The organism is Rhodococcus sp. NPDC059968 (genome assembly GCF_042738615.1).
Classification (GTDB): domain Bacteria; phylum Actinomycetota; class Actinomycetes; order Mycobacteriales; family Mycobacteriaceae; genus Rhodococcus_F.
On record NZ_JBHWUE010000005.1, the window covers coordinates 226345 to 275185 of the forward strand.

Annotated in this window: 51 protein-coding genes and 1 pseudogene (1 of these 52 cut by a window edge); 30 read left to right on the top strand and 22 right to left on the bottom strand. The window is 66.7% G+C overall.

The window, feature by feature from the left end:
* The 6 genes from ACFWAY_RS07875 to styD form a co-directional block, all read right to left on the bottom strand.
* A protein-coding gene (locus ACFWAY_RS07875; protein ID WP_378510367.1) for an APC family permease crosses the window boundary here: on the bottom strand, positions 1-463 show its 5' portion. The gene continues 977 nt to the left of window position 1, outside the view; the window shows 463 of its 1440 coding nt (coding positions 1-463); the start codon lies at positions 461-463; its stop codon lies beyond the left edge, outside the window.
* Entirely contained in the window at positions 456-2414 is a 1959-nt protein-coding gene (locus tag ACFWAY_RS07880; protein ID WP_378453808.1) for a primary-amine oxidase, read from the bottom strand. Before ACFWAY_RS07880 ends, ACFWAY_RS07875 begins: the two co-directional genes overlap by 8 nt.
* A gap of 172 nt (positions 2415-2586) precedes the next feature.
* A complete protein-coding gene (locus ACFWAY_RS07885; RefSeq protein WP_378453871.1) occupies positions 2587-3156 on the bottom strand; it encodes a TetR/AcrR family transcriptional regulator in 570 nt (189 codons plus the stop codon).
* A 52-nt stretch (positions 3157-3208) separates the two neighbouring features.
* Positions 3209-3529: a multidrug efflux SMR transporter gene (locus ACFWAY_RS07890; RefSeq protein ID WP_005250819.1), complete on the bottom strand. Its 321-nt coding sequence runs from the start codon at positions 3527-3529 to the stop codon at positions 3209-3211.
* 66 nt (positions 3530-3595) lie between these two features.
* On the bottom strand, positions 3596-4711 hold the full coding sequence (locus ACFWAY_RS07895; protein WP_378510368.1) for an NDMA-dependent alcohol dehydrogenase: 1116 nt from the start codon (positions 4709-4711) through the stop codon (positions 3596-3598).
* 39 nt (positions 4712-4750) lie between these two features.
* Positions 4751-6238 (bottom strand): phenylacetaldehyde dehydrogenase StyD, encoded by a 1488-nt coding sequence (gene styD / locus ACFWAY_RS07900; protein ID WP_378510369.1) that lies wholly within the window; start codon positions 6236-6238, stop codon positions 4751-4753.
* A 170-nt stretch (positions 6239-6408) separates the two neighbouring features.
* Here styD and ACFWAY_RS07905 point away from each other — a divergent pair, with 170 nt between their 5' ends.
* On the top strand, positions 6409-7074 hold the full coding sequence (locus tag ACFWAY_RS07905) for an XRE family transcriptional regulator (protein ID WP_005255983.1): 666 nt from the start codon (positions 6409-6411) through the stop codon (positions 7072-7074).
* Positions 7075-7147: 73 nt separating this feature from the next.
* Positions 7148-7744, top strand: a complete 597-nt coding sequence (locus ACFWAY_RS07910; protein ID WP_378510370.1) for a transcriptional regulator — start codon at positions 7148-7150, stop codon at positions 7742-7744.
* A gap of 70 nt (positions 7745-7814) precedes the next feature.
* Here the strand turns inward: ACFWAY_RS07910 and ACFWAY_RS07915 are convergent, their stop codons facing one another.
* Positions 7815-9167 carry an ammonium transporter gene (locus ACFWAY_RS07915; protein WP_378453811.1) on the bottom strand — a complete coding sequence of 451 codons (1353 nt, stop codon included), beginning with the start codon at positions 9165-9167 and terminating at the stop codon, positions 7815-7817.
* Positions 9168-9369: 202 nt separating this feature from the next.
* Here ACFWAY_RS07915 and ACFWAY_RS07920 point away from each other — a divergent pair, with 202 nt between their 5' ends.
* Entirely contained in the window at positions 9370-9915 is a 546-nt protein-coding gene (locus tag ACFWAY_RS07920; protein ID WP_378510371.1) for a HutD family protein, read from the top strand.
* Positions 9916-9960: 45 nt separating this feature from the next.
* Here the strand turns inward: ACFWAY_RS07920 and ACFWAY_RS07925 are convergent, their stop codons facing one another.
* Genes ACFWAY_RS07925 through ACFWAY_RS07945 form a run of 5 tightly spaced genes read right to left on the bottom strand, consistent with a single transcriptional unit; the run spans position 9961 to position 13428 of the window.
* Positions 9961-10533: a TetR/AcrR family transcriptional regulator gene (locus ACFWAY_RS07925; RefSeq protein WP_378453813.1), complete on the bottom strand. Its 573-nt coding sequence runs from the start codon at positions 10531-10533 to the stop codon at positions 9961-9963.
* A complete protein-coding gene (locus tag ACFWAY_RS07930) occupies positions 10530-11528 on the bottom strand; it encodes a DUF3445 domain-containing protein (RefSeq protein WP_378453814.1) in 999 nt (332 codons plus the stop codon). Before ACFWAY_RS07930 ends, ACFWAY_RS07925 begins: the two co-directional genes overlap by 4 nt.
* Complete coding sequence (locus ACFWAY_RS07935; protein ID WP_378453815.1) at positions 11525-12502, bottom strand: PDR/VanB family oxidoreductase; 978 nt, start codon at positions 12500-12502, stop codon at positions 11525-11527. The genes ACFWAY_RS07930 and ACFWAY_RS07935 overlap by 4 nt, the downstream gene beginning before the upstream one ends.
* Positions 12499-13026 (bottom strand): dimethylamine monooxygenase subunit DmmA family protein, encoded by a 528-nt coding sequence (locus ACFWAY_RS07940; RefSeq protein ID WP_378510372.1) that lies wholly within the window; start codon positions 13024-13026, stop codon positions 12499-12501. The genes ACFWAY_RS07935 and ACFWAY_RS07940 overlap by 4 nt, the downstream gene beginning before the upstream one ends.
* An 18-nt stretch (positions 13027-13044) precedes the next feature.
* Positions 13045-13428 (bottom strand): ethanolamine utilization protein, encoded by a 384-nt coding sequence (locus ACFWAY_RS07945; protein WP_378453817.1) that lies wholly within the window; start codon positions 13426-13428, stop codon positions 13045-13047.
* A gap of 312 nt (positions 13429-13740) precedes the next feature.
* On the opposite strand from ACFWAY_RS07945, the gene ACFWAY_RS07950 reads away from it, so the two are divergent.
* From ACFWAY_RS07950 to ACFWAY_RS07975, 6 genes are all read left to right on the top strand, one after another.
* A complete protein-coding gene (locus tag ACFWAY_RS07950; RefSeq protein ID WP_378510373.1) occupies positions 13741-14934 on the top strand; it encodes an NAD(P)/FAD-dependent oxidoreductase in 1194 nt (397 codons plus the stop codon).
* 45 nt (positions 14935-14979) lie between these two features.
* Positions 14980-16341 carry a type III glutamate--ammonia ligase gene (glnT, locus tag ACFWAY_RS07955; RefSeq protein WP_378453819.1) on the top strand — a complete coding sequence of 454 codons (1362 nt, stop codon included), beginning with the start codon at positions 14980-14982 and terminating at the stop codon, positions 16339-16341.
* Between the two features lie 24 nt (positions 16342-16365).
* Positions 16366-17262 (top strand): glutamine amidotransferase family protein, encoded by an 897-nt coding sequence (locus ACFWAY_RS07960; RefSeq protein ID WP_378453820.1) that lies wholly within the window; start codon positions 16366-16368, stop codon positions 17260-17262.
* Positions 17250-17948, top strand: a complete 699-nt coding sequence (locus ACFWAY_RS07965; protein WP_378453821.1) for a protein glxC — start codon at positions 17250-17252, stop codon at positions 17946-17948. Before ACFWAY_RS07960 ends, ACFWAY_RS07965 begins: the two co-directional genes overlap by 13 nt.
* Positions 17949-17958: 10 nt before the next feature.
* Complete coding sequence (locus ACFWAY_RS07970; RefSeq protein WP_378453822.1) at positions 17959-19275, top strand: FMN-binding glutamate synthase family protein; 1317 nt, start codon at positions 17959-17961, stop codon at positions 19273-19275.
* Between the two features lie 104 nt (positions 19276-19379).
* Positions 19380-20612 carry an allantoate amidohydrolase gene (locus tag ACFWAY_RS07975; RefSeq protein ID WP_378453823.1) on the top strand — a complete coding sequence of 411 codons (1233 nt, stop codon included), beginning with the start codon at positions 19380-19382 and terminating at the stop codon, positions 20610-20612.
* A gap of 41 nt (positions 20613-20653) precedes the next feature.
* Here ACFWAY_RS07975 and ACFWAY_RS07980 read toward each other — a convergent pair whose 3' ends face one another.
* Positions 20654-21244: a TetR/AcrR family transcriptional regulator gene (locus ACFWAY_RS07980; RefSeq protein WP_378510374.1), complete on the bottom strand. Its 591-nt coding sequence runs from the start codon at positions 21242-21244 to the stop codon at positions 20654-20656.
* Between the two features lie 80 nt (positions 21245-21324).
* On the opposite strand from ACFWAY_RS07980, the gene ACFWAY_RS07985 reads away from it, so the two are divergent.
* Together ACFWAY_RS07985 and ACFWAY_RS07990 are read left to right on the top strand one after the other, a co-directional pair.
* The gene (locus tag ACFWAY_RS07985; protein ID WP_378510375.1) at positions 21325-21711 is read left to right on the top strand and encodes a DUF1304 domain-containing protein; all 387 of its coding nucleotides are present in this window, start codon (positions 21325-21327) and stop codon (positions 21709-21711) included.
* Positions 21712-21737: 26 nt separating this feature from the next.
* On the top strand, positions 21738-22745 hold the full coding sequence (locus ACFWAY_RS07990; protein WP_378510376.1) for an NADP-dependent oxidoreductase: 1008 nt from the start codon (positions 21738-21740) through the stop codon (positions 22743-22745).
* Positions 22746-22804: 59 nt separating this feature from the next.
* Here the strand turns inward: ACFWAY_RS07990 and xylB are convergent, their stop codons facing one another.
* From xylB to ACFWAY_RS08010, 4 genes are read right to left on the bottom strand one after another with little or no spacing between them, the layout of a single operon-like run.
* On the bottom strand, positions 22805-24187 hold the full coding sequence (gene xylB, locus ACFWAY_RS07995) for a xylulokinase (protein WP_378510377.1): 1383 nt from the start codon (positions 24185-24187) through the stop codon (positions 22805-22807).
* On the bottom strand, positions 24184-25107 hold the full coding sequence (locus tag ACFWAY_RS08000; protein ID WP_378510378.1) for a carbohydrate kinase: 924 nt from the start codon (positions 25105-25107) through the stop codon (positions 24184-24186). Before ACFWAY_RS08000 ends, xylB begins: the two co-directional genes overlap by 4 nt.
* Complete coding sequence (locus ACFWAY_RS08005; protein WP_378510379.1) at positions 25104-26585, bottom strand: mannitol dehydrogenase family protein; 1482 nt, start codon at positions 26583-26585, stop codon at positions 25104-25106. The genes ACFWAY_RS08000 and ACFWAY_RS08005 overlap by 4 nt, the downstream gene beginning before the upstream one ends.
* A gap of 10 nt (positions 26586-26595) precedes the next feature.
* Positions 26596-27600, bottom strand: coding sequence for an NAD(P)-dependent alcohol dehydrogenase (locus ACFWAY_RS08010; protein WP_378453872.1), 1005 nt, complete (start codon positions 27598-27600; stop codon positions 26596-26598).
* A gap of 150 nt (positions 27601-27750) precedes the next feature.
* Here ACFWAY_RS08010 and ACFWAY_RS08015 point away from each other — a divergent pair, with 150 nt between their 5' ends.
* Genes ACFWAY_RS08015 through ACFWAY_RS08035 form a run of 5 tightly spaced genes read left to right on the top strand, consistent with a single transcriptional unit; the run spans position 27751 to position 33128 of the window.
* Positions 27751-28773 (top strand): sugar-binding transcriptional regulator, encoded by a 1023-nt coding sequence (locus ACFWAY_RS08015; protein WP_378510380.1) that lies wholly within the window; start codon positions 27751-27753, stop codon positions 28771-28773.
* A 52-nt stretch (positions 28774-28825) separates the two neighbouring features.
* The gene (locus ACFWAY_RS08020) at positions 28826-30151 is read left to right on the top strand and encodes an ABC transporter substrate-binding protein (RefSeq protein WP_378453873.1); all 1326 of its coding nucleotides are present in this window, start codon (positions 28826-28828) and stop codon (positions 30149-30151) included.
* Positions 30148-31113, top strand: coding sequence for a carbohydrate ABC transporter permease (locus tag ACFWAY_RS08025; RefSeq protein ID WP_378453830.1), 966 nt, complete (start codon positions 30148-30150; stop codon positions 31111-31113). Before ACFWAY_RS08020 ends, ACFWAY_RS08025 begins: the two co-directional genes overlap by 4 nt.
* Complete coding sequence (locus ACFWAY_RS08030) at positions 31113-31991, top strand: carbohydrate ABC transporter permease (protein ID WP_378510381.1); 879 nt, start codon at positions 31113-31115, stop codon at positions 31989-31991. The genes ACFWAY_RS08025 and ACFWAY_RS08030 overlap by 1 nt, the downstream gene beginning before the upstream one ends.
* A 51-nt stretch (positions 31992-32042) precedes the next feature.
* The gene (locus ACFWAY_RS08035; RefSeq protein WP_378453832.1) at positions 32043-33128 is read left to right on the top strand and encodes an ABC transporter ATP-binding protein; all 1086 of its coding nucleotides are present in this window, start codon (positions 32043-32045) and stop codon (positions 33126-33128) included.
* Between the two features lie 110 nt (positions 33129-33238).
* On the opposite strand, the gene ACFWAY_RS08040 is transcribed toward ACFWAY_RS08035, so the two are convergent.
* Positions 33239-33631, bottom strand: coding sequence for an IclR family transcriptional regulator C-terminal domain-containing protein (locus tag ACFWAY_RS08040; protein ID WP_378510396.1), 393 nt, complete (start codon positions 33629-33631; stop codon positions 33239-33241).
* On the opposite strand from ACFWAY_RS08040, the gene ACFWAY_RS08045 reads away from it, so the two are divergent.
* The 3 genes and pseudogenes from ACFWAY_RS08045 (at position 33581) to ACFWAY_RS08055 (ending at position 34907) form a co-directional block, all read left to right on the top strand.
* A complete protein-coding gene (locus ACFWAY_RS08045) occupies positions 33581-33712 on the top strand; it encodes a hypothetical protein (RefSeq protein WP_378453877.1) in 132 nt (43 codons plus the stop codon). The two genes, ACFWAY_RS08040 and ACFWAY_RS08045, sit on opposite strands and share 51 nt — an antisense overlap.
* A gap of 98 nt (positions 33713-33810) precedes the next feature.
* Positions 33811-34314, top strand: a pseudogene (locus ACFWAY_RS08050) (SDR family NAD(P)-dependent oxidoreductase); the annotation flags it as partial.
* Positions 34287-34907, top strand: a complete 621-nt coding sequence (locus ACFWAY_RS08055; RefSeq protein WP_378510382.1) for an enoyl-CoA hydratase-related protein — start codon at positions 34287-34289, stop codon at positions 34905-34907. The pseudogene ACFWAY_RS08050 and the gene ACFWAY_RS08055, both read left to right, overlap by 28 nt.
* Here ACFWAY_RS08055 and ACFWAY_RS08060 read toward each other — a convergent pair.
* Positions 34893-35204, bottom strand: coding sequence for a putative quinol monooxygenase (locus tag ACFWAY_RS08060; protein WP_378453834.1), 312 nt, complete (start codon positions 35202-35204; stop codon positions 34893-34895). The two genes, ACFWAY_RS08055 and ACFWAY_RS08060, sit on opposite strands and share 15 nt — an antisense overlap.
* Before the next feature lie 36 nt (positions 35205-35240).
* Positions 35241-36512 carry a nitrate/nitrite transporter gene (locus ACFWAY_RS08065; protein ID WP_378453835.1) on the bottom strand — a complete coding sequence of 424 codons (1272 nt, stop codon included), beginning with the start codon at positions 36510-36512 and terminating at the stop codon, positions 35241-35243.
* 378 nt (positions 36513-36890) lie between these two features.
* On the opposite strand from ACFWAY_RS08065, the gene ACFWAY_RS08070 reads away from it, so the two are divergent.
* The 11 genes from ACFWAY_RS08070 to ACFWAY_RS08120 all read left to right on the top strand — a co-directional run bounded on the left by ACFWAY_RS08070 (position 36891) and on the right by ACFWAY_RS08120 (position 46821).
* A complete protein-coding gene (locus tag ACFWAY_RS08070) occupies positions 36891-37745 on the top strand; it encodes a PaaX family transcriptional regulator C-terminal domain-containing protein (RefSeq protein WP_378510383.1) in 855 nt (284 codons plus the stop codon).
* A 157-nt stretch (positions 37746-37902) separates the two neighbouring features.
* Complete coding sequence (locus ACFWAY_RS08075) at positions 37903-38211, top strand: hypothetical protein (RefSeq protein ID WP_378510384.1); 309 nt, start codon at positions 37903-37905, stop codon at positions 38209-38211.
* Between the two features lie 33 nt (positions 38212-38244).
* Entirely contained in the window at positions 38245-38784 is a 540-nt protein-coding gene (locus tag ACFWAY_RS08080; protein ID WP_378510385.1) for a PaaI family thioesterase, read from the top strand.
* Positions 38781-39233 (top strand): acyl-CoA thioesterase, encoded by a 453-nt coding sequence (locus ACFWAY_RS08085; RefSeq protein WP_378453838.1) that lies wholly within the window; start codon positions 38781-38783, stop codon positions 39231-39233. Before ACFWAY_RS08080 ends, ACFWAY_RS08085 begins: the two co-directional genes overlap by 4 nt.
* 70 nt (positions 39234-39303) lie before the next feature.
* On the top strand, positions 39304-40083 hold the full coding sequence (locus tag ACFWAY_RS08090) for an IclR family transcriptional regulator (protein ID WP_378453839.1): 780 nt from the start codon (positions 39304-39306) through the stop codon (positions 40081-40083).
* A gap of 219 nt (positions 40084-40302) precedes the next feature.
* Positions 40303-41550: a cytochrome P450 gene (locus tag ACFWAY_RS08095; RefSeq protein ID WP_378510386.1), complete on the top strand. Its 1248-nt coding sequence runs from the start codon at positions 40303-40305 to the stop codon at positions 41548-41550.
* A gap of 24 nt (positions 41551-41574) precedes the next feature.
* The gene (locus tag ACFWAY_RS08100; RefSeq protein WP_378510387.1) at positions 41575-42813 is read left to right on the top strand and encodes an NAD(P)/FAD-dependent oxidoreductase; all 1239 of its coding nucleotides are present in this window, start codon (positions 41575-41577) and stop codon (positions 42811-42813) included.
* An 11-nt stretch (positions 42814-42824) separates the two neighbouring features.
* Positions 42825-43145, top strand: coding sequence for a 2Fe-2S iron-sulfur cluster-binding protein (locus ACFWAY_RS08105; RefSeq protein ID WP_378510388.1), 321 nt, complete (start codon positions 42825-42827; stop codon positions 43143-43145).
* Between the two features lie 78 nt (positions 43146-43223).
* Positions 43224-43994 (top strand): SDR family NAD(P)-dependent oxidoreductase, encoded by a 771-nt coding sequence (locus ACFWAY_RS08110; RefSeq protein WP_378453843.1) that lies wholly within the window; start codon positions 43224-43226, stop codon positions 43992-43994.
* Between the two features lie 50 nt (positions 43995-44044).
* A complete protein-coding gene (locus ACFWAY_RS08115; RefSeq protein ID WP_378510389.1) occupies positions 44045-45415 on the top strand; it encodes an MFS transporter in 1371 nt (456 codons plus the stop codon).
* Entirely contained in the window at positions 45415-46821 is a 1407-nt protein-coding gene (locus tag ACFWAY_RS08120) for an aldehyde dehydrogenase family protein (RefSeq protein WP_378510390.1), read from the top strand. The genes ACFWAY_RS08115 and ACFWAY_RS08120 overlap by 1 nt, the downstream gene beginning before the upstream one ends.
* A gap of 69 nt (positions 46822-46890) precedes the next feature.
* On the opposite strand, the gene ACFWAY_RS08125 is transcribed toward ACFWAY_RS08120, so the two are convergent.
* A complete protein-coding gene (locus tag ACFWAY_RS08125) occupies positions 46891-48012 on the bottom strand; it encodes a CaiB/BaiF CoA transferase family protein (RefSeq protein ID WP_378510391.1) in 1122 nt (373 codons plus the stop codon).
* 28 nt (positions 48013-48040) lie between these two features.
* Positions 48041-48841, bottom strand: an 801-nt coding sequence (locus ACFWAY_RS08130; RefSeq protein WP_378510392.1) for a class I adenylate-forming enzyme family protein, incomplete at its 5' end; no start/stop codon positions are given.

Consider the following 48841-nt stretch of genomic DNA (forward strand, 5'->3'; position numbering starts at 1 on the left):
TGCTGCGATATCCGAGCACGGCCACGAGAGCGATGAGCACCAGCGCCCACATCCACCACGGCAGGTCGGGTCCGCCGTACTGGACCACGAGTCCCTGAATCGTCGCGGCGGCCAGGCCGTACACGGCGGCCTGGATGGCGGTGTAGGTCAGCAACGCGAGTCCGGCCGCCCCGAGCCCGCAGGATTCGCCCAACCCCTTGGCGACGTAGGCGTAGAAGGCGCCGGTGTCGACCATGTGGCTGCTCATGGCCGCGTATCCGACGCTGAAGACGAGCAGGACCAGCGCGGCAATGAGATAGGCGCTCGGGGCGCCGGCGCCGTTGCCGATCGCGATCATGACGGGCAGAGCGCCACCGATCGCAGTGAGGGGCGCCGCCGCGGCGATGACGAGGAAGACGATCCCGACGACGCCGATGGATCCGCGTAGCTTGCCGGCTCCCGAACCCGTGGTGGTGTCAGACATCTGATCCCCCGTCCGAGTGGCAGTTGCCGCCTCCGGTCGCGCAGTGCTTCGACGCTGTGCGGGGAACGTCGAGAGCGGGGTTGCGGTCGAAGAAGCCGTTGGGCTTCAACGTGAATCCGGTGTAGTCGACGGGCATGATCGGCCAGTCCTCCGGTCGCGGGAAGTGGGTGAGGCCGAACGTGTGCCAGACGACGACGTCCTCGTTCTCCAGATCACGGTCGCCGGCCACGAAACTGGGCAGTCCGGCGCCACCCGCGTGCTGGTTCACGAAATCCCCTGCCGCGTACCGTTCCTTCTCGTCGAATCGGGTGACCCACAGGTGCTTGGTGGCGAACGTCGCCCGCGCCGCGATCGAGGAGTCGTCGTCGGCGAGCAGGATCGGCTGGCCTTCCGGGTGGAGTGCGTACGCCACCGGCTTGCCCAGACGGTTCAGCTTGTTCGGGTTGCTGATGTGCCATACGCGTCCGACGCTGTTGTCCGCGAGGCGCTGCGCCTCGGATTCCTTCGTCAGCGGCGTGCGCTCGAGGGTGAACGCGTTCCCGTGCAGGTTCCCGGGGCCCATCTTCACCCGCTTGGTCTGTACCTCCTCGACGGAGTTGCGGTCGCCGTCGATCATCATGTCGAGGCGGGCGCTGAACAGGTGCTGGTGGTAGGGGGCGCCGAGGCCGGGGGCGATCTCCGAGGCGTACGGGTAGTCGCCGCCCGGGTGACCCGACGTGAAGACGATGCCGGTGGCCTTGACCTCGAATTCGATGGTGCCGTCGAGGTAGAGGTACCAGAAGAATCCGTAGTCGTAGTTGCCGATCGTGGTGAAGAAGGAGATGACGAGACGGCGCTGGCGGCGGGTCTCGGCGGAGCCGGCCCACAGGTCGGTGTGCTTCCACAGCACGCCGAAGTCCTCCTCGTGCATGCACACGGCGTTCTTCAGCGTCTTGGGGGTGCCGAACTCGTCGGCGATGACGGCGTCGAAGTAGGTGATGTCGCCGACGCAGTCGCAGCCGAGTTCGAGGGCGTTCGCGTAGCGGCCGACCATGTACTCGCCGGTGTCGAAGTAGTTCTGCCACGACCGGACCGGCGAGGGGTCGCCGTAGGGCACCACCATCTCGGCGATGGACGCGCGGTGGATGATCGGGCGGACCCGGTCGCCGTCGGCGAATCCTAGCTGGTGGAGGACGAGACCCTCGCGGGCGTCGAAGCCGACGCGGAACGACCACTTCTCCCAGTCGACGCGGTTGCCGTCGACGACGAAGCTGGGTCCCTCGGGCTGGGTGATCTCGATGGGCTTCTGGGTGGTGCGCAGCGGGCCGGTGACGGCGAGGTCGTCGAAGTTGCCCGACTCCTCGGGGATCGGGACGGCGCCGAGGTCGAGAACGTCGGTGACGGTCCGGTTCATCACGTCGACGAATCCGACGAGCCCGTCGATCGGGTGGGCCCAGGCATGGTCCGTCGGGTGGTCCTGGCGGAATGCGAGCCCCCGGAGGATCCGCTTGCCGGTCTCGCCGGGGTAGTCGAAGACGCCGGCCGAGAGGGGAGCGACCCGGACGTCGGCGACGTCGAGTCCGCGGGCGGCGAGCGCGGCGAGCCAGCGTTCGTCAGCGGCCAGCACCTCCTCGACGAGTTCGAACTCCTCGTCGAGGACGGGCATCTGACCGTCACGGGCGGCGTCGAGGGTCACCGAGCTGATCACCGACCGCTGGGTCACGGACACCACGACATCCACCGCGTTCGGCGACGAGATGTCGTGCAGCAGAACGCGGAATCGGCGATCGGTCTCGGGGGCCTCCGCCGTGTACAGCGTCGACTTGTCCGGTTCCTCGAGGCCGACGTAGACGAATCTCGTCTGCTCGGTCAGCGCGTCGGCGACCTCGAGGATTTCGCGGAGGGAGGCGATTTCTTCGACGGTCGGCAGCGACAGCGGGTGGTCGATACGCGCAGGGGAAAGGGTGGGCATGTCGCGATCCTTTGGTTCTACGGGTGTTGAATAAAAAGCTTAGTGACGTACGTTACAGCCGAGGTGCCCTCGTGTAAACAGTGAGTTTCGCGCCCGAACATACTGACCATTCGGTCAAAAACGGTGCTCTATCGGATTCCGGGACAACGATTTTGGTGGACCGGCCGACGGCTCAGAGTGCGGCGACGAACTGCTCGAGCATCTCCAGCTGACGCTCCGACGACGTTTCGCCCGGCGTGAGGACACCCAGAATCTGCATGCCCATCATCATGTTGAGAAGCTGCTCGACCACGATGCTGACGTCGATGTCGCCGACGGTGCCCTCCTCGCGGGCCTGCTCGAGGAAGATCGCCATCTGCTCACGCCAGTGGTCCATGGTCCGCCGGTTGGTCGCGGCCATCTGCTCGTCGTACATGGCCCGCGGCCACAGCGAGGCGGCGATCCGGGCCTCGAGGAGTTGCTCCTCGTTGATCGGCATCACTTCGCGGCAGAGGATCCGCAGTGCGTCGAGACCGGTCGCGTCGCCGAGCGCCTCCGCGATCCGGCGGTCGGTGGCCTCGGAGATGTGCTCGTACGAGGTACGGAGGATCTCGTCCTTGCCGGCGAAGTAGTGGCTCAGGGCGCCGTTGGTGTACCCGGCCTCGGTGGCGATGTCGCGCATGTTGGCAGCGTCGATACCGCGGGCAGCGATCAACCGCCAGGCGGCGGCGGTGATGCTGCGCCGACGCTCGTCGTGATCCACGAGCTTAGGCACGACGCGTACCTGCCCCACCAGCGATCATGCGACCACGGTATCAATGAGCTCCGCCGAGATTGAGAACGACCACTCCCGAGACGACGAGACCCAGGCCGAATACCTTGGTCGCGGTCAAAGGCTCGCCGAGGAACGCGGCACCGATCGCGACGATCGCCGCGGTCCCGAGCCCCGACCACATGGCGTAGGCGATGCCGACCGGCACCGTCTTGACCGCCTGCGACAGGAACACGAACGCGAGAATGTAGCCGGTGAGGCACCCGACGGTCGGCCAGAGCTTGGTAAAGCCTTCGGTGGACTTCAGCAGGCTCGTTCCGAAGACCTCGGCGGCGATCGCGGCAATCAGGAACACGTACGGCATGGGGACAGGGAACCATGTCGGGAGCGGAGAGACGTGCAGCGCCCCACCGCTCCCGACAGTGCCGATCTACGAGTACATGATGACGCCGCGGACGTTCTCGGCCTTCCGTATCGCCTCGTAGCCGTCGTTTATCTGATCGAGTGTGTATGTCCTCGTGATCATCTCGTCGAGCTTCAGCTGACCCTCCATGTACAGGCGCAGCAGATGAGGGATGTCGAACCGAATGTTCGCGTTGCCGAACCACGCCCCCTTGAGGGTCTTGCGCATCGCCGTCAGATCGAACAGGTTCAGATCGACGTCGTTCTGCGTGACGTCGCCGACCGACACGTGGACGCAGGTGCCGCCCTTGGCCACCAGGCTCATCGCCGGGGCGATGATGCGGCCACTCGCATTCGCGACGGTGATGAGCACCTTGTCGGCGAGCTGGCCCCACGTCAGATCCTGGAGGAGGGGGAGCGCCTCGTCGATGCTCGCCGCGGTGTGGGTCGCGCCGAAGATCTTGGCCTGCTCCCGCTTGAATTCCGACGGGTCGACGACCACGACGTGCCGGGCCCCGGCGAGCGCTGCGCCCTGGACCGCCCCGCACCCGACGCCGCCCATGCCGATCACGACGACGGTCTCACCGGCCTGGACGCCGGCCGCGTACACCGACGACCCCCAGCCGGTGGTGACGCCGCAGCCGACCAGCGCCGCCTTGTCGAGGGGGATGTCCTTCGTGATCTTGACACACGACGCCTCGTTGACCACCGTGTACGGCGAGAACGTCCCGATCAGGCACTGGATGGCGGCGTCCTTGCCGCGAACGTGATGCCGCGCCGTGCCGTCCGAGATCTGCCAGCCCTCGAGCAGGTGGGCTCCCAGGTCGCAGATGCTGGACTGGCCGGTCGCGCACTGCCGGCACCGGCCGCACGCGGGGATGAATCCGAGAGCGACGTGATCGCCCTTCTCGACGCTGGTGACACCGGGCCCGACCTCGAGCACGACTCCGGCGCCCTCGTGGCCACCGATGAACGGGTAGTACTCGAGCGGCAGGCTGCCGTCCCGGACATGCTCGTCCGAGTGGCACATCCCCGACGCCGCCAACTGCAGAAGCACTTCACCGTGCGTCGGCGGGTCGAGTTCCAGTTCTTCGATCTGCCACGGCTGACCGGGCTCCCACAGCACTGCTGCCTGGGTCTTCATAAGTCCTGCTCCTGTCCGACGACGTCGATGCGGTGGGGGTCAGAGGATGATCGTGACGACCTTCTCCTCGGTGTTGGCTTCGATTCCGGCCCAGCCGAGTTCGCGGCCGGTGCCGCTGGTCTTCATGCCGCCCCAGGGCAGGGCGGGGTCGATCGGTGCCCAGCCGTTGACCGCGACCGCTCCGGCGCGGACATTGCCTGCGAGGGTGTGGGCGTGGGACACGTCGCGCGTCCAGATTGTGGCGGCCAGGCCGTAGTCGGTGGCGTTGGCGATCGCGATCGCCTCGTCGGTGGTGTCGAACGCGATGACGGTGCCGACGGGTCCGAAGATTTCTTCTCGCGCGATCTTCATGTCGTTGTTCGCGTCGGCGAAGATGGTCGGCTGGACGAAGAACCCGTCCCCGTCCGGGCGGCCACCGCCGGCGGCGACCCGTGCGCCTTCGCTGCGTCCGGCCTCGATGTAGCCGAGGACGGTGTCGCGCTGCTTCGCGTTGACCAGGGCGCCCATCGTGGTGGCCGGATCGAACGGGTCGCCGAGGACCTGCGCGGCGGCGGCGGCGGCGAGGCCGTCGACGACCTGCGAGTACAGCGACCGGTGCACGAGGATGCGGGTGCCCGCGGCGCAGACCTCGCCCTGGTTGAAGAACAGTCCCATTGCCGTGCCGTTGATGGCGGCCTCGAGGTCGGCGTCGGGGAGGATGATCTGCGGGGACTTGCCGCCGAGTTCGAGGGTGGTGCGCTTGAACGTGTCGGCGGCGCGCTTGGCGATGATCCGGCCGACGCGGGGGCTGCCGGTGAAGCTGATCTTGTCGACGCCGGGGTGGCCGGCGAGTGCGTCGCCGGCGACCTCGCCGAGTCCGGGCACGATGTTGACGGTGCCTGCGGGCAGTCCGGCCTCCTCCAGCAGCGTCGCGAGGTGCAGGATCGACAGCGGTGCGTCCTCCGGCGGCTTGACCACCAGGGTGTTCCCGGCGGCGAGCGCGGGGGCGATCTTCCACGCCGAGATCATCAGCGGGGTGTTCCACGGGACGATCGCGCCGATCACGCCGACCGGTTCGCGGACCGTGTACGAGTGGGTGGGCTGCCCGAAGTAGCCGGCGGTCGGGATGGACTGGCCGGTGATCTTGTCGGCCCAGCCGGCGAAGTGCCGGAACGTGCCCGCGGCCATCGGGATGTCGAGCATGGTGGGCTGGCCGACGGGTTTGCCGACGTCGAGGGCCTCGAGCCGGGCCAGGATCTCACTGTCGCGTTCGATGAGATCGGCGACCTTGTTCAGGATCCGTCCGCGGGCGGCGCCGGGCAGCGACCCCCATTCACCGTTCAGCTGGGTGCGGGCGGCGCGGACCGCGTCATCGATGTCCTGGCCCGTTCCGGCGGACACGTCGACGAGCGGCTTTCCGGTGGCCGGGTTCAGATCCGTGAACGTCCCGCCGTCCGACGCCGGGCGCCACTGTCCGCCGATGAACAGCTGCGTTGCGGTTCCATCAGGAAGCCCTGTGGCACTGACGTTCTCGTGTACTGCGGTCATAGCGTCAACTCTCCCGGTGGTGTTGTGATGGCTGTCACAAGCATGCGGGCGCGGGCGCGGCGTCGTCTTGCACGCATGCGCATGGTTGTTGCTCGTATGCGCACCGATTCGCCGTCCGACGTAGTGAGTCGCGGTTTCCTGACAGTAAACGGCGCTGCTACGATGCGGACGTGACCACTCGACCCGAGACCGAGGTCCACCGCGACACGGGAGACCCCGCGCCCGTCGAGCGTGAGGTGCCGTCCGATACGCCGACCGGGCCCGATCTCGAGAAGGTGATCGCCAGACAGGTCCGGTCGCTCCGCAAAGCCAGTGGACTCTCCGTCGGAGACATGGCGGCCAAGGTCGGGATCTCGAAGGCCATGCTGTCCAAGATCGAGAACTCGCAGACCTCCTGCAGCCTGTCGACGCTGGCGCGTCTGGCGGCCGGACTCGACGTGCCCGTGACATCTCTGTTCCGGGGCGCCGACACCGCCCGTGACGCCGTGTACGTCGAGGCGGGCCACGGTGCCGTCATCGTCGGGCGAGGCACCCGGGTGGGGCACCACTACGAACTTCTCGGCGCACTGCGCGGGCAGCACAAGCGACTCGAACCGGTGCTGGTCACGCTCACCGACTCCAGCGAGACGTTTCCGCTGTTCCAGCATGCCGGCACCGAACTGCTCTACATGCTCGAGGGCGTCATGGTCTACGGGCACGGCGAGGCCGAGTACACGCTGCGGCCAGGGGATTCGCTGCTTCTCGACGGTGAAGGTCTGCACGGTCCCAACGATCTCGTGCGGTTGCCCATCCGATTCCTCGCCGTCACGGCGTACCCCGACCACCACGAGGACTGACGACAGGAACCGCGATTTCGGCCTTCCTCCGCACCCTGCGCCGGGCGTAGAGTGGCGGGTGGTTCGAAAGGTCGTGGTTACGGTGATAGCGACAGTTCAGATAGCGTCCGACGGCAAGTCCGCGCTGCCCTTCGACCGCCTCGAGCCGGTTCACCTGGCCACCGCGGGCACGATCGGTCTCTACTATTTCGACTACGGCACCGATGCGCGGAGGAACCCGGACGATCTCGGCGACTTCTACGTCGTTCAGATTCCGCTGTCGGGTACGGCCCGAATTACCTCTGGCGCAGAAGAGTTCGATTCGACCATGTCGGTCGCGTCCATTCTGCAGCCGGGACGCCCCGCAACCATGCAGTGGCACGAAGGGCAATCTCAGCTGATCATCCGACTGGCGCGCCGGAGTCTCGAGGACCACTTGCAGGAAATTCTCGGGAGCCCGCTCGGTGAACCGCTGAGATTCGAGCCGCAGATGGAACTCGGACGCCCCGCGATCCGCGGGTGGCGGGAGGCGGTCGAACTTCTGGAGCACGAAGTCGCGAATCATGCCGCGATTACTGCAGATTCGGCGGCAATGGAGGAATTCGAACTGATCGTGCTGAGTCAGTTCCTGTCCGCTCAGCCGAACAACTACAGCGAGAGGCTTCGGAGTCTGGCCCAGAGCTTGACCTAGCTGGGCACACCAGTGGCCCTGCCCCGCGGAGTGCTGCGGGGCAGGGCCACTGTCTGTGCCGGGACCGGGATCAGGCCTTGGCGGGGTCCGCCGCCCTGGTCGTGATTGCTTCTGCGCCGAGCACCGCGTCGGTGCCGTGCTTGGAGGCGCCGGTGAGGCCGACGGCATCGAGTACGTAGGCCGTCTCGCCGTGGACGGACACGTCGAGACCGTCGTATTCGCTTTCCTGGTCGGCGCGGATGCCCATGAACTTCTTCAGTGCCGCGGCGATCACCAGCGTGACGACGAAGCAGTAGGCGAGAACGGTTGCCACGGCAACACATTGGCGCCACAGCACGTCGACGCCGCCGCCGTAGAAGAGTCCCGCGGCGCCGTTGGGAGCGGCCGGATCCGCGAGGAAACCGATCAGAACGGTGCCGAGGACGCCGCCGACCAGGTGCACGCCGACGACGTCGAGCGCGTCGTCGTAGCCGAGCCGGTACTTCCAGGACACCGCGAAGCAGCAGACCGCGCCGGCGGCGCCTCCGACGACGAGTGCGCCGAGAGGTGAGACGGCGCCGCAGGCCGGCGTGATGGCGACCAGTGCCGCGATCAGACCCGACGCGGCGCCCAGCGACGTCGCGTGGCCTTCACGCAGTTTCTCGACTGCCAGCCATGCGCAGATGCCGGCGCACGCCGCGGCGACGGTGTTGAGGATGACGACGGATGCGCTGTTACCGGCGGACAGCGCCGAGCCGCCGTTGAATCCGAACCAACCGAAGAGCAGGATGCCGGCGCCGAGCATGGTCAGGGGAAGGCTGTGCGGGCGGGGCGAGACGGGGAACGTCTTGCGGGCCCCGAGAACCAGGACGACGGCGAGAGCGGCGACGCCGGCGTTGATGTGCACAGCCGTTCCACCGGCGAAGTCGATGGCGCCGAGGGTGTTGGCGATCCACCCGCCGATCACCGATCCGTCCGCGGAGTCGAACGCGAACACCCAGTGGGCGACGGGAAAGTAGACGAACGTGGCCCACAGTCCGGCGAACAGCATCCAGGCGCCGAACTTCATCCGGTCGGCCAGCGCACCCGAGATGAGTGCCACGGTGATGCCGGCGAACAGCAGCTGGAATCCGGAGACCAGCGCTGGCGGCAGTCCGGGTTCGGCCGGCGCCTCCAGCAGCGCGCTGGAGCCGAAGAACTCGAGGGGGTCGCCCAGGATGCCGAGACCGCCGAGGGAGTTACCCAGCACGGCGGAGTAGCCGAACACGATCCACAGCACGCCGACGACGGCGAACGCGCCGAACGTCATCATGGCCATGTTGAGCGTGTTGCGCACGCTGACCATTCCGCCGTAGAACATGGCCAGGCCCGGCACCATGAGGCTCACTGCCGTGAAGGCCGCCAAAATCCAGGCGGTGTCGGCCGCAGCGACTGCTTCGTTCATAGTCGTCCACCTTGATCGAGGATGACGTGACACTCGTGGTGTCCGCCGTTGGGAATCAATGTCTAGCGTCAGTGAACCAAATTGCAGATTGCGGCAATGGTTCGCCACGTGACAACTGCGTAACGGATCTCGGCGTGCGCCTGAGTCGTATCGTGGTGGACGGAGTATCGTCACAGTGAACCTGCTAGGTGAGGAGAATTCAGTGACCGCAGAGGCCCGCATCATTCGGCGCGCGGAGCGCCGGACCGTCCCGTGGGCCAACGGCGCGGGCACCACTGCCGAGATCGCTGCCGATGCCGCGTCCCGTTGGCGCTTCAGCGTCGCGACGCTCGAGGCGGGTTCGACGTTCTCGCCGTTTCCCGGCGTGGATCGGATATTCACGGTGATCGGCGAGAATCCCGTGTCACTCGACTTCGGTGGCGCTCCCACCGAAATTCCGCGCCTGAGTCCGACGGCCTTCGCCGGTGAGCGCGGCCCCGACTGTGTGGCGGACGGTCCGACCGAGGCGTTCAACGTCATGGTGCACAGGTCCACCACCGCGGCCTCCGTGGATATCTTTGACATCGGAGAGGCGCACGACGCGGACGCCGGCGGCCGGCTGGCCGTCCTCGTCCTGATTCTCGGCGGGCGGCTGGCGACGGACCTCGGGCCCGCCGGCCCGGGCGACTGCCTCCTCGTCGAGCGGGGCTCGGTGTGCCTGTACGGACCGGCGTCGGTCGTGGTGGCGGAGATCCTCGACCGCACGTGAGTGGCAAAGCGTGCCGGGGCACACTTTGCCACTCACATGCCGGGGCTACCTCGCGGTCGAGAGGATTCGGCGCAGGCGCTCGATCGCGCGCTCCGTCGCGGGGCGATCCTTCGCGACGAGCTGGTGCATGATGAATCCCTCGATCGCCGAGTACACCAGCAGGGTCAGGTCTTCGTCGGCGGTGATGCCCAGCCGGGTCAGTGCCTGGGAGGTGGCCTCGATGTACGTGGCGTACAGCAGTTTCACGTGCGGGTCGAGGCGCGGGGTCCGCCGGGACTCGAGCATCAGCTCGTACTGGAAGACCTGGAGGTCGGGGTCGCGGGCGACGAGGTCGGTGAGGTGCTCGACGAAGTGGTCGAGCGACGATCCGGCGGCGATGTCGGCGAAGACGCTCGCGCTCTTGTCCAGCGCGTAGCGGAGCGCGGCGTCGAGGAGGGCGTCCGTCGACCCGACGCTGCGCAGGACGGCCTCGTCCGAGACGCCGGCCTCCCGGGCGACGGCCTGCGTCGTGAGCCCGCGCAGGCCGTCGCGGGCGATCACGGAGACCGTCGCGAGAACGAGGTCGAGAAGCTGATCGCTCTGGGGCACTGCCCGCCGCCGCCCGTCAGCCAGCGTCACAGTTCCACATTCCCATGGGTCAGCAGCCATCTCATGCCGGGTTCCCGGGTGCGATTGATGCCCTTGTATTCGGCCATGTCCACCGGAAGGTCCTCGAGCACCCGGTACAGCCGTTCGCCCCATTCCGGAACGGACGCGACGTCGCGGAACGGAAGTAGATACGACCGGATCAGGAACATGACGGCGCCGGAGTGGGCGAGCCGGATCAGATGCTGCACTTCGGTTCTCAGGAACAGGCGGTCCCCGACCTCGTCGAGTGGACCGTCGGCGAGGGTGCGCCGGTCCTTCCCCCACTCGGGGTAGGTCTCGGTCGACGTGTCGAGTTTGCCGTCGACGGTCAGCGTCCAGTTGGTACGCCGGTAACTCTGGCCGGGCTCGAGCCGCATCAGAAAGTTGTGTGCGCGGGTGATGATCTTCTCGCTGTGGACGCGCGGGACGGGGCCGTGGATTTCGAGGAAGCTCATGCCCACGTCGAATCCGAAGGACCAGTCCGCCGCGAACGTCACCAGTCCGGCGTCGCCCCACAGTGCGCCCTCGCGCTGATCGAGGAGCACGACGTCCTCCTGGATCTGGTCGCAGATGTACACCAGTGGTGGCGTCGGCAACGTGTCGAGGTCGCCGAACACGAAGGTGTGCTCGATGCCGAGGAGGTCGTTCTTCCAGAACCACCGGTCCTCGCGTCGTGCGAGGGTCATGGTGTCGGGGTATTCGTCGGCGAGGGTGCGCATCAGCGTGAGCATCGCGTCCCAGGCAGCGGGGACCATGTGGGGCAGGCACTGGTGCCGCGACGGATCCTGGGACAGGATTCGCTCGCGTTCGGCGAGTTCCCGGTGGTAGTGGGCGTCGATGGCGATGCGGGTGTCACCCCAGCTGCCGGCCACGGTGCCGGTGGGGTTTGCGGCCGGCTCGACGTTGGTGCTGTAGCGGTACTGGTCGCGGGGAAAGGGGAAGGGGAAGCGCGCGATGTGGTCGGCACGCGATTCGGTGGTTGTCACAGATCGAGCTCCAATCGGTCTCCTGCGGAACGTGATACGCACGGCATGATCGAATCTCCGGAGGCCTTCTCCTCGTCGGTGAGGAACAGGTCGCGGTGTTCGATCTCGCCGCCGCGCACCGACAGCCGGCATTCGCCGCACACACCCTGCCGGCAGAGGTTCGGGACGTTGATTCCCTTGTCCATCAACGCCTCGAGGAGGCTGGTTCCCGAGGGCACGGGCACGATCATTCCGGTGCGCCCGAGCGTGGCGGCGAAGGGCGCCCCGTCGGGCAGCGGGCCCGCCCCGAACGCCTCCGAGTGGACGCGCCCCGGCGGCCAGCCGCAGTCGCGGGCCCAGTCGGCCACCGCCGCGATCATCGGCGCAGGGCCGCACGTGTAGACATGTGTCCCGAGTGGCTGGTCCGCCAGTGTGGGGATGAGGCGGTCCGCGAGTTCTCCGGGCGTGGAGACCGTGATCATCCGGTCGCCGCACAGCGCTGCCAGCTCGTCGGCGTGCGCTCCCAGCTGGTCGCGGTAGGAATAGATCACTTCGAACGAACGACCCCACTCGAGGGCGGCCCGGACGTGCGACAGGATCGGCGTGACGCCGATTCCGCCCGCGATCAGCAGGTGGTGCCGAGCAGTGAGCACGGGCGCGAATGCGCTCCGGGGAAGGCTCACCCGAATCCGCTGATCCGGCTGGAGGTCGTGGACCCAGCGCGAACCGCCGTGGCCGTTCTCGTCGAGCCGGACCGAGATCGCGTAGTGGTCCGGCTCGATCGAGGGGCCGGTGAGCGAGTAAGAATTGTGCCGACCCTCGGCCCAGTTGACGGCGATGTGGCTGCCCGGGGTGAACGACGGCAGGGTGCGGCCCGCCGGGTCCGCGAGGACGACGTGCCGGATGCCCGGGCGCAGCAACCGTGCCTCGCGCACCGTCAGCGTGAGCCCTCCGGTAATACGCTCGCCCGCAACTGTTTCGAGGGCCGTGGTCATGGCAGTTCCTCCGAGTCGGCTCGATATCCCAGGTATGCGCTGTGGCGCCGGGAGTAGTGGTAGTAGACGGTGAGTTCGGCGGAACAACCCGCGCACGGTGTCCGGCCGCCGACGGCTACCGGCACGGAGGGCGACGTGGTGTGGCAATGCGCGCAGAACACGTCGTGGACCTGGGTGTCCGGGGAGGTGATCACCGCGGCGATCTCGGCGGGCAACGCGCCCGCGGAGATGAGCCGAGCGCGCACTGCTCCCGTCGTGCGCTCCCGGCCGGCGACGACGAACCGCCATCCGATGCGCGCCTCGGACAGCAGTTCGTCGAGCGTCCCGCGCCCGGATCCGCCCACGTCGTCGACGACCACCGTGCGTGTGGGAACGGGCGCCACGCGCTCGGACAGTTCGCGGACGACCCGCGCGCTGACCGAGCGGTCCGCGACGAGGGCGTAGCGGGTGACGAGAGCGCCCGCTGCCAGGTCGTCGACGGCCGAGTAGTCGGATCGCCACCGCGGAACGCTGGTCGATCTCATCGATACCGCCATCGCGGATCAGGGAGCGAAGGAACGGTGGCCGACGAAGTAGGCCAGTGCGCGGTCGGGGGTGGTGAAGCGGATGCGCGAGCCCTTGGGGAAGAAGATCGCGTCCTTCGCCTTCGCCACCTCGACCTGGCCGGTGTCGAGGTTCTCGAGGGTGAACTCTCCTTCGAGGACGACCTTCATCTCGTCGTAGGCGTAGTAGTAGTCGAGCGGGGTGTCGGTGCGCTGGAGTTCGAAGTAGCCGGCCGACATCTCCGAGCCGTCCGGGTTGGCGAAGACGTCGTCGATGTATCCCTTGGTGCCCGGGTACTCCGAGGCCGGCATCTGCGGCAGGTTCTCGTGGAATCCGGCGGTGACGCGGAACGGAACGGCGGTGGGCTTGTCGGTCGTGGTCATGGGTTCTCCCTGAATGGGTGGTGAGTGAGTCTGCGACTCCTCTGCATGAAACGAGGAGTAGCAACAGGAAACCACAAGATGTATTTCGATGACGTAAAGCAATTCGACGGTGCCGGAAACCTGCAGATCAGAACTGAAATTGTCATCGAAAGAGTGTATGAGCGACGGAATTTGGTGATGCATCGACAACGTTGTCGTAACACGGTCGACATAGTAGAACGGTTTCATAGTGAACAACAGCGATTCATGAGGTGAAACGAACCGTTACCCAAGCCGCAGCGCCCGACCATCCGGCCGAATGAAGGAAGCAACGTGACACAGACAGCAAAGTTCGTGATCGTCGGTGGGGGACTCGAAGGTCTCGCCATCGCCTGGTCGCTCGCGGACCGCGGAGAGACCGACGTCCTGGTCCTCGAGCGTGACACCTTGTGCTCGGGCATGACCGGCAAGTCCAGTGGCGTGGTCCGGTGCCACTACGGGACGCCGTCGCTGGCAGCGATGTCGTGGTACGGCGTCGACATCTTCACCAGGGCCACCGAGATCTTCGGCGACGACATGGCGTTCCGTCAGTGCGGATACGTCGTCGGTGTCGCCGAGAACAACATCGACCCGCTGAAGGCGAACGTCGCGATGATGCAGGGCCTCGGTATCGACGTCGACTACATCGGCCACGACAAGATGGCCGAACTGTGGCCGGGACTGCACCTCGACGACTTCGCCGCCTTCGCCTACGAGCCCCTCGGTGGCCGCGGTGAGGCGTACATGGCAGGAATGGCGTTCGGTGCGTCGGCCCGCAAGCTGGGCGTCACGATCCGCCAGAGCACTCCGGTGGCGTCGCTGCTGCAGAACGCGGACGGCCGCGTCTACGGGGTGTCGCTCGCGAACGGCGACGAAGTGCATGCCGAGCAGGTGATCCTCGCGACCGGCCCGTGGGCCCCCGAACTCGGCGCCGGTGTCGGCGTCGACATCCCGGTGAAAGCCCAACGGGCGCAGCTCGTCCTGATCGATCAGGGTGTTCCGACTCCGGAGGTGCCGGTGCTGTCGGACCTCGCGGGTCTGCAGTACATCTGCCGCGAGCCGAACGGCGAACTGCTCGTCGGCAACAGCGACCATGCCGCGCCCGAGTACATCGACCCCGACAAGTACAGCAACCGCGCAGACGACAGCACCATCGAAAAGAACATCGGCAAGCTCGGGAACCGTCTGCCCGACATGCCCGACCCGCGGATCACCTCGAGCTACGTCGGCGCGTACGACGTGACACCCGACTACAACCCCATCATCGGACCCGCACCCGTCGACGGACTGTTCCTGGCCACCGGGTTCTCCGGTCACGGTTTCAAGATCTCGCCCGCGGTCGGCCGCCTGGTCGCCGACATGCTCCTCGACGACGGCAAGACCACGCTCCCGAACGTCGAGCCGTCCGACTTCCGCTACTCGCGCTTCGAGGAGGGCGACCTCCTCTTCAGCCTGCACCCCTACGAGGGCGCCGGCGAGATGCGCTGACCCACAGACCCCCTCACCCGTAGACCACCAGTTCAGGAGCTACCCATGGCTGTCGACACTGCTGACGCGTTCACCGCGCAGAACATCGTGACAACCCCACCGCAGACCTTGTCCGAGGTGGCCCGGGCCACCGGAACCACCTTCATCCTCGCCCTGTTCGTGACGCTGTCCGGCAAGCCGTGCGCCAAACTGGTCCCGATCGAGGCCGTCGAGCAGCTTCAGGACGACGGCGTGGGTTTCGCCGGGTACGCGGCGGGGCACATGGGGCAGGAGCCCAAGGACTCCGATCTTGTTGCCGTACCGGATGTCTCGTCGTTCACGCCGATCCCGTTCGTGAAGCCCGGACTGGCGATCGTGCACTGCGACCCGCACGTGGAGGGAAAGCCCTGGCCGTATGCGCCGCGGGTGATCCTGAAGGAGACGCTGAAGAAGGCGTCCGACCTCGGCCTGTCCGTCAACGTCGGCGCGGAGATCGAGTACTTCCTCGTCCACCGCGTCGGAGACGGCGCCCTCACCACCGCGGACACCGCCGACGTCAGTCGTCAGCCGTGTTACGACGCCCGCGACGTCACCCGGATGTACGACCATCTGACCGAGGTGTCCGCGGCCATGAACACGCTCGGGTGGGGCAACTACGCCAACGACCACGAGGACGGCAACGGGCAGTTCGAGCAGAACTTCGACTACGCCGACGCCATGACCACCGCCGACCGGGTGATCACCGCCCGGTACCTGCTGTCGGTGATCGCCGAGAAGCGTGGCATGAAGGCGACGTTCATGCCCAAGCCGTTCTCCGACCGCACCGGTTCCGGCATGCACCTGCACCTGTCGCTGTGGAACGACGCCGGTTCGGTGTTCCCGGACGGCGACGACCCCAAGGGGCTGGGACTGTCGAGGACGGCGTACGCGTTCATCGCGGGAATCCTCGAGCACGCGTGCGCGCTGCAGGGTGTGATCGCCCCGACCGTCAACTCGTACAAGCGCACCGGTGCCACGTCGACGAGCAGCGGCGCCACCTGGTCGCCGCGGTACGCCACCTACGGCGGCAACGACCGCACCCACTACCTCCGGGTGCCGGACAAGAACCGGGTGGAACTGCGCGGCGGCGACGGCTCGGCCAACCCGTATCTCGCCGCGGCCACCGCTATCGCCGCAGGCCTGGACGGCATCGAACGGGACCTCGACCCCGGCGCACCCGGCTCCGGCGACAGCCCCAGCGACATGCTGCCGATGACGCTGCTGCACGCGATGGACGCCCTGGAATCGGATCCGGTGGTGACGGGCGCCCTCGACGTCGTGGGCCCCGGGGTCGCCGAGTATTTCGCGAAACTCAAGCGCGAGGAGTTCTTCGCCTGGCACAACACCGTCTCCCCCTGGGAGCTCGACCACTACCTGACAGCGTTCTGAACGACCTCCCGAAAGGAGACATCCATGTGTGGAATCGTCGGACTTCACCTGCGTGAGCCGTCCCTCTACCCACAACTCGGCGCCCTGCTCACCGACATGCTCGGTCAGATGTGCGACCGCGGCCCCGATTCCGCCGGCATGGCAATTTACGGCGACCGGACCTGGTCCCCGGTCGGTGAGTCCACGGTCTCGCTGCTCGACTGCCCCATCCCCGCAGCGGACCTCGCCGCAACGCTGTCGGCGTCACTCGATACCACCGTCACCGGAATCGACCTGGACCCGACGACGATCCTGCACGGCGTCGTCGGCGCGGCAGATCTCGCAGCGGCCGTGCGCAGCGTGGTGCCGTCGGCGCGGGTCATCGGCTTCGGCGACGACCTGACCGTCCTCAAGGGCGTCGGAAACCCCATCGATCTGGCGAACCGGTTCGGGCTGCCGTCCGCGAGCGGATGGCAGGGTGTCGCCCACACCCGCATGGCCACCGAGTCCGCGGTGACCGCCGAGGGATCGCACCCGTTCTCCGTCGGCCCCGACCAGTGCCTCGTGCACAACGGCTCGTTCTCGAACCACATGAGCATCAAGCATCAGCTCGAACGTGACGGCGTCGTGTTCGACAGCGCCAACGACACCGAGGTCGGTGCGCGATTCGTCGCCAAGCAGCTCGCCGAGGGCGTCGATCTGGAGAAGGCGCTGCTGATGCTGAACGAGACATTCGACGGCTTCTACACCCTGCTCGTCTCGACGGCCGACTCGTTCGCCGTGGTCCGGGACGCCATCTCCTGCAAGCCCGCCGTCATCGCCGAGACCGACCAGTGGGTCGCGATGGCCTCCGAATACCGCGCCCTGGCGAACCTGCCCGGCGTCGACAACGCCCGAATCTTCGAGCCCGAACCGGAAGAGGTGTACGTATGGCACCGGTAGCCACCACCGAAGCGACTGTCCTGAACCTCGAGACGTCGAGTACGCGTGCCGTCAACGAGCGGCTCACCTCGCCCGAAGCCCCGAGGAACGTCACCGTCACCGGCCCGCAGGGCGCGCACGCACTGGCCTGCGGCCTCGACTCCGGCATCGACGTCACCATCGACGGCCACGTCGGCTACTACTGCGCGGGCATGAACCAGCACGCGACGGTGACCGTCACCGGCAACGCCGGAGTCGGGGTCGCCGAGAACATGATGTCGGGGACGGTGCACGTCAAGGGTGATGCGTCGCAGTCCGCGGGCGCCACCGCCCACGGCGGCCTCCTCGTGATCGACGGCAATGCCGCTGCCCGTTGCGGCATCTCGATGAAGGGCGTCGACATCGTCGTCGGCGGCAACATCGGCCACATGTCCGCGTTCATGGGTCAGGCCGGACGTCTCGTCGTCCTCGGCGACGCCGGCGAGGCCCTCGGCGACTCGCTGTACGAGGCCCGCATCTACGTGCGCGGCACCGTCGCCTCCCTCGGCGCCGACTGCATCAAGAAGGAGATGCGCGAGGAGCACCTGACGGAACTGCGGGAGCTGCTGGATCGGGCAGGCTTCGACGCCGACCCGTCCGAGTTCACCCGCTACGGCTCCGCCCGCAAGCTCTACAACTTCCACGTCGACAACGCCAGCGCGTACTAGGAGAACCGTCATGAACACCCCGAACCCGGCCCTGCGCGAATCGGCGACGTTCGACCGCGGCGTCATCTCCGAGATCCAGCGGGCCGCCGAGACCGGCATCTACGACATCCGCGGTTGGGGTGCCAAACGCAAGCTGCCCCACTTCGACGACCTGCTGTTCCTCGGTGCCTCGATGTCGCGGTACCCGCTCGAGGGCTACCGCGAGAAGTGCGACACCGACGTCGTGCTCGGCGACCGCAACGCCAAGTTCCCGCTGCACCTGGACATCCCGATCACCATCGCCGGCATGAGCTTCGGCGCACTGTCCGGCCAGGCGAAGGAAGCGCTGGGCCGGGGCGCCAGCGAGGTCGGCACGTCCACCACCACCGGTGACGGCGGCATGACCCCCGAGGAACGCGGGCAGTCGAAGAACCTCGTCTACCAGTACCTGCCGTCGCGGTACGGCATGAACCCCGACGACCTGCGCAAGGCCGACGCCATCGAGATCGTCCTCGGCCAGGGCGCCAAGCCGGGTGGTGGCGGAATGCTGCTGGGACAGAAGATCACCGAGCGCGTCGCCGGGATGCGCACCCTACCGATGGGTGTCGATCAGCGGTCGGCATGCAGGCACCCCGACTGGACCGGCCCCGACGACCTCGCCATCAAGATCATCGAACTGCGCGAGATCACCAACTGGGAGAAGCCGATCTACATCAAGGTCGGTGCCACCCGCACCTACTACGACGTGAAGCTCGCCGTGAAGGCCGGTGCCGACGTCGTCGTGGTCGACGGCATGCAGGGTGGCACCGCCGCCACCCAGGACGTGTTCATCGAGCACGTCGGCATCCCCACCCTGGCCGCGATCCCGCAGGCGGTCCAGGCGCTGCAGGAACTGGGGGTGCACCGGAAGGTGCAGCTCATCGTGTCCGGTGGCATCCGCAGCGGCGCCGACGTCGCGAAGGCGATGGCCCTCGGGGCGGACGCCGTCGCCATCGGCACCGCAGCCCTGATCGCGCTGGGCGACAACAGCCCCCGCTACGCCAAGCAGTACGAGGAGCTCGGCTCCGCGGCCGGGTTCTACGACGACTTCCAGGCCGGCAAGGACCCCGCAGGCATCACCACGCAGGACCCGGAGCTGTCGAAGACTCTCGACCCCGTCGAGGGCGGACGGCGGCTCGCGAACTACCTGCGGGTGCTCACCATGGAGGCGCAGACCCTCGCCCGCGCCTGCGGCAAGTCGCACCTGCGCAACCTCGAACCCGAGGACCTCGTCGCCCTCACCGTCGAGGCGTCGGCCATGGCCCGCGTGCCCCTCGCCGGAACCACCTGGATTCCCGGCGCCCTGTAGGCGGCTCCGCCGCCCGTGCGCCTTTTTGGTAGCTGGGACAGCCAGAAAGGCGCACGGGTGCGAAGCGTCTGCCGGCTTGAAACTATGAGTAGAGGACCGAGAACATGACTTCCTTCGATTCGCTGTGGGCGACCATTCTCGATGTCGGACAGCACAAGTCGACCCGGGGATACCGAAGATTCGCGTGGAACGACGCCGACATGACGCTGCGCGAATGGTTCTCGGACTGCGCGCAGGCACGCGGCATGAGCGTCGAGGAGGACCGCAACGGCAACCTCTGGGCGTGGTGGATGCCCGACGGCTGGGTCGGCGACCCCCACGACGCGTTCGTCACCGGATCGCACCTCGACTCGGTACCCGACGGCGGCGCCTACGACGGACCGCTGGGGGTGGTGTCCGCGTTCGCCGCGATCGACCTCGTCCGGGAGCGGGGGATCGCGCCGACGCGTCCGGTGGCGGTCACCGCGTTCTCCGACGAAGAGGGCGCACGGTTCGGTGTCGCCTGCGTCGGCTCGCAACTGTCCACCGGGGCACTGGCACCGGGGCGCGCCCTGGCGCTTCGGGACAACGACGGCATCAGCCTCGGTGAGGCCCTCGTCGGCGCGGGCCGTGACCCGCACCATCTCGGCGAGGACCCCGACCTCGTCGACCGCGTCGGCGTGTACGTCGAGTTGCACGTCGAGCAGGGACGCGCCCTCGACCTGATCGACAGCCCTATCGCCGTGGCCTCGTCGATCTGGCCGCACGGCCGCTGGCAGTTCGTGTTCTCCGGGGAGGCCAACCACGCCGGCGCCACCCGACTCGTCGACCGACGCGACCCGATGCTCGCGTTCGCGTCCTCGGTCCACACCGCCCGCACCGCCGCGGCGCTGCACGAGGCGGCCGCGACGTTCGGCAAGGTGCGCGTACTTCCCAATGGTGCCAACGCCATTCCGTCGGAGGTGCGGGCGTGGCTCGACGCGCGGGCCGCCGACGAGGAAACGTTGGTCAAGCTGGTGCAGCAGATCACTGCCGAGGCGCAGGCCTACGCGGCAGCCGACGGGATCGGGCTCGAGGTCGACGCCGAATCGGTCACGCCGATCGTCGAGTTCCCGCACTCCACCAGGGAACGACTGCGCCGCTCACTCTCCCACCTCGGTGACATTCCCGTCCTCCCGACCGCTGCCGGGCACGACGCCGGAATCCTCTCGGCGCAGGTGCCCACCGCGATGATGTTCGTCCGCAACCCCACCGGCGTGTCCCACTCGCCCGACGAGTTCGCCGAGGCGGACGACTGCAACCGCGGCGCCGAGGCACTGGCGGACGTGATGGCGGACTGGGTCAGCGGGCAGCGGTAGCGCAGGTGAGTGGCAAAGCGTGTCGGGGCACACTTTGCCGCTCACGTGCGGCGCCATTCCTCCAGTTGCTCGACGGCGGTGTTCGCGACCGCCACGGCCTCGTCCCGGTTGACCCGCGACAGCAGGAGCGCGCTGACGGACAGTGATGTCAGGAGCCGGGTCCGGTGTGCCAGGGTGGCGGTCGACGCGTCCGGGTCATGGGCCCGCAGTGCGTGGGTGAGCGCCCCGGACAGTTCGCGCTGATATGCGTCGACGACGGACCGTTGCGTGTCGTCGTGCGCGGCGAAACCGGCGGCACTGTTGAGCAGCAGGCAGCCGCGTCCAGGGGTCTCGTCGGGGAGGGACGCGAGGGCGCCGGCGAGGCTGCGGTAGTAGCGCACCGCTGCGTCGGGACGGGTCGGCTCGTCGGTCAGGATGCGCAGCCGGGGGCGAACCACCCGGTCCAGGTAGTCGCGCACCGCGGCGTCGAAGAGTCCGCGTTTGCTGGTGAACGCGTTGTACAGGCTCGACCGATTCAATCCGGTGACGCGCTCGAGGTCGGGTATCGATGTGGCTTCGAAGCCCTTGTCCCAGAACAGGTCGCGGGCGTGGCCGACCACCTCGGCCGTGTCGAAATCCTGCGTGCGCGGCATGACGATCCTCACTCCTGGTTGTGAAACGACCATTTCAGTATATATTGAAATGGTCAGTTCAGAACGAGGAGGAGTTTCGTATGGTCGCCGCGGGTCTTGTTCTTGCCGCACTCGCCAGTGCGCTGCACGTGTACATCTTCGTGCTCGAGTCCGTCCTCTGGACCGCGCCGCGCACCCGCGCGATGTTCGGGACCAGTGCCGAAGAAGCAGGCGCCACCAAGGAGCTCGCCTTCAACCAGGGCTTCTACAACCTCTTCCTGGCGATCGTGACGGCAGCCGGCATCGTCGCCGTGATCATCGGCGCGACCGCCGTCGGTTCGGCCCTGATCTTCGCCGGCGCGGGATCCATGCTGCTCGCAGCGCTCGTGCTCCTGCTGTCGTCGCCCGACAAGGCTCGCGCGGCGATCACTCAGGGAACACTTCCGCTGCTCGCCGTACTCCTCCTCGCGCTCGGACTGGCGCTGTGACCGCAGAAGTATCGAAAGGAACGCCCATGACGTCGAGCACCCAGATTCAGCTGATCAACCGGCCGGTGGGCTGGCCCACCCAGGACGACTTCCGCACCGCCACTGTGGAGCTGCCCGACCTCGGGCCCGACCAGGTGCGCGTGGCCAACGAGTTCGTGTCGGTCGACCCCTACATGCGCGGCCGGATGAACGACGTGAAGTCGTACATCCCACCGTTCGCACTCGGCGAGACGATGACCGGCGGAGCCGTCGGTCGGGTCGTCGAATCCACTGCCGCCACGCATCCGGTCGGCTCGGTGGTGGTCCACGACCTCGGGTGGCGCGACGTCGCGCAGGGGGACGCCTCGGCGTTCCGCGTCGTCGAAGAGATTCCGGGAGTATCGATCTCGGCCTATCTGGGGATTCTCGGACTGACCGGGCTCACGGCCTACGTCGGACTCGTCCACATCGCCCACCTGAAGCCCGGCGACGCCGTGTTCGTCTCCGGCGCCGCCGGTGCGGTGGGGACCGCCGCCGGACAGATCGCACGACTCGAAGGCGCGTCCCGGGTCATCGGATCCGCCGGATCCGTGGAGAAGGTAGCGCTGCTCACCGACCGCTACGGATACGACGCCGCCTTCGACTACAAGCAGGCGCCCGTGCGCGAGCAACTTCGCGGACTCGCCGGTGACGGCATCGACGTCTACTTCGACAACGTCGGCGGCGACCACCTCGAGGCCGCACTCGACGTCATGCGGAACGGCGGCCGGGCCGCCCTCTGCGGGGCCATCTCCGCATACAACGCCACCGAGCGCACGCCGGGCCCTGACAACATGGTGAACATCATCAGCCGCGGGCTCACCCTCGAGGGCTTTACCCTCGGCAACTACACGCACGTATTCCCCGAGTTCGTTGCCAAGATGGGACCGTGGCTCGCGTCCGGCGACGTGGTCCACGACGAGACCGTCGTCGACGGCATCGAGAACTCGGTCGACGCGTTCCTGCAGCTCATGCGCGGCGGAAATGTCGGGAAGATGCTGGTGAAGGTGGCGTAGCCACCCGTGCGCCCTTTTGGTAGCTCGAGCAACCGGAAAGGCGCACGGGCGCGAAGCGCCTATCCTCTGGCCTCGGAATACCTCTCGCGCACTTCGGGTGCCGGGTCGGCCTCGTAACGCTGGGTGGACGTCTGATCCCACTTGGGTGGTTCGGGGGTCCCGGCCAGCGTCCAGGCCGCCTGCCTGCAGGCGCCGATCGCGACGTACTCCGCCGACTGCGGAACCAGGACCGGCGACCCGAAGATCGCGGGCGCGAGTTCGCACAGTGCCTGGGAGCGGGCGCCGCCCCCGACGAGGAGGATGCGACGCACGGTGACGCCCTGGGCGATCAGGTGGTCGATGCCTTCCGCCAGGCCGCACAGCAGCCCCTCGACCGCCGCGCGGGCGAGGTGGGCGGGGGTCGAATTGCCGAGCCGGAGTCCGTGAACGGAGCCGGTGGCATTCGGGCGGTTGGGGGTGCGTTCACCCTCGAAATACGGCACCATCACCAGGCCGCCGCTGCCGGACGGCGCCGACAGCGCCAGCCGCGACAGTTCGTCGTGATCGACGCCCAGCAGCGAGGCGGTCGCGTCGAGTACCCGGGCAGCGTTCAGCGTGCACACGAGGGGCAGTTGACGTCCGGTGGCGTCGGCGAAGCCGGCGACGAAACCGCCCGGATCGTTCGCCGGTGTCATCGATACCGCGGACACGACGCCCGACGTTCCCACGGAGACGACGACGTCGCCTTCCTGGGCGTCGAGGGCGAGTGCGGCGGCGGCGTTGTCCCCGGTGCCGGGACCGACGGCGGCGCCCCATCCGGTTTCCCCGATCTTCTCGGCCGGGCGGGCCACGCGCGGCACGGCGGCCGTGCGTCCGCGCAGTGCCAGCGACAGCAGGTCGGTGCGGTAGGAATCCGTTGCCGCGGAGAAGTATCCGGTGCCGCTGGCGTCGCCGCGGTCGGTGGCCAGGGTGCCGAGATCGGACCTGCCGGTGAGCTGCCAGCCGAGCCAGTCGTGGGGCAGGCACACCGCGGACGTCCGGTCGGCGTTGGCCGGTTCCGAGTCGGCGAGCCAGCGCAGCTTGCTGACCGTGATCGCGGCGAGGGGCACCACACCCACGGCGTCCGCCCAGGCGTCCGGACCGTCGAGGTCGTCCACCAGCTGGGCGGCGGCGTCGGCGGAGCGAGTGTCGTTCCACAGCAACGCCGGTCGCACGACCGTTCCGGTGTCGTCGAGGCACACCATGCCGTGCTGTTGCGCGCCGACCGACACCGCGGCGACGTCGTCGAGTCCGCCGGCGGCGGCGATGGCGCTGTCGAGGGCCGCAGCCCACGCCTGCGGGTCGACCTCGGTGCCGTCCGGATGCGACGCCCTGCCCTCGCGGACGAACTCACCGGTGTCGGCGTCGCAGACGATCACCTTGCACGACTGGGTGGACGAATCGATACCCGCGACGAGGGTCATTGCCGGACACCTGCCGCGCGATCCAGTGTCTCCCGGGTGGGGAGGTCCGCGCCGGCGCGCGCGACCGTGAGTCCCGACATCAGAACGGCGTTGTCCAGCACGTTCCGCACCTCTTCCGGGTCGATCGCGTGGAGGGCCGCGCGGCTCTCCGCGCCGAGGAAGCCGTGCGACCAGAATCCGTCGAGGAGCCCGGCCATGAACGCGTCGCCCGCTCCGACCGTGTCGACCACCTCGACGTGGCGGGCCGCGACCTCGACGAGTCCGGCCGCGCAGACCGCGAATGCGCCCTCGGCGCCCTTCGTCACCGCGACCATCGCCGGACCGCGGGACAGCCACGCGCGGGCGATGTCGACGGGATCCCGTTCGGGGTCGTACCAGCGGAGGTCCTCGTCGCTGACCTTGACGACGTCCGAGATCGACACGAGGTGCTCGATCCGCTGCCGGGCGCGTGCCTTGTCGGTGATCAACACCGGTCGCACGTTGGGGTCGTAGCTGATGGTCGCCGAGGAGCGGCGGCGCTCGAGCATGTTTGCCACCACTTCGCATCCGGGTTCCATCACGGCGGCAATGGAACCGGTGTGGACGAGCGACGGGGCGGACGCACCGCTCGGGGAGGGAAGATCCCACTCGATGTCGAACTCGTAGGTGGCGGATCCGGCGGAATCGAGGGTGGCGTGGGCCGTCGCCGTTCGCTGCGGGGTGATGCTGCCGGGCGCGAGGCTCACCCCCGACTGCTCGAGGTGCCGGAAAATCGACCGGCCCCTCGTATCGTCACCGATCCGGGTGACGAATTCGACCGGACGACCGAGCCGGCCGAGACCGACCGCGACGTTGAGCGGGCTGCCGCCGACGTATTCGGTGGTGGCGCCGTCGCTCGCCGTGACGATGTCGATGAGGGCTTCACCGATGACCAGACTCATGACTGCACCTTCTCACGCAGAGCCTCGAGCGTCTTCCGTGCACCGACGCCGTGCAATGAGTCCAGCGCCCAGAGATACGCGGTGACGAAGCGCGGGTTGTCGGCCAGGTCGCCGAAGACCGACTGGTTCTCGATGAAGGCCGTGTGGTTCTCGTGCTGGCTGCGCGCGATCGGCACGAGGGAGTCCTTCAACTGGTCGACGACGTCGATGGGTTCGCCGTCCTCGTCGATTCCCTCGGCATACCGGGCCCAGCTCGCCACGATCGCGGCCGACAGTCGAATGTGCCGGTCGGCCAGCAGATTCTCGCGGATCACCGGCAGCAGCCACTTCGGGATGCGATCGGACGATTCGGCGCACAGGCGCGCGACGGTGTCGCGGATCTCGGGATTGGAGAAGCGTTCGATGAGCGTGCGCTTGTACTCGTCGAGGTCGACCCCGGGCACCGGCGCCAGGGTGGGCGTGGCCTCCTCGTCCATGTACGCGAGCAGGAAATCGGCGAAGAGTGGATCCTGCGCGACGTCGTGCACGAGCCGGTATCCCGACAGGTACCCGAAGTAACAGAGACCCTGGTGGCTCGCGTTGAGCAGACGCAGCTTCATCAGTTCGTAGGGTTCGACGTCGTCGACCACCTGGACGCCGACGTCCTCGAATGCGGGACGGCCGAGCGGGAAGGCGTCCTCGAGCACCCACGACGTGAACGGTTCGGCGGCGACGGGCCACTGGTCGTCGATGCCGAACCGCGACGACAGCGCCTCCGTCACCTCGGGGGTGGTGACGGGCGTGATGCGGTCGACCATCGAGTTGGGGAACGACGTCTCCTCGCGCATCCACGCCGCCAGTTCGGGATCCTTCAACTCGGCGTACGCCAGGAACATCTTGCGCGCCACATCTCCGTTGCCCTGAATGTTGTCGCAGGACATGATGGTCGGCGATGGCAACCCACGCGCGCGGCGCCGGGCCAGGGCCTCGATGACGAGTCCGAACGTGGTCCGCGGTGCGGCGCCGTCGGTGAGATCGTGCACGACATCCGGGTTCTCGGCATCGAACTCGCCGGTTTCGTGGGTGAAGTTGTAACCGCCCTCCGTGATCGTCAGAGAGACGATCTTCGTGGACTCCGCGGCGATCTTCTCGATCACGGCCTCGGGATCGTCGGGGGCGAAGAGGTAGTCGACGATGGACCCGATGACGCTCACGTCCCAGGTGCCGTCCGGGTGCCGCAGCGCCAGCGTGTACAGGCCGTCCTGCGCGTCGAGGACGGCCTTCATGCGCCGGTCACCGGGCAGGACCCCGACCCCGCAGATGCCCCACTCGCGGGCCTCCCCGCGCCGCAGCAACCGGTCGACGTACATCGCCTGGTGCGCGCGGTGGAATCCGCCGACACCGAAATGCACTATCCCCACGGTGATGTCGCGTCGATCGTAATTCGGCACCTGCACGGTGTCGTCGAACTGCTGCAGTGCCTGCGCGCTCAGTTGCATCGGTCTCTCCTCATTCCTGGACGCGTACGACGGCCTTGAGGCTGCCCGGCGTCCGGTCTGCGTTCAGTGCTTGCTCCGCTTCGGCGAGCGGAAATCTTCCGGTGACCATCGAATCGAGGTCGACCCGCCCCGACCGCGCGAGGGCGATCGCCGTCGGCCAGGTGTTGGCGTAGCGGAATACCCCGGTGAGCACCAACTCTCGGTTCTGGATGGTCTGGACGGGCAGTGTCATCTCGGGGGCGCCCATGCCCACCAGAACCACGGATCCCGCCGGCCGGACGGCCTGGATCCCCGCCAGTACCGCACTCGGGGCGCCGGACGCGTCGACGAACGCGTCCACGTGCAGTCCCGCGACGTCCTGCTCGCGCGGGTCGAGCACCGCGGTGGCGCCGAATTTCGTTGCGACGTCGCGTCGCCGGGGATCGAGGTCCGAGACGACCACTTCGGTGGCGCCGAACGCGAGGGTGGTCTGCACCAGTGCGATTCCGATCGGTCCCGCGCCCGCGATCAGAACGCGGGATCCGGCGGTCACTCCGGCTTTGCGGGTGGTGGCGATGGCCACGGACAGCGGCTCGCACAACGCGGCCGCGTCCTCGGACATCTCGTCCGGAATTTCGTGGGCGAACGCCGAGCCAATGGTCACGTATTCGGCCAGCGCCCCGTCGATCGGCGGGGTGGCATAGAACTGCATGTGCGGGCACAGGTTGTAGAGACCGCGCCGGGATTCGTCGGTGTCCGGGTCGGGGCGCTGCGGTTCGATGGAGACTCGCTGCCCGATACGTGCTGCCGGGATCCCGGCTCCGACACCCACGACGGTGCCCGACGCTTCGTGGCCCAGCACGATCGGCTGGTCGACCACGAACTCGCCGATGCGGCCCTCGCGGTAGTAGTGGGCGTCCGATCCGCAGACGCCTACCGAGGCGATTCGGACCAGGACGTCGCCTGGGCCGGGAGTGGGCACTTGGCGTTCCCGGATCTCGATCACGCCCGGCTCGACGAGCACGCTGGCACGCATCGTCCTGGGGATATCCGAAGGGAGTGTTGTGTGGGTCACACTTCGATGCTAGCGTATTGAGCAGATGAACGCATAGTGATCATTTGCTCACGGTTTCTCGAGGCTCCGAAGACACACTCGACGGGCTCGGGATCATGGCGAGGAGAACCAGTGACGTCCCCCAACTCGACGGCCCCGACGCCGTCTCTCATCGCGGCACCACCGCAGTCCACGACGGAGGATCTGCGCCTCGCGTTGCGCGCTGCAACTTTGTACTACCTCGACGGAATGACCCAGGCCGAGGTCGCCACGCGACTCGGTGTCTCCCGCCCGACCGCGGGCCGGCTGGTGGCGCGAGCCCGCGCCCAGGGCCTGGTGCGCATCGAGGTGCAGGCACCCGCGCATCTGCGGGATGCACTGCGCTCGGACGAGGAGCGCGCGCTCGAGGAGAAGTACGGACTCGTCGAGGCGGTGGTAGTCGCCGATTCCGTCGACGCCGCCGGTGCGATCGACGACCACAACAGCTTCGCCGGTGTCGGGCGGGCCGCCGCGTCGCTGCTGGTTCGCCGGATACGGGGAAGCGACACCCTCGGATTCACGTGGGGGCCGGAGACGGTCGCCGTCGCGCAGGGCCTGCCGTCCGGGGCGGCCACGTGCGCGTCCGTCGTCCAGCTCGACGGCTCGGTGAGTGCGATCAACTATCAGACCGGAACGGAGTACGTCCTGGGTAGATGCGCGGAGCAGCTGCAGGCCAATACAGTTCGGCTTCCCGTTCCCCTGTACGCGGACGCGTCGACCGTGGTATCCATGCGGGGCGACTCCGTCATCTCCAAGGCGCTCGAGGCGGGCCGGACTGCGGAGATGATGATGTTCGGTACGGGCGCCGTCTCCACGTCGACCACGTTGTTCGAGGGCAGCTTCATCGACACGGACATGTTGTCCGTGCTCACCGGCCTCGGTGCGGTCGGCGAAGTCGGTGGACGCTTCTACCGGCTCGACGGAACCGAGGTCGCCGGACCACTGGACGAACGGGCCATGTCCGTTCCTCTCGACGACATCCGCGCGTGCGAGGGATCGATCCTCGTCACCGGTGGCGTCGCCAAACACCAAGCGGCACTGGGTGCCCTCCACGGCGGACTGGCCAAGATGCTGGTCTGCGACATCGAATGCGCGCGTTGGCTGCTCGATCAGTAGCACCACGCAAGAGAGGTGAAGATCGGTGAAGAAACACAGGAAACCGGCGACGATGCTGGTAGCGGGGGCAGGAGCACTCTGCCTCACGCTCAGCGGATGCGCAGGCGCCGGATCGCTGGGCGCGTCAGACCAGACCATCACCATCGCGATGGTCTCCAACTCACAGATGCAAGATGCCCAGAAGCTCGCCTCGCAGTTCGAGGAAGAGAATCCCGACATCGACCTGAAGTTCGTCACGCTGTCGGAGAACCAGGCGCGCGCGAAGATCACGGCGTCCACCGCAACCGGTGGCGGCGAGTTCGACGTCGTGATGATCAGTAACTACGAGACTCCGCAATGGGCCAAGTACGGCTGGCTGAAGAATCTGTCGGAGTACGCCGAGGCCACGGAGGGCTACGACGAGGCCGACTTCATCCCCACCCTGCGCGAGTCGCTGTCCTACGAGGGGAACATGTACTCGGTGCCGTTCTACGGCGAGTCCTCGTTCCTGATGTACCGCAAGGACCTGTTCGAGCAGGCCGGAATCACCCTGCCGGAGAAGCCGACCTGGACCGAGGTCGCCGCAGCGGCAAAGCAACTCGACTCCGAGGACATGGCCGGCATCTGCCTGCGTGGCAAGCCGGGCTGGGGTGAATTGCTCGCACCCCTCGACACGGTCATCAACACGTTCGGTGGCCGCTGGTTCGACGAGGACTGGAACGCTCAGCTGACCAGCCCGGAGGTGGAACGCGCGGTGCAGTTCTACGTCGACCTGGTGCGCGAGTACGGCGAGCCGGGCGCCGCGACGAGCGGTTTCGGTGAGTGCGCCACGCAGCTGGCTCAGGGGCAGGTGGCGATGTGGTACGACTCGACGTCCGCTGTCTCCACGCTCGAGGATCCGGCGTCGAGCGCCGTCGTCGGAAAGATCGGCTACGCCCCCGCGCCGATCGAGGTGAAGGACAACTCCGGCTGGCTGTACAGCTGGTCGCTCGGAATTCCCGAGAGCAGCGAGAACCCCGATGCGGCATGGAAGTTCATTTCGTGGATGACCGACAAGCAATACATACGCACGGTCGGTGAGGATCTGGGCTGGGAGCGGGTGCCTCCGGGCAGCCGGCTGTCGACCTACGAGATTCCCGAGTACAAGGAGGCCTCGGCGGCCTACGGTCCGCTGACGCTCGAGGCGATCGAGAACGCGACACCGGAGGCGCCCACCGTGCAACCGGTTCCGTACACCGGCGTGCAATTCCTGGCGATCCCGGAATTCCAGGATCTCGGAACCCGCGTCAGCCAGCAGATCAGCGCGGCGATCGCAGGCCAGCAGACCGTGCCCGAGGCGCTCGCCCAGGCACAGCAGTACGCCGAGGTGGTCGGCGCGACCTATCGGGAGGAACGATGACAACCATCGCCGAGAAACCCACCGCGGACGGCACCGCCGACCGGGTGCGGGAACTGCGGGAGGCCAAGGACGACAGCGTCTCCCGCGCCGAGGGATGGCGTCGCCGGGGGCCGTTGCTGCCCGCTCTGATCTTCATGATCGTGGTGACCCAGATCCCGTTCCTGTTCACGCTGTACTACTCGACGCAGTCCTGGAACCTGGTGCGCCCGGGCTCCCAGGCGTTCGTCGGACTGCAGAACTACGTGGACGTGTTCCAGGACAGCCAGTTCCGTGAGGTCGCGGTCAACACCGTGATCCTGATCGTCGGCACCGTGCTGATCTCGGTGGTGCTCGGGTTGTTGCTCGCACTGCTGCTCGACCGCGCCTTCCTGGGCCGTGGCATCGTACGAACCCTCCTCATCACGCCGTTCCTGGTGACACCCGTCGCCGGTGCACTGCTGTGGAAGACCACGATGTTCGACCCGGTGTTCGGCATCGTCAACTTCGTCCTCTCCCCGTTCGGGGTGGGACAGGTCGACTGGGTCAGTAAGTTCCCGCTCGCCGCGGTCATGGTGAACCTGATCTGGCAGTGGACCCCGTTCATGATGCTGCTGATCCTGGCCGGTCTGCAGTCGATGCCGCGCGACATCCTCGAGGCGGCACGGGTGGACGGCGCCAGGCCGTTCGCGATGTTCCGCGAACTGACCCTCCCGCATCTGCGCCGGTTCATCGAACTCGGCGCGGTGCTGGGCGCGATCTACCTGATCAACACGTTCGACGCCATCTACATGATGACCCAGGGCGGACCGGGCACCGCCAGTGCCAACCTCCCCTTCTACATCTATCAGCGCGCATTCCTCGGTTTCGACATCGGGCAGGCTGCCGCGATGGGCGTCATCGTCGTGATCGCGACCATCGTCGTCGCGACCCTGGCGCTGCGCCTGATCTTCAAGAGCTTTACCGGTAACGAGGAGGCAGCGTAATGAGTACCGACACTGCGGCGGCGCCGGTGGAGCCCACCCCCACCGCGCCGGAGACGAAACGGGCGCGCAAGCACCGCAAGTTCAGCCCGTGGAGTGTGGTGGCGTGGATCGTGGCGCTCGGCTTCTTCTTCCCCGTGGCCTGGATGGTGCTGACCGCGTTCAAGCAGGAGGGCGACGCGTACACGACCCCGCCGAAGCTGTTCTTCACGCCCACGCTGGACCAGTTCAAGGCAGTCCTCGACAGCGGAATCGGCACCGCACTGCTGAATTCGGCGTTCGCGACCGCCATGTCGACGATCCTGGTGCTGGTGCTCGGTGTGCCGGCGGCGTTCGCGCTGTCGCTGCGGCCGGTCCGCAAGACGAAGGACGCCCTGTTCTTCTTCATCAGCACGAAGATGCTCCCGATCGTCGCCGCGATCATCCCGCTGTACGTGATCGTCAACGACATCGGCCTGCTCGACAACATCTGGGCGCTGATCATCCTGTACACGGCGATGAACCTCCCCATCGCGGTGTGGATGATGCGCTCGTTCTTCCTCGAGGTCCCCGGTGAACTGCTCGAGGCCGCGAGCATGGACGGCGCGAGCATCTGGACGTCGGTGCGCGAGGTGATCCTTCCGCTCGTGTCACCCGGCATCGCGGCCACCGCGCTGATCTGCGTGATCTTCTCGTGGAACGAATTCTTCTTCGCGGTCAACCTCACCGCTGTTCAGGCGCAGACCATTCCGGTGTTCCTCGTCGGATTCATCACCGGTGAGGGCCTGTACTGGGCCCGGCTGTCGGCAGCGGCGACGCTGGCGGCGCTCCCGGTCATCCTGGCCGGCTGGGTCGCACAGAACAAGCTGGTCCGCGGCCTTTCCTTCGGCGCGATCAAATGATCACCCCGGCAACCACTTCCCCCGACTTCGGTACCCACAAGAGGAGCAATCATGGCTGACATCGCGTACAAGGGCGCATCCTGCATCTACGAGAACGCCGACACGCTGGCGGTCGATTCGCTCGACCTCGACATCGAAGACGGCGAGTTCATCGTCCTCGTGGGTCCGTCCGGTTCCGGTAAGAGCACGGCCCTGCGGATGCTCGCCGGCCTCGAGGACATCGACGAGGGCACCATCGAGATCGGCGGCAAGGACATGGTGGGTGTGCCGTCGAAGGACCGCGACATCGCTATGGTGTTCCAGAACTACGCCCTCTACCCCAACAAGACGGTGGGCGAGAACATGGGCTTCGCGCTGAAGATGCGCGGGGTCGGTGTGGAGGAACGCAAGAAGAAGGTGGCCGACGCGGCCAAACTCCTCGACCTCACCGACTACCTCGACCGCAAGCCGGGCAAGCTGTCCGGCGGTCAGCGCCAGCGCGTCGCGATGGGTCGAGCGATCGTGCGTGAGCCGCAGGTGTTCTGCATGGACGAGCCGCTGTCGAACCTCGACGCCAAGCTTCGCGTCCAGACCCGCACGCAGATCGCCGCGTTGCAGCGCCGGCTCGGCACCACCACCGTGTACGTCACCCACGACCAGGTCGAGGCGATGACCATGGGTGACCGGGTAGCCGTCCTCAAGAACGGTAAGCTGCAGCAGTTCTCGGCGCCGACAGAGCTGTACGACCGGCCCACCAACGCCTTCGTCGCCGGCTTCATCGGTTCGCCCGCGATGAACCTGATGACCATGCCCATCGTCAGCGACGGTGTGCGCCTCGGGAACTCGACGCTGGCGCTCGAGCGCGACCAGCTGTCGGCGCTGCACGCCGCCGGACTGGAGACCGTCACGGTCGGTGTGCGTCCCGAGCAGCTGGAGTTGTCGACCGGGGAGGGCGGCATCGAGGTGATCGTGGACCTGGTCGAGGAACTCGGGAGTGAATCCTACGTCCACACCCACATCGCCGGTGACGGTACGCAACTGACCGCCCGCTCACTGACCCGCACCCCCGCGCGGCTGGCCGACACGGTTTCCCTGCGCAAGCGGGACGGAGCGGTGCACCTGTTCCACCCGGAGACGGGGGAGCGGATCGGGGACTGACTCCGAGTTTCGGATTCGCCGTGCGGGCGGGGAAGCAGGGCTTCCGCGCCCGCACGGCGGTGTCGCGCCTCGACGAGAACCTCCGGTCGGTTCGAAAATCCCCCCGCGGGTCAGTAGGGGCCGGCCAGGGTTCGGCTGATTCCAGCGGCGGCGGTGCGCATTGCCGCCAACTGGGACTGGGGGCTTTCGTCACGACTGCGATACACGATGCTGAGGGAAGCGACAACCTCGTGCTTTCGGCCGAAGACGGGGACGGCAACTCCCGTCCACCCCGGCCTGCCGTATCCGTCCGCGTAGACGAAATGTCGTTGCCGGACGTCGGCAAGGAGTCGGCGAAGCTGGTCCGGGTTGGTCACGGTCTTGTCTGTGAGCCGCTCGAGGGGCCGGGACAACACTTCGTTTTGGCACTCCTGTGATGCGAAGGCGAGGAGGACCAGTCCGGACGATGACGCGTGCAGAAGGTGGCGTTCAGCGATGCGTCCGGCTTCCAGCGTCGTCTCGATCTGTTCCTCGCCGGCGACGGATCCCGCTTCATGACCGGCCAGACGATCTGTGTGAACGGGGGAGTCAGCATGGCGAGATAACACATCCCACAAGGACAAAGCATTGCTGATTTCGCACGACACAGGACAAGAAGAAATGGGCATTCTCGATGGGAAGGTAGCCCTGTTTAACGGGCGCCAGCCGAGGTATCGGAGCCGCCATCGCCGAGGAGTTCGCGCGGGAAGGCGCCTCGGTGATCGTGACCGCGCGTTCGAGTTCCGCGCAACCGGGCAAGCTCCCTGGAACACTGGAGGAGACCGCCGAGACCATCCACGCGGCGGGTGGTGACTCGCTGTCGATCGTCGCAGACTTGACGAATCCGGAAGACCGGGAGCGCATCATGCGCGACAGCGTGCGCCGTTTCGGCAAGGTGGACATCCTGGTCAACAACGCCGCTGTCACGTTCTTCCAGCCCGGCGCCGACCTCGCGCTGCGCCGACTCCAGTTGATGTTCGACATCCAGGTTCAGGCCCCCATGCACCTGAGCCAACTCGCACTCCCCGGGATGCGCGAGAGAGGTGAGGGCTGGATGCTCAACATCACCTCGAGCGAGTACGCCATCCCGAGATTCCCCCGTCGCGATTCAACGCCAAGGGAACAACTACCGGCTACGGGATGGTCAAGGCCGCCCTCGAGAGGATGACGACGGGCTTTGCCGCCGAGAATCTCCGGCACGGCATCACGGTCAACGCCCTGCGGCCGTCCAGGTTGGTGGCGACGCCCGGGCCGGTGTTCCATGGCGTCCTCCAGGCGGACGACCCCGCAGCCGACCTCAGGTTCGCCGCCGAAGGAATCAAATTCACGACGTCGACGCCTCGTCTCGGACTGCCCGCGGAGTACGGCCTGTCCTGGATCCTCCCCCGCATCGTCGGCCTGACACACGCCGCCGACATTCTGTACACCGGACGAATCGTCTACTCGGAAGAACTCGAGAAGATGGGCTTCCTCAACGGGTTGTTCCCGCGTGAAAACTTCATGGACGAGGTCTACAAGGTGGCCCGAATGGTTGCGACCCAGGTTTCTCCCGCCTCGGTCACCTCTGCGAAGCGGCAGATGTACGCGGACCTTTTGCACCTCGCACCCCGTCGATCGATCGACGGCTCGAAGGACCTCATCGGCCACTTCATGCGTCAGGGCGATTTCAAAGAGGGCATCGCCGCCTACAACGAGGGGCGATCGCCGCGGTTCGGTGACCCCGCAATCGGCGAAAAAGTCGCTGCCTCAGGTGTTTCGTGACTGAACGTCTTCCCACGTCTGGTAGGTCGTGAATTCGCGTTCCGCCAACCGAGGCAGGGCGTCGTTCGCGCCGAAGGTCTTCGCGTGAGCGGACTCGACGTGGCGGCGAAACGCGTCCTCGTTGACGTACTGCTCGTAGAAAAAGAACTTGTGGTCGTCGTGGGGGTCGCGGTGGGCTTGATACAGGATGACCCCCTCCTCGGCGCGAGTCGGCGGAATCAGCTTGTCGATCGCAGCGGCGACAGCAGAGGCCTCACCAGGCTTGGCAGTCCACTTCACGGTGACGACGTAGGGCATTTTGGTCTGTTCCCTTTTTGCTGCACGGGTGCTCGGTCAACTCTTGGCGTCGATGACGACGGACACCGAGCTCGGTCGTTCGTCGACGAAGTACAACGCGACCATTGCCACGATAGGCCCGGCTGCGAGTGTCGCGAACGCCGCGAGAAACGACTTGCCCGATGCTGCGAACACGGCGCCGACCGTGATGGGGACGAGCACGCTGCCGATGTTCCAGAATGCGTTGGTGACGCCCGCTGACGAGCCGACGACGTGGCTGGAGACGAGTCGCGGGATCAGTGCCACGAGCAGGGGCAGGTAGCAGTACGCGGACAGCCCGAGGAAGGGTGCGGCGAGCAAGAATCCGATTGGTGTACTGAGCATTCCGAAGGCGAGCAGTGTGATGGCGAAGCATCCGAGGACGATCATGGCGGGAACCCGCCGGGCACCATTGAAACGGTCGGAGATGATGCCGATGAGGGGTTTGCCGAACACACCGAGCGCGGCGAAGAGTGCCACGATGAACCCCGCGGTCGAGGGAGTCACGGAGTGGCCCTTGATCATCAGGGTGTTCGACCAGGTGATGAATCCGTAGGTTCCCCAGCATCCGCCGAAGCCTGCGACTGCGACGAGCATGAGATTGCGGTTGCGCAGGATCGTCATAATCACCGCGCCGGTGGACCCAGAATCGGTTGCTGCGGCCCGCACATCCACGGGGCCGGATCGGAGCAGGAACCAGCACACCACGCCGGCAACGACCGAAAGGGCACCGAAGAGGTGGTAGGAGGTTGTCCAGGCGAAGTGTTCGATCAGCATGGGAACGGTGGAATTCGCTACTACGACGCCGATCGACGTCGCGGACAGGAATATGCCCATGGCCTTACCGAGCTCGTCGGGACGAAACCAGCTGGTGATGAGTTTGACGCCGGCCGCGTAATCGGCGCCGGCGAAGAGTCCGACCACCGCCTGTACCGCGATGCCGACGGTTGCCGAGGATGTCGACCCGAAGATCATCATGAAGATTCCGGCGCCGACCAGGGACGTGGTGACGATCGTGCGCCCACCAAGCCGGTCACTCAGAAAGCCGTTGCCGGCATTCGACAGGACATACCCGACGTAGTACGCAGTTGCGAAAGATCCGAGGCTCGCCAACGGCACTCCGAGGTCCTCGCCGACGAACACCGAGGCGGGCCCCCACGTCGAGCGGTCGACCGACGTCAGGACCAGGGCCAGCCAGCACAGACCGAGGACGACCCACCGATACCGCGAGATCGCTGTCGAGGCGCCGGTCAATCGTTCAGCCATGTCGAGGGAGGTATCGCTTTTCACGGCGTTGATCCTTTCGGGACTGTCGAACCGGACTCGGCTCGGATACGGGAATCGATGCGGCGGGTCAGTGGATGCCGGCGCGTGCAGGGCCGTGACCGGACTCCGCTAGTTGTGTGAGTCACAGTAGGCCTGGAAAGTGAAATGGTCAACAATGAACTTGCGAAGCGCAAAGAATTCGTAGCATGTCGGCATTCGGCTGCGACACGGCGTCGGATGGTGACTGACAGCCGCCATGTCGTCGGGAGGTCGAACGGTTTGTAGATTGGGATCGGTAGGCGCCCACTCGTCGGGCCCGTCGAGACGGGCTCGGCCCGACGAGTGCGGGATGCGTGGGAAGGTGAGATACGACCGACGTCGACATCCAGTATCCGCAATCGCGTGCGGCGACCCTCGAGATCGCCGGAGGTACTCGCCCCGTTCGGCATTGGATCGGCCAGTGCGAGGTCCGCTCTCCTCACCATCCTCGGTGAGTTCGTCCGTCCACGAGGGCAAGCGGTCTGGACCTCGACGTTACTGCGGGCGCTTGCGGAAATCGGCGTGGAGCAGAAGGCTGCGCGACAGGCCATCTCACGGATGGCGCAGGAGGGTCTCCTCGTGTCCGAGCGCTCGGGCCGGAGGGTACGTTGGTCCCTGACCGAGGCGGGCGCCACGCTGCTGCGCGACGGCGCCGTCAGAATCTATGGCTTTCTCCGCGCAGACCGGGAATGGGACGAGCGCTGGCTGGTCGTCACGGTCGCCGTTCCGGAGGCTCAGCGCAGTCTGCGGCATCGCCTGCGGACGCAGCTCACCTGGCTCGGTATGGGATCGCCGTCGCCGGGTCTCTGGGTAATTCCCGACGCGGGCAAGGAAGCCGCCGTTCTGGCGGTCCTCGACGAACTGGGTTTGCGGGCCAAGGCGTTTGCCTGGGTCGGAACGTGGGTTCCGGTCGATGATGTCCGGACCCTCATTTCTGCGGCGTGGGATCTCGACGAGCTGGCGGAGAAGTACCGTCACTTCACCGATTGGACCACGGAGATGGCACCGCTGACGTCGACCGAGGCCTTCGTCGCTCAGGTGGAGCTCGTGCACGAGTGGCGCCGCTTCCCGTTTCTGGATCCCGACCTGCCTGCGTCGCTCCTGCCCTCCGATTGGCCTGCGGTGCGCGCGGTGGACGCGTTCGACGCGAGCCACAAGCGCTGGCACGACACCGCGCAGGCCCAGTGGGACGTGTGGGCTGAGCAGGAAGGCGGCTGATTCGCGCGCTCTCCGAGAGCAACGGTCGACACTCGGGAAAAGTCTACAGGAAATTTGACTATCGCCAGAAATGTGTTGACTATTGAGGTGCGCCCTGGAGAGCGCGTCGTGTGGCGGGTCGAATCTGTCGAGTCTCAGCTTCTGAAAGGAGCCGGAAGTGGCACCGTTGTCCGTGAGTGCGCGTGGTTCCGAGATCGGTCGTCACCGCGCTCGCCACCCGGCCGAGGTGCTCACCGGTTGCCGTGTGACGGCCCGCGGCGACGACTGGGCCACGGCCGCGATGGTCCTTCCCCGCTTCGCCACGGGGCTGGACGTTCCGCTCGGGTGGTTGGGTGTGGCGGCGGACTCCGCGGCAGCCCAATCGCTCGGCGGCCTGTTTGCGCAGGGGCTCGACGTGCGCACGGTCGACCTGCGCCTCGATGCCGTCGGCCCGGTGCCCTCGCCCGGAACCGTGGTGACAGCGTGAGGGGATCTGATCTCGTCGGATCACCGAACCGGGTTGAGCCGTATCCGGATTCACGGACCCGACGACGCCGACATCGCCGTGGGAACCGCACGCTTCATCGTCGTTCCCGGACCGCCGCCCTCGACGCCCTCGACCCCGACAATGACGGGCTCGGCATCGGCTACCGGTGGTGTCCCGTTACTGCCGTCCCTCGACGAGATCTTCGGCATCACGGACACCGCCCGGCACGAAAATTCCTCGGTGCTGACCGCCGAACTCGACCCGGCGCTGTGCAACAGGCACGGAGTGGTGCACGGTGGACTGCACGTCAGCCTGATCGACCACGCGATGCGCGCGCTGGTCGGACATTCCGGAACCCACGGAGATCCGGGGGCTCCGGAACTGCTCGACCTCACGCTGGCATACCAGCGGCCCCTTGCGCCGGGAGTCGACGGCACGGTTCTGCTGTGTGCCACGGTCGAACGCCGGGGTCGACGGATCACCACAGTGAACGCCACGCTGCAGACCTCGACCGGCCGGGTCCTGACCTCGGCGCAAGGCACCTTCTTGTCCGCTACGGAGGATCGGCCATGACACACGACACCGATACGCAGTTCCCGCCACGATCGGCGACGATGTCCACTCTGGTGGAATGGTCCGACACCGATGCCGCAGGGCATCACCACAATTCATCGATCTTGCGGTGGGTGGAAGCGTGCGAGGTGCGGTTGTACCGCCAGTTGGGTCTGCTGGAGCATTTTCCGAGCATGCCCAGAGTCCAGCAAGTGGTGAACTACACGTCGAAGCTCTGGTTCGGCCAGGAGGTCACCACGACGGTCCGCATTCAAGCGGTCGGGCGAACCTCGATCACCTTCGAATTCGACGTCTACGGAGAAGAATTCGACGGCGCGGCCCGAGTTCGGGCCGCGCACGGGGCGTTCACCTCCGTGCATGTTCTCCCCGCCGAAACCCGTGCGACGCCCTGGCCGGACGACATTCTCGAGCTGGTGGACCCACATCGGGTCTCGCCGGTCGCCGTGTGACCAACACGGGCCGAACCTGAGGGGACACGCACTAGACTGCACGTGTATCGGTCGGAGAGGTGTTGCGATCATGCCGGACAGCGGTGGAGACTCGGTGATCGGACGTGTGGTGCGTTTGCTCAGTGCATTCGACCGCAATTCGCGCTCACTTCCGCTCACGACGCTCGCCAATCGTGCCGACCTTCCCCTCACGACGACGCACCGGTTGGTAAACGAGCTGGTCAAACACGGTTTACTCGAACGCGCTCCCAACAAGGAGATCAGCATCGGGTTGCGTCTGTGGGAAATTTCCGCGCGCGGCTCGCATACGATGACGTTGCGTGAGGCGGCGCTGCCGTTCATGGAGGACCTTCAGACGATCCTGCGCCAGCACGTCAGTCTGGCGGTCTTGGACGCCGGATCGGTGTTGTTTCTCGAACGTCTGGCGAGTCCCGACTCGACGCTCGATGCCGGCCGGATGGCCGAACGATACCCCTTGCATGGATGTTCGACCGGGCTTGTACTGCTGGCCTTTTCGCCTCCGGACTACCAGGGCAAGGTTCTGTCCGGGCCACTGGACAAGCTCACCGACCGCACCGTCACCGACCCGGTACTACTCCGTCGAATCCTGGCCGAGGTGCGTCAGCAACGCTTCTCCTACGCGGCAGGTTTCGGGATCGAGCGGTGGTCCGGACTTGCCGTGCCCATCATCGGCGAGCACGGTGCGGTGATCGCGGCGCTGAACGTGGTCTACCCACGGGGTGAGGAGAACGTGTTGACGGCAATCCCCGCCATGCAGACTGTCGCCACCAGTATCGCGCGCGCCGTCGCAGGCACCCCGGTTGCACGCGACGGTAACCGCAGCTCATAACACATTCTTGTACTAATTCTTCCGCCTAGCGGAAGTGCTATTTGTGGCGCGCTTCACTCCTGGGAATCTTAAATGCAGCAGAGCACAGAAACCGGAGCGAGAACAGGATCCACTCCCTCCCCGACGGCCAACTCCGTCGAGTGCTCACACCCAGACCGGACGCCGAGCGCTATCGATCCGGTGCCCCGTGTCCACGCCAGCTTCCACGAAAGGACGCCGATGTCTACCGTCACCGAGTCCACCGCGATCTTGCCTCCCTACTCCCACGAGTTGAATTGGCCGACAGACCTTCCCGCGTTCAAAGTGATCGACGAGAACGGCAGTCAAGGTGTGCCGTATGCGCACTACGCGTGGATGCGTGAGCATGCCCCGGTGCTCCGCGCACAGACGCCCGGCGAGGACGTCTGGTTCGTCAGCCGGTACCAAGACGTGCGCAAAGCTCTGCGCGCACCCAAGGTCTTCTCCTCCCAGGTGACCGAGCCGGTGCCGCTGACGTTCCTGACCCTGTTCGATGCGCCCAACCACACCCGCCTCCGGCAGGTGGTCGCCCGCGCCTTCACCCCGAAATCGGTGGCCATGGTCGAAGACCGCGTCCGCGAGAATGCCGCCCGGTATCTCGACGAGATGATCGCGGCCGGCGGCGGCGAGGTGGCGACGTCCTACTCGATGCCGCTGAGCATGTCGACCATCAGTGCCATCCTCGACGTTCCGGCCGCGGATATCGACAAGATGAAGTTCTGGTCGGACGAGATGTTCACGTACTTCGCACGCGTCGCGCGGAATGCGCCGGGATCGGGCGAGGACGAGAAGAACACCATGGAGTTCTTCGACTATCTCCAGGAGAACCTCGAGCGCCTCTACCGCGAGGACAGCGAGGCCGTCGGCGGTCACATCGCGCGGATGTGGAAAGAAGGACTGCTCTCCGACAAGGAGGCCCGCGAACTGTGCGGGTTCATGTTCGTTGCCGGCCACGACACCACCACACTGTTGATGACGATGGCCTTCCAGGAATTCGCACACCATCCGGATCTCCTGGGGCGGATCCGAACCAACCCGGACGAGGCCGACAAATTCGTCGAGGAACTTGCCCGTTTCCGCGGTTCGGTTCACCGCACCGTGCGACGCACCAAGGACGACGTCGAGATCGCCGGAACCATCATTCCGAAGGGTGCGGTCGTTCGGCTGCTCATCGCATCGGCCAACCGTGACGAGACGAAGTTCCCCGGCGCGCACGAGTTCGACATGGACCGGGACACCGAAGGGCACTTCGGGTTCGGATACGGCATCCACAGCTGCATCGGTTCGCCCCTCGCGCGCCTCGAGTTGCGGGTGACGACCAAACTCCTGTCGGCTCGGCTCGAGGCGATAGCGATCGATCCCGACCACGCGATCGAGTACATGCACGGCAACAATCTCACCGTCGGACCCGAGCGCATGCGCGTCCTGCTGCGTGCCGTGGGTGCCTGACCGGACCGCACGAGAGGCAGCACAATGTCCATACCCATCGTTGTCGTCGGCGCCGGGCACGCCGGTGTCCACACCACCTCGCGCCTGGTCGAACTCGGATACCGTGGCGAGCTGATCCTGATCGACGAGGAAGACGGTCTCCCCTACGAGCGGCCGCCTCTCTCGAAGGACGTGCTCGCCAGTGCGGAATCACATGAGCCGCCCGTGCTCCGGAAACAGGACTACTACGAGAACAAGGGAATCCGGCGAATCGCTGGGTCCGCGGTGACCGCTGTCGATCGATCCGCCCGGGAAGTCTGCCTTGCCGACGGATCCGCGATTCCCTACCACCGTCTCATCCTCGCCGCCGGGTCGCGGGCACGGACACTCGACGTTCCGGGCGCGGCACTGCCCGGCGTGCAGGTCTTGAAGACCCGCGCGGACGGCCACAACCTGAAGTCGATGCTGCGCCCCGGCGTGCGGTTCGTGATCGTCGGTGCCGGATACATCGGGATGGAAGTCGCAGCGGCGGCGGTGAAATCCGGCTGCAGCGCAACCGTACTCGAATACCAGAATCGATCGATGAGCCGCGTCACCTCGGAAGACGTGAGTCACTACTTCGAGGACCTCCATGTCGCGGAGGGAGTACGGTTCGCCTTCGGTAGCTCCCTCGCAAGGATCGAGGGGTCGGACCGGGTCGAAGGCATTGTCACCAGCGCCGGAGAGACGATCCCCGCAGACGTCGTCGTGGTGGGAATCGGCGTGCTACCCAACCAGGAACTCGCCGAGGCGGCCGGACTCGACTGTTCCGACGGAATCGTCGTCGACGAGCACGCCCGCACCTCCGATCCCGAGATCTACGCCGTCGGCGACGTCACCCGCTTCACCTGCCCCCGGGAAGGTGTCAGCATGCGCCTCGAATGCGTTCAGAATGCAATGGCGCAGGCAGACAGCGCCGCTCGCCACATACTGGGTCTCGACGCCGCCGCCACGGAGGTGCCGTGGTTCTGGACCGTCCAACACGGTGTCCGACTGCAAACCGCCGGGGTGCGCTCGCCGGAAGACCAGATAGTTCGGCGCGGCGATCCTGCCGACGGCAAGTTCGCGGTTCTCTACCTGCGCGACGGTCGTCTGGCCGCACTGGACACGATCAATGCGCTCGGCGACTTCGCCGCGGGAAAGAAGCTCATCGCCGCCGGCGCCCGGCTCGATCCCGTACTCGCGGCAGACCGAGCGGTGAAGCTGGCGACCACCCGAACCGACGCTCTCGCTACATCACGTTAGGAATTCACGACATGTCCAACAACATCACCGTCATCGACCGTGCGGGATCACCCAGCCAGGTGGAGTGGGAACCCGAACAGACCCTCATGGAAGCTCTGCGGGACAATGATTTTCCACTCCTTGCTTCCTGCGGCGGAACCGCGTCCTGCGCCACCTGCCATGTGTACCTGGAATCGCAGGTCGTCGCGGGACTCGGCGAGCGCTCCGTAGACGAGATCGAACTCCTCGAGGAAGCGGAAGGATTCGACGCGGAGACGTCACGACTGTCCTGCCAGATCGCGCACGCGCAGTCGCTCGACGGAATCACCGTGACGCTTGCACCGGAGGAATGACCGGATCGGGGAAGGCCGACCGGCCCATCCGTGCGAAACGAACAACCGTGCGAAACGAACAACATTGAGGAGATGACGATGAGACTGCAAGGCAAGCGCGTGGTCGTGACCGCGGCCGCGTCGGGAATGGGCCGAGCCGGGTGCGAACTGTTCGCGCAGGAAGGCGCCCGGATCGCGGCAGTCGACCGGGACGAGGTTCGGTTGAAGGAGGTGGTCGACGGAATCAACACGGCGGGCGGTAACGCACAGGGATTCGTCGCCGATCTGTCCGACGCCGACATCGCGGGGACCGTCGCCGACGACGCGATCGCATGGCTCGGCGGAATCGACGTCCTGTGGAGCCATGCGGGAATGCCCGCTCCCGGCGACGTGGAAACACTCGACCTCGACGAATTCCGTACCGCCACGGACGTGAACCTCACGCAGTCGACGGTGATCGCGGCACGTGCGATCACGCACATGCGACAGCAGGGGAGCGGCTCGATCATCTTCACTGCATCCACCTCCGGACTCGTCGGGTCTGCACTCAGCCCGATCTACTCCGCCCTGAAGGCGAGCATCATCGGTCTGGCCAAGGGATTGGCCGTGCGTTACGCGACCGACGGTGTCCGCGTGAACGCACTGTGCCCGGGGCCGGTGGCGACCCCGATGCTGTACAACGACTTCATGAAGGTCGATGCACGATTCTCCCAGGAAGAGAACGAGAAGCGTGTCGTCGCCGGTGTCCCACTCGGCCGCGCAGGTCAGCCCCGCGAGATCGCGGACGCCGCGCTGTGGCTGGCCTCGGACGAGTCGTCCTTCGTCACTGGGATCGCGCTGCCCGTCGACGGCGGCCTGACCGCACGATAGTCCGGCTGCGCCGTTCACTCTCCTCATTTCCCACTTCGATCGGACGATGTATGAGCACACTCGACGCTCCTGCGCACACGAGCGCTCCGGACAAGATCACCAAGGTCACCCGGGCCGGCGCGATCGGCAACTTCATCGAGTTCTACGACTTCACCCTGTACGGGTTCTTCGCAGTCACCATCGCCACGCTGTTCTTCCCGCAGTTCGACAGCGTGGCGGCTCTGCTCTCGACGTTCGCCCTGTTCGGCGTCGCGTTCGTGATTCGTCCGATCGGAGCGGTCGTCTTCGGACACGTCGGCGACCGCTGGGGACGCAAGCGCGCCTTGATGATCGCGGTTCTTCTGATGAGCGGGGCCACCGCGGCCATCGGCGTGCTGCCGACCTATGCGGCGGTCGGTGTGGCAGCACCGACACTCTTGCTCGTGTGCCGACTGCTACAGGGCTTCTCGGCGGGCGGGGAGCAGAGCGGAGCGTTCGTTCTCGTGGTCGAGCAGTCCGCGATCGGCGAACGCGGCAAGAACGCCTCCAAACTCGTGGTGTCGATCGTTGCGGGGGTCTGCTGCGCCGCCCTGGTCGTCCTGGTCGTCTCGGCCCTGACGACCGACCAGCAGATGGCCCAGTGGGGCTGGCGTCTGCCGTTCCTCCTGTCGGCCCCGCTCGGCGTCCTCGGCTTCTACCTCCGCATGAGCATCGAGGATTCACACGACTTCACCGCCGCCCGAGCGAACTCCGAGCCGGGAACGCCCGCGCCTCTCGCGCAGGCCTTCCGCACGGTTCGCCGCCAGATGTGCACCCTCCTCGGATGGGTCGCCATGCAATCCGTCGCCGGCTACATCCTGGTCGGATTCATGATGTCCTACCTCGTGAAGTTTCAGAATTACCCGATGTCGACGGCCCTGACGATCGTCGTCGTCGGACACCTCGTGGGGATCGGGCTGATCTTCGGCATCGGTCGGTGGGCAGACCGCATCCAACGCAAGACGTTGGCCGTGTCACTCGCCGCGGCCCTGGCGATCGCGGTGGTGCCGGCCTTCATTCTCCTGCGGCACGGCGTCGTCGCCGCGACGATCGGAATCTCCCTGTACGCCACCACCGCGTACTCCCTGCTGATCGTGTCGGCACTGGCAGTCGTCGAACTCTTTCCCGTCGAGGTTCGGTTCTCGGCCAGCGCACTCCCGTTCCAGATCAGCTACGCGGTGTTCGGCGGTGCCGCACCATTCGTCTCCACCTGGCTGGTCGCGGAGGTCTCCACCATCGCACCCGCATACGCACTCGTGCTCTTCGGGATTCTCGGAATTGTCGTCGCGGCGATCGCCATTCCGAACCTGCCGCCCCGGCCGGACGACGGCGCCGATGGAACTGCGGCCGACTGCGAACCCGGTGCGGGCACAACCATTCACGCCAATCAGAGGAACCTTTGATGAACGACTTCGCACTGCTGATCGACGGCGCTCTCGTGCCGGGCTCCACGGAGCTTCCGGTCATCGACCCCGCCACCGAGCAGACCTTCAGCACGGTCCCTGCCGCCTCGCCCGAGCAGCTGGACCGGGCCGTGGCCGCGGCCGGAGCCGCACACCCGAGCTGGGCAGCTACCCCGGTCGACGAGCGGCGGCGGATCGTGTCGCAGATCGCCGACACCATCGCACAGCACCGTCAGGAACTAGCCGGCATCCTCGTCCGCGAACAGGGAAAACCGCTCGCCGCCGCGTTCGGGGAGGTCGACACAGCGGTCGAGTACATTCGCTACTTCGCCGGCCTCACCCTCGAACCGGAAGTGATCGACGACAGCGAACTGCGCCGCGTCGAGATCCACCGCGTTCCGGTGGGCGTGATCGGCATCATCGTGCCGTGGAATTTTCCCCTGCTCCTCCTGGCGTTCAAGCTCCCCGCCGCCCTGCTGGCCGGTAACACGATGGTCGTCAAACCCGCCCCGACGACCCCCGCGGCCACCCTCCACCTCGGTCGGCTCATCGCAGGCATCGTCCCCGCCGGTGTGGTGAACATCGTCTCGGGTGGCCCCGAGCTCGGCCCGCACCTCTCGGCGCATCCGGGACTGCAGAAGGTCAGCTTGACCGGCTCGACGGAAACGGGCAAGAAGGTCATGGCTGCGGCGGCGGAGCGCCTGACCCGGGTGACCCTCGAGCTCGGCGGCAACGACCCGGCGATCGTCCTGCCGGATGTCGACGTCGAGGAGGTCGCCGAGAAGGTCTTTCACGCCGCCTTCGGCAACAGTGGGCAGATCTGTCGCGCGATCAAGCGGATCTACGTGCACGCGGACATCTATGACCGATTCTGTGACGCTCTTGCAGCGCGTGCGGCAAACGCGATCGTCGGTAACGGCATGGAACCGGGAACACAGTTAGGGCCGGTCCAGAACCAGGCCCAGTTCGACCGCATCAAGGAAATCCTCGCGGACGCGGAGTCCGCCGGAAAGGTCATGCCCGGCGGAGGGGTCGTCGACGGTCCCGGCTACTTCGTGCGACCGACGATCGTCCGGGATGTCGACGAGTCGTCACGTCTGGTCGTCGAGGAACAATTCGGCCCCGTGGTCCCGGTGATGCCCTACACCGATATCGATGACGTCGTGACCCGCGCCAACGACAGCGAATTCGGCTTGGCCGCGTCGGTCTGGTCGACGGACATCGACGCCGCCACCGCGATTGCTCACCGAATCTCGGCGGGAACCGTGTGGGTGAACAAGCACAGCGATCGGACACCGGACGTACCCATCGCCGGCGCCAAGCAGTCCGGCATCGGTACCGAGCTCGGTGTCCTCGGGTTGCTCGAGTACACCCAGATCAAAGTGATCAACGTAGCGCGCCGGTAGTTATCCGACGCTGAGTGCTCGTCCGGTCAGGGACTGACGTCCTGGCCGGACGAGCTCGTTTCGGCGTGGCTACCGCACATCCCACGACGCGAGCACGCTGCGGGAATCATGGTCGCCCGGAGTGCACGGCGGTGTGATCGCGGCCGCGGGCGTTCGCGAGAACCGCGGCGCCGGAGCGGGCTGGCGGATTCCGGCGACGTCGACATATGTTCCGCGCTCGCGTAGGTGATCGTCGTCGAGGGATTCGGTGAGAGACAGAACGGGCTCGACGCAGGCGTCGGTGCCTCGGAACAGGGTGGTCCATTCGTCTCGGGTACGAGTGCGGAACCGTGCCGCGATGCGGTCGCGAAGTTCGGGCCATGCTGACCTGTCCCGCCGAGACGGCAGTTCCTCATCCGGCGCGAGAATCTCGACGAAAGCGTCGTAGAACTGCGGTTCGATCGCACCGACAGCCATGTGCTTGCCGTCGGCGGTCTCGTAGACCGAATAGAACGGGGTACCGCCGTCCATCAGGTTGGACCGCCGCCGGTCCGTCCACCTGCCGGCGTCGAGCATCCCGTACAGCAGAGTGCCCATGTGGGCGGCGCCGTCGACGATCGCGCCGTCGACGACCTGTCCCCGGCCGCTGCGCCGGGCCTCGGTTACGGCCGCGAGAATGCCGATCACGAGATACAGTGCACCACCACCGAAGTCGCCGACGAGAGCGAGAGGGATCTGAGGGCATTCCTCACCGCCGATGGCGTGGAGGAGCCCGGTCCCCGCCAGGTATCCGACATCGTGGCCGGCGGTCGCTGCCTTCGGGCCCTCCTGGCCCCAGCCGGTCATCCGGGCATAGACGATCCGCGGATTGACGGCGTGCAGGTCGTCGGGGCCGATGCCGAGCCGCTCGGCAACACCGGGACGCGAGGATTCGATCACCACGTCGGCACGGCCCGCGAGTTCCTTCAGGGTTCTACGGTCGGCGTCGTCCTTCACATCCAGGCAGATCGATCGTTTCCCGCGGTGGAGGATCTGCGACCCGTCCCGCGGCGGGCGGCCGCGCGATGCCGGTCGCTCGATGCGTACGACGTCGGCGCCGAGATCGGCGAGAGTCATTGCCGCGAAGGGCGCCGGTCCCATGCCCCCGAGCTCGAGGACTCGGAGGCCGGCGAGGGGGCCGGTCGACCCGGCGTCTGGGGGAGGGGTCGTCATGGGGAGCGCCGATCTGTCGGATGGGCTGTCAGTTGTCGTTATCGATCAGGTCGGTGGCACCGCGTTCGAGCCACATGGCCTCCACATTGCGGCGGATCACCTTCCCGGACGCGCTGGTGGGAAGCATGTCGTTGCGCAACCACCAGCGGGTGGGGATTTGGAAGCGGCCGAGCGTTGTGGCTGCGTGTGCGCGCAAGTCGTCGGTGCTGACCGGCATGCCGCGCCGGATGGTGACGGCGGCCGCGACCTGTTCGCCGAGCTCCTCATGCGGCAGGGCCACGACGATTGCCTCGGCGACGGCGGGATGGGTGGTCAGGGCCGCGGCCACGTACGCGCACGAAATGTTCTCTCCGCCGCGGATGATGATGTCCTTCGACCGGCCGCTCAGGTAGAGGTGGCCGTCGGCGTCGACGCGACCGAGATCACCGGTGTGCAGCCACCCGTCGGCGTCGACGAGCGATTCCAGGTCGGGGTCGACGTACCCACTCATCAGGCCGGGGCAGTTGACGAGAATCTCGCCGTTACCGTCGGCGTCCGGGGTCGCGATCGTCACCTCGATCGGCGGCAGCAGTTTGCCGACGCAGCCCGGGCGCTCGGAGATCTCACGGGATGTACCCATGGCGAGGAGGCCACCGGCCTCGGTCAGCCCGTACATCGACCCGGCACCGCCACCCTTGAGGTTCGGGAACCGCTCCTGAACGGTGCGCCGGAATGCCGGGGTCGACGCGGACCCGCCGAGGGGGATCGACCGGACACTGGACGTGTCTGCAGCGACGAAGTTTTCGTGTTCCATGACACGAGTGACCATGGCGGGCACAGCACCCCAGGT

Excerpts from the sequence above, each read along its gene's own strand:
- ACFWAY_RS07880 (WP_378453808.1), bottom strand. The coding sequence starts at position 2,414 with ATGCCCACCCTTTCCCCTGCGCGTATCGACCACCCGCTGTCGCTGCCG.
- ACFWAY_RS07890 (WP_005250819.1), bottom strand. The coding sequence starts at position 3,529 with ATGCCGTACGTGTTCCTGATTGCCGCGATCGCCGCCGAGGTCTTCGGA.
- ACFWAY_RS07895 (WP_378510368.1), bottom strand. The coding sequence starts at position 4,711 with ATGAAGACCCAGGCAGCAGTGCTGTGGGAGCCCGGTCAGCCGTGGCAG.
- styD (WP_378510369.1), bottom strand. The coding sequence starts at position 6,238 with ATGACCGCAGTACACGAGAACGTCAGTGCCACAGGGCTTCCTGATGGA.
- ACFWAY_RS07915 (WP_378453811.1), bottom strand. The coding sequence starts at position 9,167 with ATGAACGAAGCAGTCGCTGCGGCCGACACCGCCTGGATTTTGGCGGCC.
- ACFWAY_RS07935 (WP_378453815.1), bottom strand. The coding sequence starts at position 12,502 with ATGACCACGGCCCTCGAAACAGTTGCGGGCGAGCGTATTACCGGAGGG.
- ACFWAY_RS07940 (WP_378510372.1), bottom strand. The coding sequence starts at position 13,026 with ATGAGATCGACCAGCGTTCCGCGGTGGCGATCCGACTACTCGGCCGTC.
- ACFWAY_RS07945 (WP_378453817.1), bottom strand. The coding sequence starts at position 13,428 with ATGACCACGACCGACAAGCCCACCGCCGTTCCGTTCCGCGTCACCGCC.
- glnT (WP_378453819.1), top strand. The coding sequence starts at position 14,980 with ATGGCTGTCGACACTGCTGACGCGTTCACCGCGCAGAACATCGTGACA.
- ACFWAY_RS07960 (WP_378453820.1), top strand. The coding sequence starts at position 16,366 with ATGTGTGGAATCGTCGGACTTCACCTGCGTGAGCCGTCCCTCTACCCA.
- ACFWAY_RS07965 (WP_378453821.1), top strand. The coding sequence starts at position 17,250 with ATGGCACCGGTAGCCACCACCGAAGCGACTGTCCTGAACCTCGAGACG.
- ACFWAY_RS07970 (WP_378453822.1), top strand. The coding sequence starts at position 17,959 with ATGAACACCCCGAACCCGGCCCTGCGCGAATCGGCGACGTTCGACCGC.
- ACFWAY_RS07975 (WP_378453823.1), top strand. The coding sequence starts at position 19,380 with ATGACTTCCTTCGATTCGCTGTGGGCGACCATTCTCGATGTCGGACAG.
- ACFWAY_RS07980 (WP_378510374.1), bottom strand. The coding sequence starts at position 21,244 with ATGCCGCGCACGCAGGATTTCGACACGGCCGAGGTGGTCGGCCACGCC.
- ACFWAY_RS07985 (WP_378510375.1), top strand. The coding sequence starts at position 21,325 with ATGGTCGCCGCGGGTCTTGTTCTTGCCGCACTCGCCAGTGCGCTGCAC.
- ACFWAY_RS07990 (WP_378510376.1), top strand. The coding sequence starts at position 21,738 with ATGACGTCGAGCACCCAGATTCAGCTGATCAACCGGCCGGTGGGCTGG.
- xylB (WP_378510377.1), bottom strand. The coding sequence starts at position 24,187 with ATGACCCTCGTCGCGGGTATCGATTCGTCCACCCAGTCGTGCAAGGTG.
- ACFWAY_RS08000 (WP_378510378.1), bottom strand. The coding sequence starts at position 25,107 with ATGAGTCTGGTCATCGGTGAAGCCCTCATCGACATCGTCACGGCGAGC.
- ACFWAY_RS08005 (WP_378510379.1), bottom strand. The coding sequence starts at position 26,585 with ATGCAACTGAGCGCGCAGGCACTGCAGCAGTTCGACGACACCGTGCAG.
- ACFWAY_RS08010 (WP_378453872.1), bottom strand. The coding sequence starts at position 27,600 with ATGCGTGCCAGCGTGCTCGTCGAGCCGGGCGTGATCGAGATCCGGGAA.
- ACFWAY_RS08020 (WP_378453873.1), top strand. The coding sequence starts at position 28,826 with ATGCTGGTAGCGGGGGCAGGAGCACTCTGCCTCACGCTCAGCGGATGC.
- ACFWAY_RS08025 (WP_378453830.1), top strand. The coding sequence starts at position 30,148 with ATGACAACCATCGCCGAGAAACCCACCGCGGACGGCACCGCCGACCGG.
- ACFWAY_RS08030 (WP_378510381.1), top strand. The coding sequence starts at position 31,113 with ATGAGTACCGACACTGCGGCGGCGCCGGTGGAGCCCACCCCCACCGCG.
- ACFWAY_RS08035 (WP_378453832.1), top strand. The coding sequence starts at position 32,043 with ATGGCTGACATCGCGTACAAGGGCGCATCCTGCATCTACGAGAACGCC.
- ACFWAY_RS08055 (WP_378510382.1), top strand. The coding sequence starts at position 34,287 with ATGGTCAAGGCCGCCCTCGAGAGGATGACGACGGGCTTTGCCGCCGAG.
- ACFWAY_RS08060 (WP_378453834.1), bottom strand. The coding sequence starts at position 35,204 with ATGCCCTACGTCGTCACCGTGAAGTGGACTGCCAAGCCTGGTGAGGCC.
- ACFWAY_RS08085 (WP_378453838.1), top strand. The coding sequence starts at position 38,781 with ATGACACACGACACCGATACGCAGTTCCCGCCACGATCGGCGACGATG.
- ACFWAY_RS08090 (WP_378453839.1), top strand. The coding sequence starts at position 39,304 with ATGCCGGACAGCGGTGGAGACTCGGTGATCGGACGTGTGGTGCGTTTG.
- ACFWAY_RS08095 (WP_378510386.1), top strand. The coding sequence starts at position 40,303 with ATGTCTACCGTCACCGAGTCCACCGCGATCTTGCCTCCCTACTCCCAC.
- ACFWAY_RS08100 (WP_378510387.1), top strand. The coding sequence starts at position 41,575 with ATGTCCATACCCATCGTTGTCGTCGGCGCCGGGCACGCCGGTGTCCAC.
- ACFWAY_RS08105 (WP_378510388.1), top strand. The coding sequence starts at position 42,825 with ATGTCCAACAACATCACCGTCATCGACCGTGCGGGATCACCCAGCCAG.
- ACFWAY_RS08110 (WP_378453843.1), top strand. The coding sequence starts at position 43,224 with ATGAGACTGCAAGGCAAGCGCGTGGTCGTGACCGCGGCCGCGTCGGGA.
- ACFWAY_RS08115 (WP_378510389.1), top strand. The coding sequence starts at position 44,045 with ATGAGCACACTCGACGCTCCTGCGCACACGAGCGCTCCGGACAAGATC.
- ACFWAY_RS08120 (WP_378510390.1), top strand. The coding sequence starts at position 45,415 with ATGAACGACTTCGCACTGCTGATCGACGGCGCTCTCGTGCCGGGCTCC.
- ACFWAY_RS08125 (WP_378510391.1), bottom strand. The coding sequence starts at position 48,012 with ATGACGACCCCTCCCCCAGACGCCGGGTCGACCGGCCCCCTCGCCGGC.